59 protein-coding genes and 3 pseudogenes (2 of these 62 running past the window's edge) are annotated in these 54,541 nt (G+C 60.7%); 28 read left to right on the forward strand and 34 right to left on the reverse strand.

Going from position 1 to position 54,541, the window contains the following annotated elements:
- From ACZ5M5_RS21285 to ACZ5M5_RS21300, 4 genes are all read right to left on the reverse strand, one after another.
- On the reverse strand, positions 1-766 hold the 5' portion of the coding sequence (locus ACZ5M5_RS21285) for a cysteine desulfurase family protein (protein ID WP_464737947.1). The gene continues 401 nt to the left of window position 1, outside the view; the window shows 766 of its 1,167 coding nt (coding positions 1-766); its start codon is at positions 764-766; its stop codon lies off the left edge, out of view.
- 159 nt (positions 767-925) lie between these two features.
- Positions 926-1,540: a LysE family translocator gene (locus ACZ5M5_RS21290; protein WP_103310697.1), complete on the reverse strand. Its 615-nt coding sequence runs from the start codon at positions 1,538-1,540 to the stop codon at positions 926-928.
- A gap of 103 nt (positions 1,541-1,643) precedes the next feature.
- Positions 1,644-1,910, reverse strand: coding sequence for a hypothetical protein (locus tag ACZ5M5_RS21295; RefSeq protein WP_053123631.1), 267 nt, complete (start codon positions 1,908-1,910; stop codon positions 1,644-1,646).
- Between the two features lie 116 nt (positions 1,911-2,026).
- Positions 2,027-2,392, reverse strand: a complete 366-nt coding sequence (locus tag ACZ5M5_RS21300; protein WP_103310695.1) for an antibiotic biosynthesis monooxygenase — start codon at positions 2,390-2,392, stop codon at positions 2,027-2,029.
- A 96-nt stretch (positions 2,393-2,488) separates the two neighbouring features.
- Between ACZ5M5_RS21300 and soxR the strand changes: the two genes are divergently transcribed.
- The 10 genes and pseudogenes from soxR (at position 2,489) to ACZ5M5_RS21350 (ending at position 9,879) form a co-directional block, all read left to right on the forward strand.
- The gene (gene soxR / locus ACZ5M5_RS21305; protein WP_060741363.1) at positions 2,489-2,935 is read left to right on the forward strand and encodes a redox-sensitive transcriptional activator SoxR; all 447 of its coding nucleotides are present in this window, start codon (positions 2,489-2,491) and stop codon (positions 2,933-2,935) included.
- A gap of 108 nt (positions 2,936-3,043) precedes the next feature.
- Positions 3,044-3,501: pseudogene (locus ACZ5M5_RS21310) on the forward strand (VOC family protein).
- A 219-nt stretch (positions 3,502-3,720) separates the two neighbouring features.
- The gene (locus ACZ5M5_RS21315; protein WP_060741361.1) at positions 3,721-4,935 is read left to right on the forward strand and encodes a PepSY-associated TM helix domain-containing protein; all 1,215 of its coding nucleotides are present in this window, start codon (positions 3,721-3,723) and stop codon (positions 4,933-4,935) included.
- Positions 4,932-5,477 (forward strand): thiamine pyrophosphate-binding protein, encoded by a 546-nt coding sequence (locus ACZ5M5_RS21320; RefSeq protein ID WP_464737948.1) that lies wholly within the window; start codon positions 4,932-4,934, stop codon positions 5,475-5,477. Before ACZ5M5_RS21315 ends, ACZ5M5_RS21320 begins: the two co-directional genes overlap by 4 nt.
- Positions 5,474-5,800 (forward strand): hypothetical protein, encoded by a 327-nt coding sequence (locus ACZ5M5_RS21325; RefSeq protein WP_060741359.1) that lies wholly within the window; start codon positions 5,474-5,476, stop codon positions 5,798-5,800. The genes ACZ5M5_RS21320 and ACZ5M5_RS21325 overlap by 4 nt, the downstream gene beginning before the upstream one ends.
- Positions 5,797-6,372, forward strand: coding sequence for a DUF6162 family protein (locus ACZ5M5_RS21330; RefSeq protein ID WP_464737949.1), 576 nt, complete (start codon positions 5,797-5,799; stop codon positions 6,370-6,372). The genes ACZ5M5_RS21325 and ACZ5M5_RS21330 overlap by 4 nt, the downstream gene beginning before the upstream one ends.
- A 35-nt stretch (positions 6,373-6,407) precedes the next feature.
- A complete protein-coding gene (locus ACZ5M5_RS21335) occupies positions 6,408-7,337 on the forward strand; it encodes a metal ABC transporter solute-binding protein, Zn/Mn family (protein ID WP_092332497.1) in 930 nt (309 codons plus the stop codon).
- Entirely contained in the window at positions 7,334-8,086 is a 753-nt protein-coding gene (locus tag ACZ5M5_RS21340; protein ID WP_207282719.1) for a metal ABC transporter ATP-binding protein, read from the forward strand. Before ACZ5M5_RS21335 ends, ACZ5M5_RS21340 begins: the two co-directional genes overlap by 4 nt.
- Positions 8,086-8,985: a metal ABC transporter permease gene (locus tag ACZ5M5_RS21345; RefSeq protein WP_464737950.1), complete on the forward strand. Its 900-nt coding sequence runs from the start codon at positions 8,086-8,088 to the stop codon at positions 8,983-8,985. The genes ACZ5M5_RS21340 and ACZ5M5_RS21345 overlap by 1 nt, the downstream gene beginning before the upstream one ends.
- Entirely contained in the window at positions 8,986-9,879 is an 894-nt protein-coding gene (locus ACZ5M5_RS21350) for a metal ABC transporter solute-binding protein, Zn/Mn family (protein WP_464737951.1), read from the forward strand. It abuts the gene before it with no gap.
- 381 nt (positions 9,880-10,260) lie between these two features.
- Here ACZ5M5_RS21350 and prpF read toward each other — a convergent pair whose 3' ends face one another.
- The 5 genes from prpF to ACZ5M5_RS21375 all read right to left on the reverse strand — a co-directional run bounded on the left by prpF (position 10,261) and on the right by ACZ5M5_RS21375 (position 17,060).
- Entirely contained in the window at positions 10,261-11,454 is a 1,194-nt protein-coding gene (prpF, locus tag ACZ5M5_RS21355) for a 2-methylaconitate cis-trans isomerase PrpF (protein WP_060741354.1), read from the reverse strand.
- 52 nt (positions 11,455-11,506) lie between these two features.
- Positions 11,507-14,098: a Fe/S-dependent 2-methylisocitrate dehydratase AcnD gene (gene acnD, locus ACZ5M5_RS21360; RefSeq protein WP_464737952.1), complete on the reverse strand. Its 2,592-nt coding sequence runs from the start codon at positions 14,096-14,098 to the stop codon at positions 11,507-11,509.
- Positions 14,099-14,296: 198 nt separating this feature from the next.
- Positions 14,297-15,424: a bifunctional 2-methylcitrate synthase/citrate synthase gene (prpC, locus tag ACZ5M5_RS21365; RefSeq protein WP_063325004.1), complete on the reverse strand. Its 1,128-nt coding sequence runs from the start codon at positions 15,422-15,424 to the stop codon at positions 14,297-14,299.
- 41 nt (positions 15,425-15,465) lie between these two features.
- Positions 15,466-16,350 (reverse strand): methylisocitrate lyase, encoded by an 885-nt coding sequence (gene prpB, locus ACZ5M5_RS21370; RefSeq protein ID WP_030137801.1) that lies wholly within the window; start codon positions 16,348-16,350, stop codon positions 15,466-15,468.
- Positions 16,347-17,060 (reverse strand): GntR family transcriptional regulator, encoded by a 714-nt coding sequence (locus ACZ5M5_RS21375; RefSeq protein ID WP_103311020.1) that lies wholly within the window; start codon positions 17,058-17,060, stop codon positions 16,347-16,349. The genes prpB and ACZ5M5_RS21375 overlap by 4 nt, the downstream gene beginning before the upstream one ends.
- 283 nt (positions 17,061-17,343) lie before the next feature.
- On the opposite strand from ACZ5M5_RS21375, the gene rloA reads away from it, so the two are divergent.
- The 4 genes from rloA (at position 17,344) to pabB (ending at position 22,029) form a co-directional block, all read left to right on the forward strand.
- Complete coding sequence (rloA, locus tag ACZ5M5_RS21380) at positions 17,344-17,880, forward strand: retropepsin-like aspartic peptidase RloA (protein ID WP_053186065.1); 537 nt, start codon at positions 17,344-17,346, stop codon at positions 17,878-17,880.
- 5 nt (positions 17,881-17,885) lie between these two features.
- Entirely contained in the window at positions 17,886-19,418 is a 1,533-nt protein-coding gene (gene rloB / locus ACZ5M5_RS21385; RefSeq protein ID WP_060741350.1) for an osmotic stress tolerance membrane protein RloB, read from the forward strand.
- Entirely contained in the window at positions 19,418-20,404 is a 987-nt protein-coding gene (locus ACZ5M5_RS21390; protein WP_464737953.1) for an alpha-L-glutamate ligase-like protein, read from the forward strand. The genes rloB and ACZ5M5_RS21390 overlap by 1 nt, the downstream gene beginning before the upstream one ends.
- Positions 20,405-20,685: 281 nt before the next feature.
- The gene (gene pabB / locus ACZ5M5_RS21395) at positions 20,686-22,029 is read left to right on the forward strand and encodes an aminodeoxychorismate synthase component I (protein ID WP_464737954.1); all 1,344 of its coding nucleotides are present in this window, start codon (positions 20,686-20,688) and stop codon (positions 22,027-22,029) included.
- Between the two features lie 147 nt (positions 22,030-22,176).
- Here the strand turns inward: pabB and thrH are convergent, their stop codons facing one another.
- A complete protein-coding gene (gene thrH / locus ACZ5M5_RS21400; RefSeq protein ID WP_060741347.1) occupies positions 22,177-22,794 on the reverse strand; it encodes a bifunctional phosphoserine phosphatase/homoserine phosphotransferase ThrH in 618 nt (205 codons plus the stop codon).
- A gap of 174 nt (positions 22,795-22,968) precedes the next feature.
- On the opposite strand from thrH, the gene ACZ5M5_RS21405 reads away from it, so the two are divergent.
- From ACZ5M5_RS21405 to ACZ5M5_RS21415, 3 genes are all read left to right on the forward strand, one after another.
- On the forward strand, positions 22,969-23,712 hold the full coding sequence (locus ACZ5M5_RS21405) for a phosphoadenylyl-sulfate reductase (protein WP_013693959.1): 744 nt from the start codon (positions 22,969-22,971) through the stop codon (positions 23,710-23,712).
- Between the two features lie 452 nt (positions 23,713-24,164).
- Positions 24,165-25,694, forward strand: coding sequence for an NCS1 family nucleobase:cation symporter-1 (locus tag ACZ5M5_RS21410; protein WP_464737955.1), 1,530 nt, complete (start codon positions 24,165-24,167; stop codon positions 25,692-25,694).
- A gap of 60 nt (positions 25,695-25,754) precedes the next feature.
- Entirely contained in the window at positions 25,755-26,483 is a 729-nt protein-coding gene (locus ACZ5M5_RS21415) for an aspartate/glutamate racemase family protein (RefSeq protein WP_060741345.1), read from the forward strand.
- A gap of 147 nt (positions 26,484-26,630) precedes the next feature.
- On the opposite strand, the gene ACZ5M5_RS21420 is transcribed toward ACZ5M5_RS21415, so the two are convergent.
- Complete coding sequence (locus tag ACZ5M5_RS21420) at positions 26,631-27,554, reverse strand: LysR family transcriptional regulator (RefSeq protein WP_060741344.1); 924 nt, start codon at positions 27,552-27,554, stop codon at positions 26,631-26,633.
- A gap of 125 nt (positions 27,555-27,679) precedes the next feature.
- Between ACZ5M5_RS21420 and ACZ5M5_RS21425 the strand changes: the two genes are divergently transcribed.
- Complete coding sequence (locus tag ACZ5M5_RS21425) at positions 27,680-28,426, forward strand: 3-oxoacyl-ACP reductase family protein (RefSeq protein WP_060741343.1); 747 nt, start codon at positions 27,680-27,682, stop codon at positions 28,424-28,426.
- 63 nt (positions 28,427-28,489) lie between these two features.
- Here ACZ5M5_RS21425 and ACZ5M5_RS21430 read toward each other — a convergent pair whose 3' ends face one another.
- From ACZ5M5_RS21430 to ACZ5M5_RS21460, 7 genes are all read right to left on the reverse strand, one after another.
- Entirely contained in the window at positions 28,490-29,185 is a 696-nt protein-coding gene (locus tag ACZ5M5_RS21430) for an HAD-IA family hydrolase (protein ID WP_060741342.1), read from the reverse strand.
- Between the two features lie 251 nt (positions 29,186-29,436).
- Positions 29,437-29,700 (reverse strand): hypothetical protein, encoded by a 264-nt coding sequence (locus ACZ5M5_RS21435; RefSeq protein WP_464737956.1) that lies wholly within the window; start codon positions 29,698-29,700, stop codon positions 29,437-29,439.
- A gap of 226 nt (positions 29,701-29,926) precedes the next feature.
- Positions 29,927-30,130, reverse strand: a complete 204-nt coding sequence (locus tag ACZ5M5_RS21440; protein WP_060741340.1) for a hypothetical protein — start codon at positions 30,128-30,130, stop codon at positions 29,927-29,929.
- 69 nt (positions 30,131-30,199) lie between these two features.
- On the reverse strand, positions 30,200-30,373 hold the full coding sequence (locus tag ACZ5M5_RS21445) for a hypothetical protein (protein ID WP_170842313.1): 174 nt from the start codon (positions 30,371-30,373) through the stop codon (positions 30,200-30,202).
- A 150-nt stretch (positions 30,374-30,523) separates the two neighbouring features.
- Positions 30,524-30,940, reverse strand: a complete 417-nt coding sequence (locus tag ACZ5M5_RS21450) for a glycine zipper domain-containing protein (protein ID WP_060741339.1) — start codon at positions 30,938-30,940, stop codon at positions 30,524-30,526.
- Between the two features lie 352 nt (positions 30,941-31,292).
- Complete coding sequence (locus ACZ5M5_RS21455; protein ID WP_237140767.1) at positions 31,293-31,505, reverse strand: hypothetical protein; 213 nt, start codon at positions 31,503-31,505, stop codon at positions 31,293-31,295.
- A gap of 129 nt (positions 31,506-31,634) precedes the next feature.
- Positions 31,635-33,824 (reverse strand): GAF domain-containing hybrid sensor histidine kinase/response regulator, encoded by a 2,190-nt coding sequence (locus tag ACZ5M5_RS21460; protein WP_464737957.1) that lies wholly within the window; start codon positions 33,822-33,824, stop codon positions 31,635-31,637.
- A 399-nt stretch (positions 33,825-34,223) separates the two neighbouring features.
- On the opposite strand from ACZ5M5_RS21460, the gene ACZ5M5_RS21465 reads away from it, so the two are divergent.
- Positions 34,224-34,502 (forward strand): hypothetical protein, encoded by a 279-nt coding sequence (locus tag ACZ5M5_RS21465; RefSeq protein WP_060741336.1) that lies wholly within the window; start codon positions 34,224-34,226, stop codon positions 34,500-34,502.
- 1,039 nt (positions 34,503-35,541) lie between these two features.
- Here the strand turns inward: ACZ5M5_RS21465 and ACZ5M5_RS21470 are convergent.
- Entirely contained in the window at positions 35,542-36,165 is a 624-nt protein-coding gene (locus tag ACZ5M5_RS21470; RefSeq protein WP_464737958.1) for a hypothetical protein, read from the reverse strand.
- 144 nt (positions 36,166-36,309) lie between these two features.
- Between ACZ5M5_RS21470 and ACZ5M5_RS21475 the strand changes: the two genes are divergently transcribed.
- From ACZ5M5_RS21475 to ACZ5M5_RS21500, 6 genes and pseudogenes are all read left to right on the forward strand, one after another.
- Positions 36,310-36,987: a phytanoyl-CoA dioxygenase family protein gene (locus tag ACZ5M5_RS21475; protein WP_103311072.1), complete on the forward strand. Its 678-nt coding sequence runs from the start codon at positions 36,310-36,312 to the stop codon at positions 36,985-36,987.
- A gap of 100 nt (positions 36,988-37,087) precedes the next feature.
- Positions 37,088-38,142: pseudogene (locus ACZ5M5_RS21480) on the forward strand (alpha/beta hydrolase family protein).
- 197 nt (positions 38,143-38,339) lie between these two features.
- Positions 38,340-39,101, forward strand: a complete 762-nt coding sequence (locus ACZ5M5_RS21485) for a hypothetical protein (RefSeq protein ID WP_060741333.1) — start codon at positions 38,340-38,342, stop codon at positions 39,099-39,101.
- Positions 39,102-39,279: 178 nt separating this feature from the next.
- A pseudogene (locus ACZ5M5_RS21490) lies at positions 39,280-39,552 on the forward strand (transposase); the annotation flags it as partial.
- A gap of 596 nt (positions 39,553-40,148) precedes the next feature.
- On the forward strand, positions 40,149-40,538 hold the full coding sequence (locus tag ACZ5M5_RS21495) for a hypothetical protein (RefSeq protein WP_060741332.1): 390 nt from the start codon (positions 40,149-40,151) through the stop codon (positions 40,536-40,538).
- A gap of 47 nt (positions 40,539-40,585) precedes the next feature.
- Positions 40,586-41,272: an HD domain-containing protein gene (locus ACZ5M5_RS21500; RefSeq protein ID WP_464737959.1), complete on the forward strand. Its 687-nt coding sequence runs from the start codon at positions 40,586-40,588 to the stop codon at positions 41,270-41,272.
- A gap of 47 nt (positions 41,273-41,319) precedes the next feature.
- On the opposite strand, the gene ACZ5M5_RS21505 is transcribed toward ACZ5M5_RS21500, so the two are convergent.
- Together ACZ5M5_RS21505 and ACZ5M5_RS21510 are read right to left on the reverse strand one after the other, a co-directional pair.
- Positions 41,320-41,943: an SMI1/KNR4 family protein gene (locus tag ACZ5M5_RS21505; RefSeq protein ID WP_464737960.1), complete on the reverse strand. Its 624-nt coding sequence runs from the start codon at positions 41,941-41,943 to the stop codon at positions 41,320-41,322.
- Between the two features lie 99 nt (positions 41,944-42,042).
- On the reverse strand, positions 42,043-42,858 hold the full coding sequence (locus ACZ5M5_RS21510; protein ID WP_464737961.1) for a suppressor of fused domain protein: 816 nt from the start codon (positions 42,856-42,858) through the stop codon (positions 42,043-42,045).
- A gap of 74 nt (positions 42,859-42,932) precedes the next feature.
- On the opposite strand from ACZ5M5_RS21510, the gene ACZ5M5_RS21515 reads away from it, so the two are divergent.
- On the forward strand, positions 42,933-43,493 hold the full coding sequence (locus ACZ5M5_RS21515) for a nucleotidyltransferase family protein (protein WP_060741328.1): 561 nt from the start codon (positions 42,933-42,935) through the stop codon (positions 43,491-43,493).
- Between the two features lie 250 nt (positions 43,494-43,743).
- Here the strand turns inward: ACZ5M5_RS21515 and dapF are convergent, their stop codons facing one another.
- The 3 genes from dapF to ACZ5M5_RS21530 are packed head-to-tail and all read right to left on the reverse strand — an operon-like array spanning position 43,744 to position 45,730.
- Positions 43,744-44,547 carry a diaminopimelate epimerase gene (gene dapF / locus ACZ5M5_RS21520; RefSeq protein ID WP_207268191.1) on the reverse strand — a complete coding sequence of 268 codons (804 nt, stop codon included), beginning with the start codon at positions 44,545-44,547 and terminating at the stop codon, positions 43,744-43,746.
- Complete coding sequence (locus ACZ5M5_RS21525; RefSeq protein ID WP_060741326.1) at positions 44,538-44,903, reverse strand: VOC family protein; 366 nt, start codon at positions 44,901-44,903, stop codon at positions 44,538-44,540. Before ACZ5M5_RS21525 ends, dapF begins: the two co-directional genes overlap by 10 nt.
- A gap of 14 nt (positions 44,904-44,917) precedes the next feature.
- A complete protein-coding gene (locus tag ACZ5M5_RS21530) occupies positions 44,918-45,730 on the reverse strand; it encodes a helix-turn-helix domain-containing protein (protein WP_092255953.1) in 813 nt (270 codons plus the stop codon).
- A 117-nt stretch (positions 45,731-45,847) separates the two neighbouring features.
- Here ACZ5M5_RS21530 and ACZ5M5_RS21535 point away from each other — a divergent pair, with 117 nt between their 5' ends.
- The gene (locus ACZ5M5_RS21535) at positions 45,848-46,189 is read left to right on the forward strand and encodes a DUF2834 domain-containing protein (RefSeq protein ID WP_103310971.1); all 342 of its coding nucleotides are present in this window, start codon (positions 45,848-45,850) and stop codon (positions 46,187-46,189) included.
- Positions 46,190-46,270: 81 nt separating this feature from the next.
- Here ACZ5M5_RS21535 and ACZ5M5_RS21540 read toward each other — a convergent pair whose 3' ends face one another.
- The gene (locus ACZ5M5_RS21540) at positions 46,271-47,431 is read right to left on the reverse strand and encodes a PDZ domain-containing protein (protein WP_464737962.1); all 1,161 of its coding nucleotides are present in this window, start codon (positions 47,429-47,431) and stop codon (positions 46,271-46,273) included.
- A 269-nt stretch (positions 47,432-47,700) separates the two neighbouring features.
- Between ACZ5M5_RS21540 and ACZ5M5_RS21545 the strand changes: the two genes are divergently transcribed.
- Complete coding sequence (locus tag ACZ5M5_RS21545) at positions 47,701-48,756, forward strand: S1C family serine protease (protein WP_464737963.1); 1,056 nt, start codon at positions 47,701-47,703, stop codon at positions 48,754-48,756.
- 3 nt (positions 48,757-48,759) lie between these two features.
- On the opposite strand, the gene ACZ5M5_RS21550 is transcribed toward ACZ5M5_RS21545, so the two are convergent.
- The 9 genes from ACZ5M5_RS21550 to ACZ5M5_RS21590 all read right to left on the reverse strand — a co-directional run.
- Positions 48,760-49,302 (reverse strand): GNAT family N-acetyltransferase, encoded by a 543-nt coding sequence (locus tag ACZ5M5_RS21550; RefSeq protein WP_464737964.1) that lies wholly within the window; start codon positions 49,300-49,302, stop codon positions 48,760-48,762.
- A 61-nt stretch (positions 49,303-49,363) separates the two neighbouring features.
- Positions 49,364-50,134: a class I SAM-dependent methyltransferase gene (locus ACZ5M5_RS21555; protein ID WP_060741321.1), complete on the reverse strand. Its 771-nt coding sequence runs from the start codon at positions 50,132-50,134 to the stop codon at positions 49,364-49,366.
- A 69-nt stretch (positions 50,135-50,203) separates the two neighbouring features.
- The gene (locus ACZ5M5_RS21560) at positions 50,204-50,542 is read right to left on the reverse strand and encodes a hypothetical protein (RefSeq protein WP_464737965.1); all 339 of its coding nucleotides are present in this window, start codon (positions 50,540-50,542) and stop codon (positions 50,204-50,206) included.
- A gap of 11 nt (positions 50,543-50,553) precedes the next feature.
- Positions 50,554-50,829: a hypothetical protein gene (locus ACZ5M5_RS21565; protein WP_464737966.1), complete on the reverse strand. Its 276-nt coding sequence runs from the start codon at positions 50,827-50,829 to the stop codon at positions 50,554-50,556.
- Positions 50,826-51,158 (reverse strand): type II toxin-antitoxin system HigB family toxin, encoded by a 333-nt coding sequence (locus ACZ5M5_RS21570; protein ID WP_464737967.1) that lies wholly within the window; start codon positions 51,156-51,158, stop codon positions 50,826-50,828. Before ACZ5M5_RS21570 ends, ACZ5M5_RS21565 begins: the two co-directional genes overlap by 4 nt.
- A gap of 261 nt (positions 51,159-51,419) precedes the next feature.
- Entirely contained in the window at positions 51,420-52,376 is a 957-nt protein-coding gene (locus ACZ5M5_RS21575) for a 2-hydroxyacid dehydrogenase (protein ID WP_060741318.1), read from the reverse strand.
- A 95-nt stretch (positions 52,377-52,471) separates the two neighbouring features.
- Positions 52,472-53,230 carry an SDR family oxidoreductase gene (locus ACZ5M5_RS21580; protein ID WP_103310963.1) on the reverse strand — a complete coding sequence of 253 codons (759 nt, stop codon included), beginning with the start codon at positions 53,228-53,230 and terminating at the stop codon, positions 52,472-52,474.
- 21 nt (positions 53,231-53,251) lie between these two features.
- Positions 53,252-53,950 (reverse strand): fumarylacetoacetate hydrolase family protein, encoded by a 699-nt coding sequence (locus ACZ5M5_RS21585; protein ID WP_192261687.1) that lies wholly within the window; start codon positions 53,948-53,950, stop codon positions 53,252-53,254.
- A 102-nt stretch (positions 53,951-54,052) separates the two neighbouring features.
- Positions 54,053-54,541, reverse strand: partial view of an MFS transporter gene (locus tag ACZ5M5_RS21590; RefSeq protein WP_060741315.1) — the final stretch only. 843 nt of this gene lie beyond the right edge of the window; only the last 489 of its 1,332 coding nucleotides appear in the window; its start codon lies off the right edge, out of view; it ends in the stop codon at positions 54,053-54,055.

Raw genomic sequence — 54,541 nt, forward strand, 5'->3', positions numbered from 1 at the left:
CGGCGCCCATGGCTGCAATCTGGTGGGTCGCCAGGGTTCCGGAGCGCAAACCGCCCTCATGTCCACCGCCATGGATCTGCGCCGCTAGCCGTGACCGGGCACGGTCGCCGACGTAGAGCGCACCGATGCCCTTGGGGCCGTAGATTTTATGCGCGGAAAAAGACATCAGGTCCACTGGCCAGCGAGACAGGTCGATCTGCACCTTGCCTGCGCCCTGGGCCGCGTCCACATGGAACAACGCACCGTGCTCGCGAACGATCTCGCCAATGGCGATGACGTCGTTGACGGTGCCCAGCTCGTTGTTCACCAGCATCAGCGAGACCAGGAACGTGTCTTCGCGCAACGCCTCGCGAACCGCTTGCGGGCTGATCAGGCCCTCGGCGTCCGGCGCCAGCCAGGTAACCGCGACGCCACTTTCCTCGAGCTGGCGCGCTGTATCGAGAATCGCCTTGTGCTCGATCAGGCTGGTGATGACATGGCCGGCGGACCCACTGCGTGCCTGGGCCACACCCTTGAGGGCCAGGTTGTTGGATTCGGTGGCGCCGGAAGTCCAGACGATCTGTTCGGGCTGGGCCCCCACCAATTGCGCCACCTGCTGGCGGGCACGCTCCACCGAGCGCCGGGCCTCCTGGCCGAAGGCATGGGAACTGGACGCCGGGTTGCCGAAGTTGCCGTCAAAACCCAGACACTCGACCATGACCCGGATGACCCGCTCATCCACCGGCGTGGTGGCGGCGTAATCGAAATACAACGGACGTTTATTCATAGGAAACTCGCAGAGCCTGCTCCGGGATCAGGCGCCCTCGTTGGGTTCGAGACAAGCAATACCTGATCAAAGACCTTAAAGAAGTCGGACTTCGTTTAAAAGTGCGTAGGAACGCTCCTGAACAGCGAGCTTAGCAGGCATCGCCTCGAAGCTCAGCCCTCAACTGATGCTTTCGAGCAACAACGGATACATAGAAGCGACCAACAACAGCGCCATGCCCCAGTTGAACATGCGCAGCCAGCGACGATCACGCAACAGGTTGCGCAACAGGCTGCCGCACACCACCCACAGGCTCACGCTTGGCAGATTGATCAAGGCAAACACCGCCGCAATCACCAGCACATTGAAGAAGTAACCCTGGAGGGGCGTGTAGGTACTGATGGCGCCGATGGCCATGATCCAGGCCTTGGGATTGACCCATTGGAACGCCGCTGCGCCCCAATAGCTGATCGGCGTATTGTTCCCCGGCTGGCTGTCCGAAACCGGGCCGGAGTGGGCTATTTTCCACGCCAGGTACAACAGGTACGCCGCACCGATGTAGCGCAACGCGGTATAGAGCAGTGGATAAGTCTGGAACACCGCGCCCAGGCCAAGGCCCACCGCCAGCACCAGGGAAAAGAAGCCGCAGGTAATACCCAGCATGTGCGGAATGGTGCGGTTGAAACCGAAATTCACACCCGAGGCCAACAACATGGTGTTGTTAGGACCTGGCGTGATCGAAGTCACCAGGGCAAACAGGGCGAAGCCCAGCAGCAGGTCAAGCGAAAGGGTCATGTCAGGTCAGTCCATCAGGGGCGGTCAGTCAAGTCATGACCCTACCCCACGTCCAGACCCAAACCCACGGACAGTTGGGCAAAACTTTGAGCGGTACAGTCCCTCAGCTAGACCGGCCAGGCTGTTGCACGACCTGCTCGGCACTCATCTGGCCCTGATCGTCGAATCCCACGTTTTTCTGCGACGAGCCAAGCAGCTCGGCTTTTTTCGCGTGGTATTCCTCGAACGAAAGGCCACGGCGATTCAAGGCTTCAAGGGCCAGCTCGCGGGTCTCGTCGGCGGTGTAGGGGCGCAGTTCCGGGGAAGAGCTGGCGCAGCCGCCCAGGAGGGTGGCGGTCAAGAGCAACAAAACGGCAAAGGTACGGTTCATGGCGGGTGTCCGGTGTTCTGGAGTTGGGCGATGAACAAAGGCTACCCGCCGGTCCTGCGCGGCAGAAATCAACCCTCTCGATAGTGGGTATTGCCTGCTTGGATCAGCCGTTGCGCTTAATCGACCAACTGGCAATGCAGCGCGTTGTCCAGGCTGCGCTCGATATTGCGCAACACCTGGAACGAAGCGAACGTCACGGCCTTGGCGCGGTGAGCCTGGATCAGCCGCCAGAAGCCCTGCTCGCCCTTTTCGACACTTCGAAGTGCCGCCTCGCCTGCCTCGCGGGTCTGCCACTGCAAATAGTTGAGCACGCGTCGACCATCGTCGCTGGCCTGGATACTGGCACTCAGGAACCCCTGGTGGTCCCTGGCCAGGCGCTCGGTCTGTTCCGACAAGGCGGTTACCAGCGCCTGCTGCCATTGAGGTTCGATGTCGAATTCCATCAGTTGGGTGAAACTGCGATTGTTCCTTGTCGATTGCATGAAAGGTCCCCTATGCAGGTCAGGCGAATCTTGCGATCCGAAGGCGTGCAGGGTAAAACCTCTAGTTAACTTGAGGTCAAGCAGTGAATTGAAACGATGGCGCAGATCGATATCCACAAGGAACTCACCGTCGGCCAAGTGGCCGCCCGCAGCGGCGTGGCGGTCACGGCCCTGCACTTCTACGAGTCCAAGGGGCTGATCAAAAGCACGCGCAACCCGGGTAACCAACGCCGTTACCCACGGGCGGTATTGCGTCGCGTGGCACTGATCAAGGTCGCCCAGCGCCTGGGCATTCCGTTGGCGGAAATCGGCGAGGCGTTGAACAACCTGCCAGACAACCGCGCCCCGACGGCCGCCGACTGGCAAACCTTGTCGGCGCAGTGGAGCCGGGACCTGGACGAACGCATCAACCAATTGGTGGCGCTGCGTGATCGACTCAACGGTTGCATCGGCTGCGGATGCCTGTCGATGGAAGCTTGTCCGCTGCGCAACCAGGGCGACGTACTCGGCCAACGTGGGCCGGGGGCTCATCTGCTGGAATAGCCTTGAAGCGTTCGTCGGCCCCTGCGTCCAGCCAGGGTCGCTGGCCTATAGTGGAGGAGCGCAAATCGACGAAGACTCTCTTCGCCTCCCTACAAAAGGAGAAACGTCATGGGCGTCAATGCCATTCCCGAAGGTTTCCATAACATCACGCCCTACCTGGGCATTCAAAAAGCTGCCGAAGCCATCGACTTCTACAAAAAGGCCTTCAATGCCACCGAGGTCATGCGCCTGGCCATGCCCGACGGGGCATCGGCCATGCCGAGCTGCGGATCAACGGTTATCCGATCATGCTTGGCACGCCTTGCGATCAAGGCCCCTTGAGCAATCCAGACCAATCGCCATCGGTCGGCCTGCATTTATATGTCGAGGACGTGGACAGCGCATTTGCCCAGGCCATTGCCGCCGGCGGCACGGTGATTTCCGAGGTCAAGGACCAGTTCTACGGAGATCGCAGCGGCACCCTGAAAGATCCCTATGGGCATCTGTGGTTCCTCGCGACGCACAAGGAAGATCTGAGCCAGGACCAGATCGAGCAACGGGCCAGGGAGATGTTTCAACAAGGCTGACCGTGTCTGTGGCTAGGGGCCCCGCTCCCTAGCCACAGAAGACACTGAAACTAAACGCGAAACATTTTCTTTCAACTTCCCTTTCGGGATTCTGCTCGCTCGTTCGTCTTAATTAGATGCAGCAGGCCGCGTCGGCAAAAGCCACGGCCTGCCTTTTTGGGTTCACGGTGTTGCAAAGCCCGCAATACGGAACCTTTCATCGAATCAAGACGTTCAATCATGTCGAAGAAATCCCGCTCCAAACTCTGGTTCCTGGTCCATAGCTGGCTGGCATTGCCCATCTGGTTCTTCGTGCTCATCGTCTGCGTCACCGGCACCCTGGCGGTGGTCAGCCAGGAGATCGTCTGGCTGGCCAACCCCGACATGCGGGCCAACAAGCCTTCGGACGAGGCCACGTCGCTCAGCTATGACCAGGTGATCGCCGCCATCAAGCAGGCCCAGCCGCAAACCCAGGTGCAAAGCATCATCCGTCCGGACGAGTCGCATTTTGCGCTGGAAGTCGGCGTGACCTACCCCGACGGACGCCCCGACACGGTCTACGTCAACCCGTACAGCGGCGTCATCCAGGGCTCGGCGCCGACATTCAATTTCCAGGCCTTCACCCGCGCCCTGCATGGCTGGTGGCTGGTGCCGTTCACCAATGGCTACAGTTGGGGCTGGTACCTGGTGTCGTTCCTGGGCCTGCCCTTGCTCGCGTCCCTGGTGACCGGGCTGGTGGTCTACAAGCGTTTCTGGAAAGGCTTCTTTCGTCCGACCCTGCGGATTCGCCATGGCGCACGGATTTTCTGGGGTGATTTCCACCGGCTCAGCGGTATCTGGTCGATCTGGTTCATCGCGGTCATCTCCGTCACCGGCACCTGGTTCCTGATCCAGGCCTTGCTGGGCGACAACCAGATCTCCATTTCCAGCGAACCGGTCATCCCGGTGGTGGCCCGTGAAAACGTGCCGTTGGCCGTTGACGGCCAGGCGCCACCGCAGTTGAACCTGGACCGGGCCATCGAAATCGCCCAGCAACGCATCCCGGGACTGGAAGCGAGTTTCATCAGCCTGCCCGGCAATGCCTACAGCCATCTGGAAATCGGTGGCCGCGGGTGGTATCCGCTGATGTTCCAGACCGCCACCATCAATCCCTACAACGGCGACGTGGCCGCCTCCCGGTTGCTGTCGGACCGCACGACCCTGGAGTTCGTCACCGAATCCATGCGGCCCTTGCACACCGGGGACTTCGGCGGCCTCTGGATCAAGCTCATCTGGTTTTTCTTCGGTCTGATCCTGAGCATGATGGTCCTCAGCGGGCTGCTGATCTGGACCAAACGCACGGCCCTGGCCACCGCCAATGCCTTCAAGCGAAGCCAGAAACCCACCCGCGGCGCCCGAATCGCGCAGGCACTGCAACCGTCCGTCCACCGTGAATCGTCGGAGGGCAGCCTGTGAACCCGTCCAATACCGCTTCATCATCACCGTCACGCCTGAGCCTGTTCTGGCATAAATGGCGCTTCCATCTCAACGTGTTGCTGCTGCTGATCCCCCTGGGATTCATGCCCAAATACCTCTCCGAAGCCGCCCTGTTCCGCGGCGATGCAGGGCTTGGCGAGCGGGAAGTCGGCGAAGTCCAGGTCGGTCCCTGGAGCCTGCGCCTGGCGGAGTTTCGCAACGAAGCCCCACGGACCGAAGGGCCCGCCGGGCCGATGAAGCACTTCAACGCGGCCCTGTGCCAGAGCTGTATCGGCCAGGTCAAGGCCACCTACCTGCGCATCGGCAAGCCTCGTAGCCTGCGGGCCGCCGGGGTGATTTTCTTCGGCTCGCCCTATCGCATGGGCGCCTTGTTGCCGGTCCCGCCAAAGACCCAGCCCGATGCCGAACTGTGGATAACCCTCGAGGGTTGGGACGGTTCGATGCACCAGGCCTCCATTCCCCTGAGCCAGGCCTCCCCGGCCACCGTCGCCTGGCTGAAGAACCAAGGACCCAAACCATGACCTTCCGCGCTTTATCCAAGGGCCTGGCGCTGCTGTTCTGCGCAGGCGCAAGCACCAGCGTCCTGGCCCACAACCCGATGTGCGAGTGCAAGGCCATCGACGCCGAGCAGATCCAATGCACCGGCGGTTTTTCCGACGGCAGCGGTGCACCCGGAGTGACCCTGGACGTGATCGGTTATGACGAAACCATCCTCGTTCCGGGCAAGCTCGGTGCCGACTCGAAGCTGACCTTCAAGAAACCGAACGCTGAATTCTACGTGCTCTTCGACGCCGGCCCAGGCCACGTGGTGGAAATCGACCAAGCCGACATCGAGGCCCCATGAGCAACGCCACGACTCAAGTCATCCGCCCCGCCGGCGCGGGCCATGAAACCCTGTATGTGTTGCTGTTGTGCCTGGTGATCGTGCTGGTGGCCGGGTCCGTGGTGGCCTGGCATGGCAAGGCCGAGGACACGCCTCACCTGGCCTCGAACCAGCTCGACGCCCGCCGCGACCTCAGCGCCGCCGAGCAAGGCATCTATGCCGACCTGCGGGTGACCCTGGATGAAATCCGCTTGCTGCGCGAAGACCAACCCACCCTGCCCAGTCCGCCAACCCTGGCCGAAGAAGGCTTCGCGCCGTTCGCCCAGGACGCCAGCTCCGTCAGCCGGGGCGGCCACGCCTGGCAACAACTGCAGGACCAGGCCTACTTCGGCGCCAGTGCCAATCCGTCGGTGGCCGGTTCGTTTCTGATGCGCATCGGCGAAACGTCCGACGCCGCCCCGGACATCTGGCTCAACCGCGGCACTGACCTCGCGACGCCCTCCGCGCTGGACGATGCGGCTTTGTCCGCCGCCGGCTGGCAACAGATCGTCGCGCAATTCGATGCCGGCGTAACCCGCCAGCACCGGCACTGACCCCACGCCCTCATTCGAGAGAAGATCGTTTGCCCATGCCTATTGCATCTCAACGCCGACCCTTGCTGCGCTTGCTGTTGATCGGCCTGCTGGCCTGCCTGTTCACTTCGCCGGTGAGCGCCGAAACAGCCAAGCGCCTGCGCATTGGCATCACCTTGCACCCGTATTACAGCTACGTGGCCAACATCGTCGGCGACAAGGCCGAGGTCGTACCGCTGATCCCGGCCGGTTTCAACCCCCACGCCTATGAACCACGGGCCGAGGACATCAAGCGCATCAGCGGCCTCGACGTGATCGTGCTCAACGGCGTGGGCCATGACGACTTCGCCGACCGCATGATCGCCGCCAGCGAAACCCCGGACGTGAAAGTGATCGAGGCCAACGAAAACGTGCCCCTGCTGGCCGCCACCGGCACGGCGGCCCGAGGCGCGGGCAAGGTCGTGAACCCGCACACCTTCCTGTCCATCAGTGCCTCCATCGCCCAGGTCAATAACATCGCCCGGGAACTGGGCAAGCTCGACCCGGACAACGCCAAGGCCTATACCCAGAACGCCCGCGCCTATGGCAAGCGCCTGCGGCAGATGCGCGCCGCCGCCCTGGCGAAGCTGACCCAGGCTCCCAATGCCGAATTGCGGGTCGCCACGGTGCACGCTGCCTATGACTACCTGTTGCGCGAATTCGGCCTGGAAGTGACCGCCGTGGTCGAGCCGGCCCATGGCATCGAACCGAGCCCCAGCCAATTGAAGAAAACCATCGACCAACTGCGGGAGCTGGACGTGAAGGTGATCTTCTCGGAGATGGATTTCCCCTCCACCTACGTCGATACCATCCAACGTGAGTCGGGCGTGAAGCTGTACCCGCTCTCGCACATTTCCTACGGCGACTACAGCGCCGAGAAGTACGAAAAGGAAATGGCCGGCAACCTCGACACCGTGGTCCGGGCGATCCAGGAGTCCGGCGCATGACCGTCCAGGAACCCCTCACCCTGCAACGCGTCGGCCCCTTGATCGAGTTCGCCGAGGTCAGCCTGAACCTGGGCCGCACCACCATTCTCGACAACGTGGCCTTTCAGGTGGAACCCGGCAGCATCCATGCCCTGGTCGGCCCCAATGGCGGCGGCAAGAGTTCGCTGATCAAGACCTTGCTGGGACAGATGCCACACCAGGGACGCCTGAGCCTGCAATGGCCGGGCGAACCCGGGGTGATCGGCTACGTACCCCAGGCGTTGGAATTCGACCGGGGCCTGCCCATGACCGTGGACGATTTCATGGCGGCGATGTGTCAGCGGCGGCCGGCCTTTCTCGGCTTGAGCAAGCATTACGCCGGCGCCATCGGCCAGGCCCTGGAGCGGGTCGGCATGCAGGACAAGCGCAAGCGGCGCATGGGCGCGCTGTCCGGCGGCGAGCGCCAGCGGGTGTTGCTGGCCCAGGGGTTGATTCCCTCGCCGCAATTGCTGGTGCTGGATGAACCGATGTCGGCCCTGGACGAGGCCGGTATCCAGGTGTTCGAACGGCTGCTGCAGGACTGGCGCCAGGCCGGGATCACCGTGCTGTGGATCGAACATGACCTGGAAGCCGTCGGGCGCCTGGCCGACCGTGTCACCGGCCTGAATCGCCGCGTGCTGTTCGACGGCCCGCCACGCCAGACCTTGACCCCGGAACGGCTGCTGACGCTGTTTTCCACCCATCCACGCACGAACGGGAGCGCGGCCTGATGAGTTATGAAGCCTTTCGCTTGATGGTCCAGGGTTGGGCCTCGGCCGGTTACCTGCCTGAAGCGCTGGCCTATGGGTTCGTGGTCAATGCGTTGTTGGCCGGGCTGTTGATCGGCCCGGTGCTGGGCGGCCTCGGCACGCTGGTGGTGGTCAAGCGCTTCGCGTTTTTTTCCGAGGCGGTGGGCCATGCGGCGCTCACCGGCGTGGCCATCGGCATCCTGCTCGGCGAACCCTACACCGGGCCTTACGGCAGCCTGTTCGGCTACTGCCTGTTGTTTGGCATCCTGCTCAATTACCTGCGCAACCGCACCGGCCTGGCGCCCGATACGCTGATCGGCGTCTTCCTGTCGGTGTCCCTGGCCCTGGGCGCCAGCCTGCTGTTGATCCTGGCGGGCAAGATCAATGTGCACATTCTGGAAAACGTATTGTTCGGCTCGGTGCTGACGGTCAATGGCAATGACCTGCTGGTGCTGGCGGTGGTCGGCTCGCTGGTGATGGCCCTGGCCTTGCCGCTGTACAACCGCATCATGCTCGCCAGCTTCAACCCGCAACTGGCGTCGGTGCGCGGGGTGGCGGTCAAGACCCTGGACTACCTGTTCGTGGTCCTGGTGACGCTGATCACCGTGGCGGCGGTGAAAGTCATCGGTGCCATTCTGGTGGGCGCGTTGCTGGTGATCCCCGCTGCGGCGGCGCGCCTGCTCAGTCAATCATTGAAAGGCTTTTTCTGGTGTTCAGTGCTGATCGCCACCGTCAGCACTTTGTGCGGGATCCTCGCGCCGATTGTGTTCGACCTGCCGATCCCGTCCGGCGCCGCGATCATCCTGGTGGCCGGCATCGCCTTCGCCCTGAGCGCCATCGCCCGCGGTGTCGTCCCCAGCCTCAAAGGGAATCTTGGATAAATGGTTTTTTCATTGCGACAACTGACCCTGGCCGTCGCGTTGTGCGGCGTGGCCGTCACCTCGTCATTCGCCAGCGAAAAGGTTCGTCTGCTGGCATCGCTGCCAGTCACCTATGGATTGAGCGAAGCTTTGCTCAAGGGCACCGAGGTCAGCCTGGAGCGGGCCGCGCCCGCCAATCTGCCCGGCACCCGCCAGAGTGCCTACTTCAGCGGTCGTGGTGCACCAGCCTTGAGCAAACTGGCCAGCGCTGCCGACGGGGTGATCGGCCTGCGCTCGCTATGGCCGGACGATCCGCTGTACCCCATGGCCCGACGCAGCAATATCCGCATCGTCGAAGTCGATGCCGCGCGCCCGGTGGACGGCGCCCTGCCCGGCATCGCCGTGCAACCGGGCATGGCCGACGGCCTGGCGAGCCAGCCGTGGATGGCCAGCCATAACCTGGGGCGCATGGCCGACGTGATCGCCGCCGACCTGGTGCGCCTGGCCCCGGCGGACAAACCGAAAATCGACGCCAACCTGGCGGCACTCAAGCAGCGCCTGCTCAAACTCAGCGCCGACAGCGAAAAACGCCTCGCCAGCGCCGATAACCTGAGCGTGGTCAGCCTGAGCGAACACTTCGGCTACCTGATCAGCGGGCTCAACCTGGACGCCATCAGCACCGATACCCGGCCTGATACCGAATGGACCGCCGAAACCCTCAAGCAATTGAGTACGACGTTGAAGGACAACGACGTGGCGCTGGTGCTCCATCATCGCCAGCCTTCGGATGCGCTGAAGGCAGCCATTGCCGAGGGCGGCAGCCAGTTGCTGGTGCTCAGCATCGATGCCGACGACCCGGTGGCGGAGCTGGAAAGTAATGCAGTGCTGGTCGTCACCGCGCTGACGGGAGGCTGACAACAATCCATGTGGGAGCGAGCTTGCTCGCGATGAGGCCAGCACATACAACATCCATGTCAGCCGACACACCGCCATCGCGAGCAAGCTCGCTCCCACAGTTTGATCGGTGACAGATGAGATTCCGGATCCACTGAAAATCCCCTGTGGGAGCGAGCTTGCTCGCGATGAGGCCAGCACATACAACATCCATGTCAGCCGACACACCGCCATCGCGAGCAAGCTCGCTCCCACAGTTTGATCGGTGACAGATGAGATTCCGGATCCACTGAAAATCCCCTGTGGGAGCGAGCTTGCTCGCGATGAGGCCAGCACATCCAACATCCATGTAGGCTGATACACCGCTATCGCGAGCAAGCTCGCTCCCACAGCTTTTTCGACTCAGTTCAGGACATCCCCCGGCACCCGCACGAACCCTTCCATCAACACCCGCGCGCTGCGGCTCATGATGGCTTTTTTAACGGTCCATTCGCCGTTGACCACGCTGGCCTCGGCGCCGACGCGCAAGGTGCCGGACGGGTGGCCGAAACGCACGGCGTTACGCTCGATGCCGCCGGCGGCCAGGTTCACCAGGGTGCCGGAAATCGCTGCGGCGGTGCCGATGGCCACCGCTGCGGTGCCCATCATGGCGTGGTGCAGCTTGCCCATGGACAACGCCCGCACCAGCAAGTCGACATCCCCCGCCGCCACGGCTTTTCCGCTGGAGGAAAGGTAATCCGCCGGCGGCGCGACAAACGCCACTTTCGGTGTGTGCTGGCGCTGGGCCGCTTCGTCCAGGTGCTTGATCAAGCCCATGCGCAAGGCACCGTGGGCGCGAATGGTTTCGAACATCGCCAACGCCTTGGGATCGCTGTTGATCGCCCCCTGCAATTCAGTGCCAGTGTAGCCGACATCGCGGGCATTGATGAAAATCGTCGGGATCCCCGCGTTGATCAGCGTCGCCTTGAAGGTACCAACACCGGGCACTTCCAAGTCGTCCACCAGGTTGCCGGTGGGAAACATCGAGCCACCACCGCCCTCCTCCTCGGCCGCCGGGTCCATGAACTCCAATTGCACTTCGGCCGCTGGAAAGGTCACGCCGTCGAGTTCGAAGTCCCCGGTTTCCTGCACCACGCCCTCGGTGATTGGCACATGGGCAATGATGGTCTTGCCGATGTTGGCCTGCCAGATCCGTACCACGGCCACGCCGTTTTGCGGAATCCGGTCGGACGCCACCAAACCGCTGCTGATGGCAAACGACCCCACCGCCGCCGACAGGTTGCCGCAGTTGCCGCTCCAGTCCACAAACGGCTTATCGATGGACACCTGGCCGAACAGGTAATCGACATCGTGGTCGGCCCGGGTGCTCCTGGACAGGATCACCGTCTTGCTGGTGCTGGACGTTGCGCCGCCCATGCCATCGATCTGCTTCTCGTACGGGTCGGGGCTGCCGATCACCCGCAACAGCAGGGCATCCCGGACCGGGCCAGGAACGCGAGCCGCTTCGGGCAGGTCTTGCAGGCTGAAGAACACGCCTTTGCTGGTGCCGCCACGCATGTAGGTCGCGGGGATCTTGATTTGAGGCGAGTGAGCCATGTGCTCTAACTCCTGAAAAAAGGGTGGCCGGAGAACGGACCACCCAAGCGATTTAAACGGCCACCGCCGATTCCAGGAAGTCCTGGGCAAAGCGTTGCAACACGCCCCCGGCTTCATAGATCGACACTTCTTCGGCGGTATCGAGACGGCAGGTCACCGGCACTTCGACGCGCTCGCCGTTCTTGCGAGTGATGACCAGGGTCAGCGTCGCCCGCGGCGTGCGCTCGCCGATCACGTCATAGACTTCGCTGCCGTCGATGCCCAGGGTCTTGCGATCGGTGCCGGGCTTGAACTCCAGCGGCAACACGCCCATGCCCACCAGGTTGGTGCGGTGGATGCGTTCGAAACCCTCGGCGGCGATCGCCTCGACACCGGCCAGGCGCACACCCTTGGCCGCCCAGTCCCGGGACGAGCCCTGGCCGTAGTCGGCACCGGCAATGATGATCAGCGGCTGCTTGCGTTCCATGTAGGTCTCGATGGCCTCCCACATGCGCATGACCTTGCCTTCCGGCTCGACTCGGGCCAGGGAGCCCTGCTTGACCTTGCCGTTTTCCTGGACCATTTCGTTGAACAGTTTCGGGTTGGCGAAGGTGGCGCGCTGCGCGGTCAGGTGGTCACCGCGGTGGGTCGCGTAGGAGTTGAAGTCCTCTTCCGGCAGGCCCATTTTCGCCAGGTACTCGCCAGCGGCGCTGTCCAGCATGATGGCGTTGGACGGCGACAAATGGTCGGTGGTGATGTTGTCCGGCAGCACCGCCAGCGGGCGCATGCCCTTGAGTGGCCGCGCACCGGCCAGCGCCCCTTCCCAGTACGGCGGACGACGGATGTAGGTGCTTTGTGGGCGCCAGTCGTACAGCGGCGTCACTTTCGGCCCGGTGTCTTCCTGGATGGCGAACATCGGGATGTACACCTGGCGGAACTGCTCCGGCTTCACCGAAGCCTTGACCACCGCGTCGATTTCTTCGTCGCTCGGCCAGATGTCCTTGAGGCGGATCTCGCGACCGTCCACCACGCCCAGCACATCTTTTTCGATGTCGAAGCGGATGGTCCCGGCGATGGCATAAGCGACCACCAGGGGTGGCGATGCCAGGAACGCCTGCTTGGCGTACGGATGGATACGCCCGTCGAAGTTGCGGTTGCCCGACAACACGGCGGTGGCGTACAGGTCACGGTCGATGATTTCCTGCTGGATCACCGGGTCCAGCGCGCCCGACATGCCGTTGCAGGTGGTGCAGGCGAATGCCACCACGCCGAAGCCCAGCTTCTCGAGTTCGGACGTCAGGCCGGCCTCGTCCAGGTACAGCGCCACGGTTTTCGAGCCCGGGGCCAGGGACGACTTGACCCACGGCTTGCGGGCCAGGCCCAGGCGGTTGGCGTTGCGCGCCAGCAGGCCTGCGGCGATCACGTTGCGCGGGTTGCTGGTGTTGGTGCAACTGGTGATGGCGGCGATGATCACCGCGCCGTCGGGCATTTGCCCGGGCACATCGTCCCACTGGCCGGAAATGCCTTTGGCGGCCAGCTCCGACACCGCGACGCGGGCGTGGGGGTTGCTCGGGCCAGCCATGTTGCGTACTACCGAGGACAGGTCGAAGGTCAGGCCACGCTCGTACTGTGCGCCCTTGAGGCTATCGGCCCACAGGCCCACGTGCTTGGCATAGGTTTCCACCAACTGCACCTGGGTGTCTTCGCGGCCGGTGAGCTTCAGGTACTCGATCGTCTGTTGATCGATATGGAACATCGCCGCCGTAGCGCCGTATTCCGGGGCCATGTTGGAAATGGTCGCACGGTCGCCCAAGGTCAGGGCACTGGCGCCTTCACCGAAAAACTCCAGCCATGCCCCGACGACTTTTTGCTTGCGCAGGAACTCGGTCAGCGCCAGCACCATGTCGGTGGCGGTGATGCCCGGTTGCAGCTTGCCGGTCAGCTCGACGCCGACGATTTCCGGCAGGCGCATCCACGAGGCGCGACCGAGCATGACGCTTTCGGCCTCCAGGCCACCGACGCCGATGGCGATCACGCCCAGGGCATCGACGTGGGGGGTGTGGCTGTCGGTGCCGACGCAGGTGTCGGGGAACGCCACGCCGTCACGCTGCTGGATCACCGGTGACATTTTCTCCAGGTTGATCTGGTGCATGATCCCGTTGCCCGGCGGAATCACATCGACATTCTTGAAGGCTTTCTTGGTCCAGTTGATGAAGTGAAAGCGGTCTTCGTTGCGGCGGTCTTCGATGGCGCGGTTCTTGGCGAAGGCTTGCGGGTCGGCACCACCGCTTTCCACCGCCAGGGAATGGTCGACGATCAGTTGGGTCGGCACCACCGGATTGACCTGCGCCGGGTCGCCCCCCTGCAGGGCGATGGCGTCGCGCAGGCCGGCCAGGTCCACCAGGGCGGTCTGGCCGAGGATGTCATGGCACACCACGCGGGCCGGAAACCACGGGAAATCCAGGTCGCGCTTGCGCTCGATCAGTTGCAGCAGCGACTCGCGCAGCGTGGCCGGGTCGCAGCGACGCACTAGGTTTTCCGCCAGCACGCGGGAGGTGTACGGTAGGCCGTCATAGGCGCCGGGGCGGATGGCCTCCACTGCGCCGCGAACGTCGAAATAATCCAGCGAAGTGCCAGGCAGCGGTTTGCGAAATTCTGTGTTCATCGTCAGGACTCGGTCACGGTGGTTTCAGAAGGGGCTGGCGCAGTACTTGAAGTCCCCCCGGCCACTGTGGAGCGAGCTTGCTCGCGATAGCGGCGCATCCGTCGACATCAATGTTGAATGTCAGTGCGCAATCGCGAGCAAGCTCGCTCCCACAGGGTTTCGGGGTCATTTCAGTTCCGGCGGCTAAAACCCTCCAGCTCAGCGTTGTTCGATTGGCACGAACTTGCGCTGTTCGACGCCGGTGTATTCGGCGCTCGGTCGGATGATGCGGTTGTTGGCGCGTTGTTCGAACACGTGGGCGGCCCAGCCGGTCAGGCGCGAGCAGACGAAGATCGGCGTGAACAGCTTGGTCGGGATGCCCATGAAGTGGTACGCCGAGGCATGATAGAAATCGGCGTTGGGGAACAGCTTCTTCTGTTCCCACATGGTCTTGTCGATGGCTTCGGACACCGGGAACAGCACGGTATCGCCCACTTCGTCGGCGAGTTTTTTCGACCAGCCCTTGATCACCTCGTTGCGCGGGTCGTTGTCCTTATAGATCGCGTGGCCGAAGCCCATGATCTTGTCTTTGCGCGCGAGCATGCCGAGGGTGCCTTCGATGGCCTCCTGCGGTGAGCTGAAGCGCTCGATCATTTCCATCGCCGCTTCGTTGGCACCGCCATGCAACGGGCCACGCAGCGAGCCGATGGCGGCGGTGATGCAGGAGAACAGGTCCGACAGCGTGGAGGCGCAGACCCGGGCGGTGAAGGTCGAGGCGTTGAATTCGTGCTCGGCGTAGAGGATCAGCGAGACATTCATCACCTTGACGTGCAGCTCGCTCGGCTTCTTGCCGTGCAGCAAATGCAGGAAGTGGCCGCCGATGGACACTTCGTCGGTCACGCATTCGATGCGCTGGCCTTGGTGGCTGAAGCGATACCAGTAGCACATGATCGCCGGGAACGCGGCCAGCAGGCGATCGGTCTTGTCATGTTGCTGGGAAAAATCCTGCTCGGGTTCCAGGTTGCCCAGGAACGAGCAGCCGGTGCGCATCACGTCCATCGGGTGGGCGTCGGCGGGAATGCGCTCCAGCACTTCCTTCAAGGCTTGGGGCAGGTCGCGTAGCTGGCGCAGCTTACCGGTGTAGGCGTCCAACTGTGCCTGGGTCGGCAGTTCGCCGTACAGCAGCAGGTAGGCCACCTCTTCAAATTGCGCATCTGCCGCCAGGTCGCGAACGTCGTAGCCGCGATAGGTCAGGCCGGCACCCGATTGGCCCACGGTGGACAATGCGGTTTGCCCGGCTACCTGGCCACGGAGCCCGGCGCCACTGAGTACTTTTGCTTCGGCCATTTGCTGTCTCCATTTTCTTGAATTTGTAGGGGAGTCGCGCCTTACTTCTTCGCCGCGAACAACGCATCGAGCTTCTGCTCGAAGGTGTGGTAGTCGATGCGATCGTAAAGCTCCATGCGGGTCTGCATAGTATCGATGACATTCTGTTGCGTGCCGTCGCGGCGGATCGCGGTGTAGACGTTCTCGGCCGCCTTGTTCATGGCCCGGAAGGCCGACAGCGGGTACAGCACCAGGGACACGTCGGCCCCGGCCAGCTGTTCGGTGGTGTACAGCGGGGTCGCGCCGAATTCGGTGATGTTGGCCAGGATCGGCGCTTTCACGCGGCTGGCGAACAGCTTGTACATCTCAAGCTCGGTGATGGCTTCGGGGAAAATCATGTCGGCACCGGCCTCGATGCACGCGGCGGCGCGGTCCAGGGCCGATTCCAAGCCTTCCACCGCCAAGGCATCGGTACGGGCCATGATCACGAAACTGTCATCGGTACGGGCATCGACGGCAGCCTTGATACGGTCGACCATCTCTTGCTGGGAGACGATTTCCTTGTTCGGACGATGGCCGCAACGCTTGGCGCCGACCTGGTCTTCGATATGAATCGCCGCGGCGCCGAACTTGATCATCGACTTGACCGTGCGCGCCACGTTGAACGCCGAGGAACCGAAGCCGGTGTCCACGTCCACCAGCAGCGGCAGGTCGCACACATCGGTGATACGCCGTACATCGGTCAGCACGTCATCCAGGCCGGTGATGCCCAGGTCCGGCACGCCGAGGGAACCGGCCGCCACGCCGCCGCCCGACAGGTAGATCGCCTTGAAACCGGCGCGCTTGGCCAGCAGCGCGTGGTTGGCGTTGATCGTGCCCACCACTTGCAGCGGATGCTCGCTGGCGACCGCATCGCGGAAACGCTGGCCTGGAGTGCTGTTGCTCATGACTCACCTCGTTCAGTGGCGGCGCTGTCCTGGAAATGACGCGCGATATTGCGTTTGGAGGCGCCGATGTGCCGGCGCATCAATAATTCAGCCAGTTCGCCGTCACGGTCGGCGATGGCGTCGAGAATCCGGTGGTGCTCGGCAAATGCCTGGCGCGGACGGTTGGGCGTGGTGGAGAACTGGATCCGGTACATGCGCACCAGTTGGTACAGCTCGCCGCACAGCATCTGCGTCAGGGTGCGGTTGCCGCTGCCCTGGATGATCCGGTAATGAAAGTCGAAATCGCCTTCCTGCTGGTAATAACCGACACCGGCCTGGAACGCCGCATCGCGCTCGTGGGTTTCCAGCACCCGGCGCAGTTCGTCGATTTCTTCCAGGGTCATGCGTTCGGCCGCCAGGCGGCAGGCCATGCCTTCGAGGGATTCACGGATTTCGTAGAGTTCCAGCAGCTCGGCGTGGCTCAGCGACACCACCCGGGCACCGACGTGGGGAATGCGCACCAGCAGGCGCTGGCCTTCCAGGCGGTGAATGGCCTCGCGCAGCGGCCCGCGGCTGATGCCGTAGGTGCGCGCCAGCTCAGGCTCGGAGATCTTGCTGCCGGGGGCGATCTCGCCCTTGACGATGGCGGCCTGGATACGCCGGAAGACGTTCTCGGACAGGGTCTCCGAGTCGTCCTGGACCATCACCGGACTTTCGAGCTGATCGAGCATATTGTCGACACCTTGGAAATCAATACGGCAAAAACTAACCAACAACGGCCTTTACGTCAAAACAAAAATCAACATTGTCGACAATCGTCTAATAAACGCCCTGGAGATAACCCTGTTGCATGAAGACTCGTAGCCTCCGGCCAGCGGTGGCGTCAGAAAACCACCGTGCTAGAATGCCGCGGTTATTCGCCGCTCTCCTTTTATTAGAGAAAGGCTGCCTAGGGAGCTTGTGCAGTAATGCCAGGGCCTGAACCGATAAACGGAACGCTGCGCACCAGGATCTATGACACTCAAGCCCTTATCTGCCGCTTTCTATTTCATGTGCCTGCCGGGGCTTGCCGTGGCGGGTGAAAAAACCGTGTACGGCCTCAACGAATACGCCGCCCTGCAGGGCATCGACCTGGAGGTCGCCGCCAAGCTCGACACCGGCGCCAAGACCGCCTCCCTCAGCGCCCGGGACATCAAGCGCTTCAAGCGCAATGGCGAATCCTGGGTGCGTTTTTACCTGGCCATCGACGCAGCCCACTCGCACCCCATCGAACGTCCGCTGGCCCGGGTCAGCAAGATCAAGCGCCGCGCCGGTGACTACGACCCGGAAGAAGGCAAGAAATACACGGCCCGGCCAGTCATCGAACTGGACATCTGCATGGGTTCGGCCCTGCGCAGCATCGAAGTGAACCTGACCGACCGCAGCGCCTTCCAATACCCGTTGCTGATCGGTTCCGAGGCGCTCAAGCGCTTCGACGCGCTGGTCGATCCCAGTCTTAAATACGCTGCCGGCAAACCCGCCTGCGCCAATGCCGCTCAAACCGCAGAGTAATTCCAATGCGCTCCCTTACCCTCCATCTGAAAATGCTGATCGCCATCCTGGTGGTGCTGGGCCTGTCGGTGACGGCCTATCAGATTTTCGTGCTCGGCATCCCGGTCACCGAAGACGCCACCGACGATTTGTGGAACATCGACGCCAAGGTCGAATTCGTGCCCAACGCCAAGGACCCGGTGAAGATCCAGATGTTCGTGCCGCCCCTGAGCCGCGACTACGTGAGCCTCAACGAGAGTTTCATTTCCAATAATTACGGCGTGGCGGTGAACCGGGTCGACGGTAACCGCAAAGTGACCTGGTCAGCCCGTCGCGCCAAGGGCAACCAGACCCTTTATTACCGCCTGGTACTGACCAAGCGCTACAGCGCCGAGAAAACCAAGGTCAAGGGCCCGACCTTCCGCGACAGCATCGCCGTCGAAGGCCCGGAGAAACTGGCCGCCGAAGCCCTGCTCGCGCCGATCCGCCAGCACTCGGCCGACGTCGAGACGTTCATCAGCGAAGCGATCAAGCGGGTCAACAACCTCAACGACGACAACGTCAAGCTGTTGCTGGCCGGTGATCCTTCCTCGGCCAACAAGGCGCGCATCGTCGAATTGGTGCTGTCCATCGCCCACGTGCCGGTGGAAAAGGTCCACACCATCCGCCTGGTCGCCGACCAGCCGCAGACACCCGAGCTGTGGCTGCGCAGCTTCAACGGCACCGACTGGCTGTACTTCAACCCGGATAGCGGCGAACAGGGCCTGCCCACCGACCGCCTGCTGTGGTGGACCGGCGATGAAAACCTGATCACCGTCGATGGCGGCAAGAAAGCCACCGTCACCTTCAGCATGAACAACAGCGAAATGAACGCCATTCGCCTGGCCAAGCTGACGGACGAGAACACCGACGCCAACTTCCTCGAATATTCGCTCTACGGCCTGCCGCTGCAAACCCAGCAAACCTTCATGATCATGGTGATGATCCCGATCGGCGTGCTGGTGATCCTGATACTGCGCAACCTGATCGGCCTGCAAACCCTCGGGACCTTCACCCCGGTGCTGATCGCCCTGGCCTTCCGGGAAACCCAACTGGGCTTCGGCATCATCCTGTTCACGGTAATCACGACGCTGGGTCTGTCGCTGCGTTCGTACCTGGAACACCTCAAGTTGCAGATGCTGCCAAGGCTCTCGGTGGTGCTGACGTTCGTGGTGGTGCTGATCGCCGCCATCAGCCTGTTCAGCCATAAGCTGGGCCTGGAGCGTGGCCTGTCGGTGGCGCTGTTCCCGATGGTGATCCTGACCATGACTATCGAACGCCTGTCCATCACCTGGGAAGAACGCGGCGCCGGCCATGCGATGAAAGTCGCCATCGGCACCTTGTTCGCCGCGTCCCTGGCGCACCTGATCATGAGCGTGCCGGAACTGGTGTACTTCGTGTTCACGTTCCCGGCGATCCTGCTGATCCTGGTGGGCTTCATGCTGGCCATGGGGCGTTATCGCGGCTACCGCCTGACCGAGTTGGTCCGGTTCAAGGCCTTCCTCAAGGCAGACTCCTGATGTTCGGCTTCTGGAAGACCTGGAAGGCCCTGGAAGCCCGGGGCATCATGGGCATCAATCGGCGTAACGCCGACTATGTGCTCAAGTACAACAAGCGCAGCCTGTACCCCATCGTCGATGACAAGATCATCACCAAGGAACGGGCCATCGCCGCCGGCATCCATGTGCCGGAGCTGTACGGGGTGATCTCCACCGAGAAAGAAATCGACAAGCTCGACGAGATCATCGGCGGGCGCACCGACTTCGTGATCAAGCCGGCCCAGGGCGCTGGCGGCGACGGCATCATCGTCATCGCCGACCGCTTCGAAGGCCGCTACCGCACGGTGTCCGGCAAGATCATCAGCCATGAGGAAATCGAGCACCATGTCTCCAGTATCCTCACGGGCCTGTATTCCTTGGGCGGGCACCGTGACCGGGCGCTGATCGAGTACCGCGTGACGCCGGACCAGATCTTCAAGAGCATCAGCTACGAGGGCGTGCCGGACATCCGCATCATCGTGCTGATGGGCTATCCGGTGATGGCCATGCTGCGGCTGCCAACCCGGCAGTCCGGCGGCAAGGCCAACCTGCACCAAGGCGCTATCGGCGTGGGCGTCGACCTCGCCACGGGCCTGACCCTGCGCGGCACCTGGCTGAACAACATCATCACCAAACACCCCGACACCACCAACACGGTGGACGGCGTGCAACTGCCCTACTGGGACGGTTTCATGAAACTGGCCGCCGGTTGCTATGAACTGTGCGGGCTGGGCTACATCGGCGTCGACATGGTGCTGGACCAGGAGAAAGGGCCGTTGATCCTGGAACTGAATGCCCGACCGGGCCTGAACATCCAGATCGCCAACGACTGCGGCCTGACCCTGCGCACCCACGCGGTGGAAGCCCGCCTGGAAGAACTCAAGGAACGGGGCGTTATCGAAACCGCGGAAGAGCGCGTGGCGTTTGCCCAGGAGCTGTTTGGGCATATTCCGCCGGTTGAAGGCTGAGACTGAGGTTTGAAGTTTGCTCCTGTGGCGAGGGAGCTTGCTCCCGCTGGGGTGCGAATCGCCCCTCAAAACCCAGCACCGCGGTGCATCAGGCTGACCGCGTTCAACTGCCTGGGGGTTGCTGCGCAACCCAGCGGGAGCAAGCTCCCTCGCCACAAGGTGTTCACACCCGAATATTTTCGATAGCCCCCATACTTGCTCATCTCCGACATCCCCCTAGGAGCAAATCCTACAGGGGATTACAATCGCTCCCCCGCCTGAATGGCTGACCCGCCCCGCCCATGCCAACCTGCTCCGTACACCCGTTGCCCTACCGCACCAACCCCGCCGAGTATTTCGCGGCGATCCGTCATGCCCCGGGCAGCGTGCTGCTCGACAGCGGCCGGCCGAGTGCCGAGCGTGGGCGTTACGACCTGCTCAGCGCCTGGCCGCTGGCACAACTGGCGGTGTTGCCGAATGAGAGCGGCAGCGATTTCCTGCAACGCCTGCGCATCCAGCTGACGCAACTGGGCGACGCGGTGCTGCCGGCCACGGTGCAATTGCCTTTCGCTGGCGGCCTGATCGGCTACTTGAGCTACGACTTCGGCCGACACCTCGAAACCCTGCCGTCCCACGCCCAGGACGATCTGCAACTGCCCGACGCACGTTTTGGCGTGTACGACTGGGCTTTGATCAGCGATCACCAGGCGAGCACCAGCCAACTGGTGTTCCATCCCCATTGTGGCGAAGACGAACGCCAACGCCTGATCGCGCTGTTCAGCCAGCCGACCACCGCCGCCGTTCCCTCGTTCAGCCTTGAAGGACCGATGACGCCGGACCTCAGTGCCGAAGCCTACCGACAGGCGTTCGAACGTATCCAGGCATACATCCAGGCCGGCGACTGCTATCAGGTCAACTTTGCCCAACGCTTCCGCGCGCCCTGCCAAGGTGATGCCTGGGCCGCCTACCAGGCGTTGCGGGCGGCTTGCCCGACACCGTTTTCCGGCTTCCAGAGCCTGCCGGAGGGCGGCGCGGTACTGAGCCTGTCCCCAGAGCGCTTCGTCAAAGTCAGCGAAGGCCAGGTGGAAACCCGGCCGATCAAGGGCACCCGCCCCCGCGGCACAACGCCCGAGGAAGACGCGGCCCACGCCGCCGAACTGCTGGCCAGCCCCAAGGATCGGGCGGAAAACCTGATGATCGTCGACCTGCTGCGCAACGACCTGGGCCGTACCTGCCGTATCGGCTCGGTGCGGGTGCCGGAGTTGTTCAGCCTGGAAAGCTACCCGAACGTGCATCACCTGGTCAGCAGCGTGACCGGCGAACTGGCCGACGACAAGGACGCCCTGGACCTGATCGCCGGCAGCTTCCCCGGCGGCTCGATCACCGGCGCGCCGAAAATCCGCGCCATGCAAATCATCGACGAACTCGAGCCGACCCGGCGCGGGCTGTATTGCGGCTCGTTGCTGTACCTGGACGTGCGCGGGGAAATGGACAGTTCCATCGCCATCCGCAGTTTGTTGGTCAAGGATGGGCAGGTGTGCTGCTGGGGCGGCGGCGGGATTGTCGCGGATTCGGACTGGGAGGCCGAGTATCAGGAGTCGATTACTAAGGTTCGGGTGTTGCTGGAAACCTTGCAAAGCCTCTAAAAGCATCGCGGGCAAGCCTTGCTCCCACAGACTGGCGCTTTACCCCTGTGGGAGCAAGGCTTGCCCGCGATGACAGTGTGTCAGTCAACATCAATGCCGACTGGCACACCGCTATCGCGAGCAAGCTCGCTCCCACAGGTTTTTTACTTACAGGCTGAGATGGCGGTTCGAAGCCTTGAGGAATTCCTGCTTCAACTCGGCGAACGTGTGCACCGCCGGGAATTGCGGGAATTCACGGATCACGTTCTCCGGCGCATGGAACAGAATCCCGGCGTCGGCTTCGCCCAGCATCGTGGTGTCGTTATAGGAATCGCCCGCTGCAATCACTCGGTAGTACAGGCTCTTGAAAGCCAAAACCGACTGGCGCTTGGGATCTTTCTGACGCAACTGGTACCCCGTCACCCGCCCGCTGTCATCGGTAACCAAGCGATGGCAGAGCAAAGTCGGGAAGCCCAGCTGGCGCATCAACGGTTGGGAAAATTCGTAGAACGTGTCGGAAAGAATCACCACCTGGAAGCGCTCGCGCAGCCAGTCGACGAATTCGATGGCGCCGTCCAGCGGCTGGAGGGTGGCGATGACTTCCTGGATGTCGGAGAGCTTGAGGCCATGCTCATCAAGGATGCGCAACCGTTGCTTCATCAGCACGTCGTAGTCGGGAATGTCCCGAGTGGTTGCCCTGAGGGATTCAATCCCGGTTTTTTCGGCAAAGGCGATCCAGATCTCCGGGACCAGCACACCTTCCAGGTCGAGACAGGCAATTTCCACAAGACACTCCCATTTTTTCTGATGTTTATCGGTTGAGCGAATAAAAGGCTTGCCGACTCTAGCCATTCGCCAGAGCCCGCGCAACGCACAGGAGCGCGCCAGCCCCGACAGCTTTTGTTACCATCAGCCCCATATAGAGCGCCCAGCGCCACCGACCTGTAGGAAACCGCCCTGATGAGCCCATCGTTCGACGTCGTGGAACTCGCCACGACCTATGCCAACAAGTCCCCCCAGGACATCCTCAAGCTGGCCTTCGCCGAATTCGGCGACGAGCTGTGGATATCGTTCAGCGGCGCCGAAGACGTGGTGCTGGTGGACATGGCCTGGAAACTGAACAAGAACGTCAAGGTGTTCAGCCTCGACACCGGTCGCCTGCACCCGGAGACCTATCGCTTCATCGATCAGGTGCGCGAGCACTACAAGATCGACATCGAACTGGTCTCGCCGGACTACACGAAACTTGAACCCTTCGTGAAGGAAAAAGGCCTGTTCAGCTTCTACAAGGACGGTCACGGCGAGTGCTGCGGCATCCGCAAGATCGAGCCGCTGCGCCGCAAGCTGACCGATGTCCGCGCCTGGGCCACCGGCCAGCGCCGCGACCAGAGCCCCGGCACCCGCAGCCAGGTGGCCGTGCTGGAAATCGACACGGCGTTTTCCACCCCGGAGCGCACCCTGTACAAATTCAACCCCCTGTCGCAGATGACCAGCGAAGAAGTCTGGGGTTACATCCGCATGCTGGAACTGCCCTACAACAGCCTGCATGAACGCGGCTTCATCAGCATCGGCTGCGAACCCTGCACCCGCCCGGTGCTGCCGAACCAGCACGAACGCGAAGGTCGCTGGTGGTGGGAAGAAGCCACGCAGAAAGAATGCGGGCTGCACGCCGGAAACATCATCGCCAAATCCAAGACCGTCTAAGCGTCCGCCGCCCTCTGTACACAAAAATGTCACCACAAGTGGCATTTTTGTGTGCACTTATGTCGTTACTGCCCCGAAAAGTTACACCCAATTCCCCGCCTCACCTGGCTTCCTTCCTCCACTGGCGTTCGCCAAAAAATAAATACCTGTTTAAACGGTCAGCTTTAAATCGCCGTATTTCAGCTAGTTATTCAAAGACCATAACGAAACGAAATTAGCGTTACGTTGGATAGATCCGTAAGTGGCATAAATCTGGCTTGAGTCGCCAAGTGTTTTGTATACAACATTTATAAAACATACACACACTTTAGATCCGCAAGCCTGAAGCGCCCTATCCCGTACAGGCTGCAGATGCCCCGTAACCAATGATGCTCGCCTGCCGCGACGAAGATTTGTCGAGCCCCGCGCTCATGCACAGTCATCGCAGCGCCGAGAATCAGGAGCCTGCCGGAATGCGTACAAGTCTCTCCAATAACATCGCGCTGGATCTGCCCTCCTCCACCACTGCCCCCGATGACAACGCCGCAGCCTCCCTGGCCTTGAGCCCGCGGCTGCACAACAAGGACCTGGCGCCGACCAAGGCCGAAGGTCGCCGCTGGGGCCGCTACAGCATCTTTGCCCTGTGGACCAACGACGTGCACAACATCGCCAACTATTCCTTCGCCATCGGCCTGTATGCCCTGGGGCTGGGTGGCTGGCAGATCTTGCTGTCCCTGGGGATAGGCGCGGCACTGGTGTATGGCTTCATGAACCTGTCCGGCTACATGGGCCAGAAAACCGGGGTGCCGTTCCCGGTGATCAGCCGGATCAGCTTCGGGATCCACGGTGCGCAGATTCCTGCGTTGATCAGGGCGGTCATTGCGATTGCCTGGTTCGGGATCCAGACCTACCTGGCGTCGGTGGTGTTCCGCGTGTTGCTGGTGGCGGTCCATCCGGGCTTCGCCGACTACGACCGCAACTCGATCCTCGGCCTGTCGAGCCTGGGCTGGGTGTGTTTCGTGGCGATCTGGTTCGTGCAACTGGTGATCCTGGCCTACGGCATGGAGACGGTGCGCCGTTATGAAGGTTTCGCCGGTCCGGTGATCCTGGTGACCGTCGCGGCCCTGGCCGGTTGGATGTACACCCAGGCCGGCGCCACCATTGCCTGGTCGATCCGCGAGCCGCTGACCGGTGGCGAAATGTGGCGCAATATCTTTGCCGGCGGCGCGCTGTGGCTGTCGATCTACGGCACCTTGATCCTCAATTTCTGCGACTTCGCCCGCTCATCGCCATGCCGCCGAACCATCATCGTCGGCAATTTCTGGGGCCTGCCGGTGAACATCCTGGTGTTTGCCGGGATCACCATCCTGCTCTGCGGTGCGCAGTTCCAGATCAACGGGCAAATCATCGAAAGCCCGACCCAGGTCGTCGCCTCGATCCCCAACACGTTTCTTCTGGTGCTGGGCTGCCTGGCCTTCCTGATCGTCACCGTGGCGGTGAACATCATGGCCAACTTCGTCGCCCCGGCGTTCGTGCTCAGCAACCTGGCGCCCAAGTACCTGACCTTCCGCCGCGCCGGGCTGATCAGCGCCGCCATTGCCGTACTGATCCTGCCGTGGAACCTGTACAACAGCCCACTGGTGATCGTGTATTTCCTGTCCGGCCTCGGCGCCCTGCTCGGGCCGCTGTACGGGGTGATCATGGTCGACTACTGGCTGCTGCGAAAAGGCCGTATCAACGTGCCGCAACTGTACAGCGAGGACCCAAACGGTGCGTATTTCTACAGCAAGGGCGTCAACCTGCGTGCGGTGGCGGCGTTCATTCCGGCCGCGCTGATCGCCATCATCCTGGCCCTGGTGCCCGGTTTTGACGCCGTCTCACCGTTTTCCTGGCTGATTGGCGCTTCGATTGCAGGGCTGCTGTACCTGATCATCGCCAAGCGCGAAGCGTATTACGAGGACGTCAGCGGCGAATCCATCGCTGTGGATAACGTTCATCATTGATCCCTCAAACGGCCCGGCCGGTACGGGCCGCCTACTTTCATGCATCAAGGAGGACAGCTCATGCGAATTCTCGTGGTCAACGTCAACACCACCGAATCCATCACCCAGGCCATCGCTCGCCAGGCCCAGGCCGTGGCCGCGCCGGGCACCGAGATCGTCGGGCTCACGCCGCATTTCGGTGCCGATTCCATCGAGGGCAATTTTGAAAGCTACCTGGCGGCCATAGCGGTGATGGACCGGGTGATGTCCTACGACCAACCGTTCGACGCGGTGATCCAGGCCGGCTACGGCGAACATGGCCGCGAAGGTCTGCAAGAACTGCTGAACGTGCCGGTAGTAGACATCACCGATGCCGGTGCCAGTACCGCCATGTTCCTCGGCCACGCTTATTCGGTGGTCACCACCCTGGACCGCACCGTGCCGCTGATCGAAGACCGGCTCAAGCTGTCCGGCCTGTTCGACCGCTGCGCCTCGGTACGGGCCAGCGGCCTGGCGGTGCTGGAGCTTGAGCAGGACCCGCAGCGGGCGGTCGAGGCCATCGTGCGCCAGGCCGAACTGGCGGTCAGCCAGGACAAGGCCGAAGTGATCTGCCTGGGCTGCGGCGGCATGGCCGGGCTCGATGAGCAGATCCGCCAGCGCACCGGAGTGCCGGTGGTCGATGGCGTGACGGCGGCGGTGACCATTGCCGAATCACTGGTGCGGCTGGGGTTATCGACCTCGAAAGTGCGCACCTACGCCACGCCTCGGCCCAAGACCATCATTGGCTGGCCGGGGCGGTTTGGGCGGTGAGCTCACAGGCTTGGACCGAGGTGCCTTGAATCGCGAGCAAGCTCGCTCCCACAGGGTTTGTGGTGTTCACAAAACTGCTGATCAGCCCCTCCAACTGTGGGAGCGAGCTTGCTCGGCGATTGAGGCCAACGCGGTCCAGCGCCCAACTCAAACCGCACTGAACCGCCGCGCCAACCCCTGCTCGGCAAACTGCTCGATGATGAAATCCACGAACACCCGCGTCTTGCCCGGCAGCAGCTTATGCTCGGCGTAGTAAATGGAGATATTGCCGTCATCGACGTACCAGTCCGGCAGCACCCGTTGCAGCGCGCCGGACTCCAGATAGGGCACGGCCACCGGCATGCTCACCAGCCCGATGCCCAGCCCTTGGGCCGCGGCCGCGCAGTCGGCTTCCGAATCGCTCATGGTCATGCGGGTCTTGAGCATGAGCGGGCTGTGTTGCTGGGTTCGGCTGGTCAATTGCCAGGAGCGCACGCGGCCGGTTTGTGGCGAGCGAATCAGGATGCCCTGGTGCTGCGCCAGATCTTCCGGTTCCACCAATGCAGCGTGGGTGTTCAGGTAGTCCGTGGATGCAACCAGCACCCGATGAGCCACCGTCAACTTGCGCGCCACCACGCCCTGGGGCAGCTCGAAACCACCGCCGATGGCGGCATCGAACCCCTGGCCGATCAGGTCTACCTGGCGGTTATCGAAATGCCAATCGGGGTTGATCGCCGGGTAGCGCCGCAAAAACTCCCCGAGCAATGGCACGACATACAAGCGACCGAACGCCGTGCCCATGCTCACCTTCAGCGTTCCCGCCGGTTGCCCGCCGGCGCTGGCCAGGTTGGCGACGGCGTTCTGGATGGTGTTGAAGCTGCTGCCGACTTCCCTCAGGAACAACTGGCCGGCTTCAGTCAGCCTCAGGCTGCGGGTACTACGCTGGAACAGGCGCACCCCCATCCGCGCCTCCAGCTTGGCGACGCTTTTACCCACCGCCGCTGGGGTCACGCTCAAGCGTCGCGCCGCCTCGGCAAAGCTGCCGACTTCGGCGCTGCGCACAAAGCATTCGATACTGTTGAAGGTCTCCATGGGCCTCACTCTAAACTTTTGGTTTAGACAGACTATAGCAATGACGGTCTACACAGCCCATGACGCCTTCTTGATACTCGCTCCATCACCGCGGCACTTCGCCCCGGCACTTTTTGGAGAACATCATGAGTACCCAAGCACTGAACGGTAAAGTCGCCTTGATCCAGGGCGGTTCTCGCGGCATCGGCGCCGCCATCGTCAAACGCCTTGCCGCAGAAGGCGCCGCCGTGGCCTTCACCTACGTCAGCTCTGGCGCAAAATCAGAAGAATTGCAGAACAGCATCACCGCAGCGGGCGGCAAGGCCTTGGCAATCAAGGCGGACAGCGCCGACGCCGACGCCGTTCGTAACGCCGTCGCCGCCACCGTCGAAGCTTTCGGGCGTTTGGATATCCTGGTCAATAACGCGGGCGTGCTGGCCATGGGGCCGCTGGATGAATTCAAACTCGAAGATTTCGACCAGACCCTGGCCGTCAACGTGCGCAGCGTGTTCGTCGCCACCCAGGCGGCAGCGCGGCACATGGGCGAAGGTGGCCGGGTCATCAACATCGGCAGCACCAACGCCGACCGCATGCCCTTCGTCGGTGGCGCGACCTACGCCATGAGCAAGTCCGCGCTGGTGGGCCTGACCAAAGGCCTGGCACGCGACCTCGGCCCGCGCGGCATCACCGTCAACAACGTGCAGCCCGGCCCGGTGGACACCGACATGAACCCGGCCGACAGTGACTTCGCCTCCAGCCTGTTGTCGCTGATGGCCGTCGGGCGCTACGGCAATGTCGATGAAATCGCCAGTTTCGTCGCCTACCTGGCAGGGCCGGAAGCCGGTTATATCACCGGCGCCAGCCTGACCATCGACGGTGGTTTTGGCGCCTGATCCGAGCCGATCATTGTGGCGAGGGAGCTTGCTCCCGCGGGGCTGCGCAGCAGCCCTTCGCTGTCAGGCCCACTCCAGCTCCGGCAGACCGCAAAGGCTCGGCTGGAACATTTTCAAGGAGCGGATGATCCCGTCGGCATGGGCGTATTTTTCGTCCGCCATGGCCGAATCCGGAATGGCAATGGCGGTCATGCCGGCGGCTTTCGCGGCTGTCACGCCGAACGGCGAATCTTCGAACACCAGGCAGTCGCGCGGCTCGACACCCAGGCGCCGGGCGGCGGTGAGGAAGATATCCGGTGCCGGTTTCGCCGCACCGACCTCCGGATCATCGGCCGTCACGATGCAATCGAACAGCGCGAACCAGTCCCGGTGCAACGTGGTTTTCAGCGCGAACGTGGGGCTGGACGAACTGGTACCCACCGCAATGGGAATGTTGTGGGCCTTGAGATGCCGCACCAGTTCCTCGGCACCGGGCATGCCCAGGGCGTGAGGAAAACGCTCGCGCATCAAGGGCTCGCGGATGACCAGGAATTCCTGGGGGGTGATCGGCAACTCCAGGGCCTGGACGACGTAATTGGCCAGGTCCGTGGCCCCGCGCCCGATGATGTTCTGCTTGACGCTCCAATCGAACGTGCGCCCGTAGCGCTCGGCGATGATGGAGGTGACCTCGGTGTAGATCCCCTCGGTGTCCAGCAACAGCCCATCCATGTCGAAAATCACAGCTTTGATCGGGCCAAACTCTTTCAGCGGTGCATTCATCGCATCTGATCCGTTATCAACACAACATTCCAGGGATGGCTCAGGTGCGGCCAGGGCAGCGTGTTCGCCTTAAAGGATTCAGCAGGATAACGAACGGGGCTTGGAACCGGCAATGGTAAATCTGAGGATGAGCTTTGTGGCGAGGGAGCTTGCTCCCGCTCGGTTGCGCAGCGACCGCAGGATCGTGGGGCTGCTTCGCAACCCAGCGGGAGCAAGCTCCCTCGCCACTCATGTAGGTTGATGATGGGAGGTTACTGGCCGGAGCCGCCCGACCCCGAACCACTGCCGCCCGAGCTGCCACCGCTGTCACTGGTACCGCTTCCGCCGTTGGTCCCACCGCCCGCGTCGGCACCGCCCATCGTGCTGCCGCCACTCAGCGAACCGCTGCCCGTGCCGGGGCTGGTGCTGCTGCCGCTGGCATCGCCGCCATTGCCGCCGCCCACAGAGCCCGGAGGCAAGGCGTTCTCGCTGGCACCGGACTTGGAGCCGGCTTCCATTTCCGAGGACGGTGGCATCCCGCCCTTGTCCACGGGGGCGTGCCGCTCGAAGATTGTGCGAAAGCGGCCAATGAACTGACGGAAAGAATCCCGGCGAGTGTCAGCGCTGTCATGTTGGACTTCATCATGGTGAGTCTCCTTTTCAAGATACTTACCTGATGTCTGGCACGTCAAGATACTTACCTGATGTCTGGCACGCGTGGCGGGGCGATGGTGCCACTGAATCGACAGGCGGGCCCGTCGATCAGCTCGGCGTGCCAGAGGCGTCGTCACCGGCGATGTCCGGATCATCCGGAGTCGCTTCGACGTCCTCGTCGTCGCTGGGCACCTGCTCGACGCCCGCCTCGTCATCGGGCGGGAGCTGGTCGCGGCTCAGCGGGTTGGTGGGCGATGGTAGCGGGTATTCTGGGGTTTCTTCGTCATTGGGAACGGGGGAATCGGCAGTCATACAATCTCCCGACAGGTGCACGCACCTGTCCTGCAGCTTAGAGAACGCGGACGATCAGTTTGCACGCCTTCACTCGTAGGATTCGTCCTCGAGTTCAGCGTCTTCATCGTCGAGCAAGGGCACCTGGGCGTCATCCATCAGGGAACCGGGGTCTTCGTTGCCCGGGTCGTTGGGGCCTGGATCATTGATGAAGGGCACGCCCGTCGGGCCCTTTTCTTCCTTGCCTTCGGTTTCCGGCGTCATGGCACACCTCGCGATTGCTGATGGATGTATGAATTTGAGGTGGGGGGACAGCAATCGTTCCTGAGAAATGTTCAGGGGGCCTGTTCACGGAAATGGCAGGTCAATAAAAAACCCGGCACAGAGACCGGGTCTTTTCATCCAAGCATCCGCTTAACGATGATTTCTCTTGTGCTTGTACTTGTGCTTCTTGCCGCCGGAGTGACCGTCGTTGTCATTGGACAGGTTGCTGCCCAACGCGCCGCCCGCCGCGCCGCCGACGCCAGCACCGATGGTGGAGCCGGTGGAGCCGCCCAGACGGTTACCGACGATCGAACCACCGGCCGACCCCAGGCCACCGCCGATGGCGGCTTCCGTGCGGCTGCCCTTACGCGCGCCCACGGCGCTGCCGGCTGCGCCGCCGACACCCGCGCCGATCGCGGCGCCTGTGCTGCCGCCCATCTGCTGGCCGACCACGTTGCCCAACACACCGCCCAGACCGCCGCCGACTGCAGCGGTACCGTCACCGGCAGCCATCGCGCCCTGGGCAACCACCAACCCCAGTACCAAGGTGGACAAAGTCAAACGCATGATAGAAACCTCAAGAATGCCGCATCGGGGAGAAATGGCCAGTGCGCGCGGGCGCGAGTGTACGCCAAACGCGTCAGCCATGACGGTTGGACAACGAAACGGCGGATTATTTTATGACAGGCAAAAAAAAGCCCGCTGGGGAAACGGGCAGGTACTGCTTTCTAACGGATGAGCTGAGAGTACGTACCTGCTTGTGAAAGAAACGTGAAAGAAACCGCCGGCTGAGAAAATATGAAAAATATTTACGCAAAGACCGGAATGCTCCCCGTAGGAGCTGCCGAAGGCTGCGATCTTTTACCTTTCGCTTTGGATTCAATCGACAGGAGAAAGATCGCAGCCCGGTGGGAGCCTGTCACTTCTTGACCGGAACCCTGGGCAAAAACTTGGCTTTCTCCCCTCGCTGCACTTTGGCCACCTTCGTCCTGATGGACTTGATCGGCTCGTCGCCAAAGTCTGCATGGTAGGTCGACTGACCACACTGCAATCCTTCATTGATCGGATACGCGGCTCCGTGCTCCTCGCTGTACGATGCTCCCATTGCATTTCCCCTTTCATTGAGGTCCATACCGACAACAACCGGTTGCCTGACAATATCGACCTTCACAACAATGAGACTAGCCGGTCATCAACAGACTGTTTATTCAACAAGCCTCTTCGCCGACGAGTGGAACTCACTGTTTCAAAAAGGAAACACTCATTCAGCACCCAGCATCGTCCGGTTCAAAACCCGGGAAACCTGGTCGGCCGAATAGGGTTTGGACAAGAACTCAAAGCCTTCATGACCACTGTGGGCCAACTCTTCGCTGTAGCCGGAAGTGAGCACCACTGGCAGATCCGGGCGACGCTGGCGCAGCTCCCGGGCCAAGGCGATACCGCCGATGCCTGGCATCACCACGTCAGAAAATACCGCGTCGAATGCCATCGCATCCGGCCCGACCATTTCCAGCGCTTCTTCGGCGTTGGTCGCCCAGGCGGTTTCGTAGCCCAGGTCCTGGAGGATCTGGTTGGCAAAACGCCCCACCTCCAGGTTGTCTTCCACGATCAACACCCGGCGCTTGCCCTTTTCCAGCACCAGGTGCGTGACCTCCTCCCTGAGCGGCTCGTGGTTTTGCTCTGGCGCCACTTCCGGAAGGTACAACGTGAACACCGCGCCCTCGCCCACCACAGTCGAAACATCGACGTTGCCACCGGACTGCTTGGCAAAGCCGAACACCTGTGACAAGCCCAACCCCGTGCCCTTGCCCACTTCCTTGGTGGTGAAGAAGGGTTCGAAGATGTGTTCGAGCACTTGCGAGTCAATACCGGTACCGGTGTCAGCCAAGGCAATGGCAGCAAAGGACTGCCCGGCCCCGGCATGACCACGGATCGGCGGCATGCCACCGTCGCAACTGAGCCGAAGCCACAGCGTGCCCTGGCCATTCATGGCATCCCGGGCATTGAGGGCCATGTTGATCAACGCCGTCTCGAACTGGCTCAGGTCCGCGCGGATGTAACAGGGCCGATCGCACAACTCGACGTTGACCTGGATCCGCGCCCCGGTGACGGTTTGCAGCATGTCCCCCAGGCTCAGCACTTGCTTGGCCACATCGATGACTTCTGGCTTCAACGGCTGGCGCCGGGCAAACGCGAGCAACTGGCTGGTCAACTTGGAGGCGCGCTCCACCGTTTCCGAAACCGCCGTCATGTAGCGTTGCCGGCGCTCTTCGGACAAGTTGGGCATACGCAGGAAGTCCACCGAAGAACGGATGATCGTCAGCAGGTTGTTGAAATCATGGGCCACGCCGCCGGTGAGCTGGCCGATGGCTTCAAGTTTTTGCGACTGGCGCAGCGCCGCTTCGGTCTGTTTCAAACGCGTGGTGCGTTCCTCGACCCGTTCTTCCAGCGTCGCGTTCAATTCGGCCAGGGCCGCCAACCCTTCGCGCACGGCAGCGTCGGCACGGGCGCGCTCGATGTGGGCCCAGGAACGCTCGGTGACTTCCATCAGCAGCGCCAGATCGTTGGATGACCAGACCCGCGGCGTTTTGTCGTGAATGGCCATCAGCGCGGTCAATCGCCCGCCCTTGATCAACGGCACGCAAATGGTAGCCGCGATACCCATGGCCTGGAACGTCGCCGCTTCCTCCGGCGCCAGCTCCTTGAGGTTATCGTTGATCACCAGCGGCTTGCCGGCCCGCAGGTTGGCGACGGCCAGCCGACCAAAATCAGCCAGCCGATAATGCCCGAGGATATGGGGCGAACCCGCCCTGGCCCAATCGCCGCGAATGGTGAAGCCGTCCTCGTCCTCATCCATGTCCGCATAGGCACAATTGGACAGGTTCAAGTGCGCCGCCAGAATCCGCGTGGTGGTCGCCATGATGGCCTGCGGGTCGGTAGCGTTGGCCACCGCATTGCCAATGGCATCCAGCACCGCCAGCCGTTGGGTCATGAACACCGTGGACGTGGTCTCGGTGACCGTATCCAACATGCCCACCACCGTGCCGAACTGGTCACGGATGGGGCTATAGCAGAACGTGAAATAAGCCTGCTCAGGACCGCCGCCGCGCTCGATGACCAGGGGGAAGTTCTCTATATAAGTGGCTTGCCCATCGAAGGCCGCGCGCACGATCGGCCCGATATCGTTCCAGACCTCCCGCCACACCTCATCGAACCGCCGCCCCAGCGCCTCGGGCTTGCTGCCGAGGATCGGCAGGAACGCATCGTTGTACAACGTGATCAGGTCCGGCCCCCACACGATGGCCTGGGGAAAATGCGAGGCGAGGCTCAGCGCCACCGTGGTCTTCAACACATCAGGCCACTGCGAAGGCGGCCCGAGCGGCGTGCCCTCCCAAGGATGACGGCGGACCCGCTCAGCCATTTCTCCAGAGCTCTGAAGCCAATCTGTCATTGCGTTCGATCCTTCTGAGACGCCAATACCAACGAGGGGGAAACGCTTGTGACCCCAGGCAGGGTCGTATTATCCCGCGACGGGTGGGAATGCGCGATTGGATTGTGGGAGGCGTCGGGGGGCAAATGGGGGGTGAAGGGCGGAAATCGGGGTTAGGCTACAGAAATGTCTTACATATCGTTGGGAATGGGCTTGATGTAGGTGAAGAGACTGCCAAGTTGTAAGACATACAGCTCGGATGCTTACGACGATGGCAACGTCCTACATATGATTGGGAATCCCCTTCGCTATCAATCCCTTGCGTATTTTTTACGGCGGCGACTATAGTCTTGGCGTCGCCCAAATGGTGGCCGGGTTTGGCGACCCGCAGTGGGCAAAACTATCCAGTGGAGCTTACTTATGAATCAATACATGGGCCTGACCAGCAACGCCGACGACCAACCCCTCTACGTCGATACCACCGCCCCGCTACACATCCTGCTCGACTCAGCTGCCTACCGAATCCGTGCCGCGACCCAATTCCTGGAGAACCTGGCGATGCGTGATGAACTGACCATCGATCCCGCGACCTTGCAAGATCTGGCGCAACTTTGCTGCATCCCGCTACGTGATGGGTGTGACGTGATGGATGTGATTGCACGACGATTGGATGCGGCACCGGCAGGTTCCACGCCATAAGCCTGCCCGCCGACAACCTGTGGCGAGGGAGCTTGCTCCCGCTGGGCTGCGCAGCGGCCCCTTTTTGTGAGCGCTGCGCACTCAAGCGGGAGCAAGCTCCCTCGCCACGAGCGCATCGTCGACCTGAACTACTCGACCATCCCGTCACCGCCCTCCTTCTTGACCACGAGCTTGTTCCCTTCCGCCATGGCCTCGACCAATTCAGAACATCCCTCCACTTCACGCTTGCCATCAACGCGCTCGGCCTGGGTGTGATTGCACGAATATTGGATGCGGCACCGGCAGGTTCCACGCCATAAGCCTGCCCGCCGACAACCTGTGGCGAGGGAGCTTGCTCCCGCTGGGCTGCGCAGCGGCCCCTTTTTGTGAGCGCTGCGCACTCAAGCGGGAGCAAGCTCCCTCGCCACGAGCGCATCGTCGACCTGAACTACTCGACAATCCCGTTATAAACAACAGTCGCAGCGCCCTCCTTCTTGACCATGAGCTTGTTCCCTTCCGCCATGGCCTCGACCAATTCAGAACATCCCTCCACTTCACGCTTGCCATCAACGCGCTCGGCCTGGGTGTGATTGCACGAATATTGGATGCGGCGCCGGCAGGTTCCACGCCATAAGCCTGCCCGCCGACAACCTGTGGCGAGGGAGCTTGCTCCCGCTGGGCTGCGCAGCGGCCCCTTTTTTGAGCGCTGCGCACTCAAGCGGGAGCAAGCTCCCTCGCCACGAGCGCATCGTCGACCTGAACTACTCGACAATCCCGTCACCGCCCTCCTTCTTGACCACGAGCTTGTTCCCTTCCGCCATGGCCTCGACCAATTCAGAATATCCCTCCACTTCACGCTTGCCATCAACGCGCTCGGCCTGGGTGTGATTGCACGAATATTGGATGCGGCGCCGGCAGGTTCCACGCCATAAGCCTGCCCGCCGACAACCTGTGGCGAGGGAGCTTGCTCCCGCCGGGCTGCGCAGCGGCCCCTTTTATGAGCGCTGCGCACTCAAGCGGGAGCAAGCTCCCTCCGCCACGGGTGCATCGTCGACCTGAACTACTCGACCATCCCGTTATAAACAACAGTCACACCGTCCTCCTTCTTGACCATGAGCTTGTTCCCTTCCGCCATGGCCTCGACCAACTCAGAACATCCCTCCACTTCACGCTTGCCATCAACGCGCTCGGCCTGGGTGTCGAAACTGAATACATAAGTCGACGCCGGGCAAGCATTGCCGCCCTCGCCCGTGGAAACCACCAACACATACTTGCTCGGGCCAAACGTGTAAGCCTTTTCAATCGTCACATAACCGGTGTACTCGGCCTGCTCGACAATGGATTCCATGACGTTCATCACACCCGCCCGCGATTGATAATTCAGCGCAGTTGCCATCGCCTCAGTCTGAGTCGTGAAAGGTCCGGCACGCTCGGTATTGACGGGCAGCGGTTGATAGGCAACGCCCGGCGGCGCGGGAGGTGCGGCTTGAGTCTTGGCGGTGGTTTTTGCAACAGGGCTTCGCTGGAGTTGAGGGCTGTCGCATTGGCCGTTTTTGCAGATGAAATCGCCTTGGCAATCGATGTCTTCCGAGCACGAGTTCGTTTCTTCGAAGGTGCTCTGGTCGGCCTTGGCGTAACCGACGACGGCCAGTGTCAGGAGGGTGCAGGCGAGCAAACGCTTCATCGGTGAAGTCCTTTTCTTGGATGGTGGTTGGATGATAATTGCAAAACATTCCGGGATTGTCTCTGTCGCCTCCGTTTTCCAGTGTCCGGTGGTCCCACTTTGGTTTACAGACTAGCCTTCCAAATGCCCGCACAAGGACGAACCATGGCTGACCGCAAACAACTCCACCAAGACGGCTACATTCTGCTCCGTCGAGCGATCCCGAACGAGTGGCTGGCTGACTTGCGTAGCGTGTTCGATGCAGGCGTGCGACCGTCGGATCAATGGCCAGTGCCCCGTGGCATGGACTGGCGCTATTCGATGCTGGACGATGATTCGAGGATTCAAGCCGTGTGTCGTCTACCCCAGCTACTGGCGGTGGCAGGTGAGTTGATCGGCGAACAATTCTTCCTCTCCCAAGTGGAAGGCCGCGAACCCCTTGCCGGTGGCGGCCAGCAACCACTGCACCGCGATCTGTCGGCCCAACGACCAGGCGACATCGCCATCGCCCTGGCATTCTTCGACGATTACGGCCCCGAGAACGGCGCGACACGGATCGTCCCCGGCAGCCATCGCCCCGAGCCGGGCGCCCCACCCTTCGACTTCAATGACGAGTCACGCGCTGTACAGCTTTCAGGCAGTGCCGGTGACATCCTGGTGTTCGATGTGGACCTGGTGCACGCGGGCAGCCTGAACGCGATCGGCGCACGCCGTCGCTCCATCCTGATCAGCTATTTCGCGGAATCGCTCTACGCGTCACACCTGGAAACCGTGGCGCTGCGCAATATTCGCATGGACACCCGCGATCGATTCGCCCCCTCGGCGTTTACTTTCGAGGGCTAGTTTTTTGGGTCGATGAAAGTTGTGCGCAACGGTTCGAATCTGAGCTTTAATGCCCGGGCTTTTTGAGAACCCCATTCGTCTGATCAAGGAAGAAACGACATTGAAAACAGCTTTCGGCGCCCTGTTGTTGGCCTGCCTGACAACGACCGCATTGGCTGACGAAGCCCCCATCGGTTTTCAATCTTCCAACCTGCCGGATCCACACAATGGCCGCGCACTGGAGATGGTGGTCTGGTACCCGAGCGCAACCACCACGGCCCCGCAACTGATCGCCGATAATGCGGTGTTTGTCGGCGCGTCCGCCGTGCGTAACGCGCCGCCAACTGCGGGCGAACATCCATTGGTGGTGCTCTCCCACGGCTACAGGGGTAACTGGAGCAACCAGATTTGGTTGGCCAGCGCCTTGGCCCAGAAGGGTTACATCGTCGCCGCCATCAACCACCCCGGCAGCACCACCCATGACCGTAGCCCCCAAGCAGCGGCGCAGTTATGGCAGCGCCCTGTCGACCTGCGCCGGGCCATCGATGCGGTCACGACTCACCCTGAAAAATTTGGCCAGGTCGCCAATGATCGAATTGCAGCCGTGGGCCATTCCCTCGGCGGCTGGACCGCCCTGGAGATCGCCGGCGCTCGCTTCGACCCAGAGCGCTTCACCCAGGACTGCAAAGCCCATTCGCAGTTATCCAGCTGCACGGTTTACGAACAGATGAACCCCGCCAGCACCTCAGAAGCAAAGACCGAACTGGCCGCCGATTGGCGCGATAAACGTGTTACTGCGGTGGTGACATTGGACCTGGGCCTTTCGCGGGGTCTGACCGATAAAAGCCTGGCCGCACTGCCGGTCCCCGCCTTGGTGATCGCGGCCGGTGTACCGTCGCAAGAGCTTCCCGCTGAGTTGGAATCTGCCAACCTGGCCAAGCGCCTGCCCCCAGCGTCAAGCCGTTACGTCGAGATCAGCGATGCGAGCCATTTCAGCTTCATGTCGATGTGTAAGCCTGGTGCGCAGGAAATGCTTGAGGAGGAAGTGCCAGGGGATGGGATCATTTGTCGCGATGGTGATGGGGGTCGTGCTCGGGGGTGATTCAGCAGCAGGTTGCATCGCTGATCGCAGAGTTTTTGGCGCAGTCATCGGGTTATGAAGAAGGTCGTTTGTAATCGAGTGGTGCTGACTTGAAGCGGTTCGACGAGACGCCGGAACAGCCATTTTGCACCCATACAATTTTTGCCCCTTAAAGACCTATACAAAAGAAAAAGAAGGTGTACGATATATCGCCAATGGCCATATGCCATTATTTATTACTCTGCAATAGTGCCCCGTAGAAACTCAAAAATTTCAGGGATGAGCTTGGAAATTGAATATAAAATACGAGAAACGACTGGTTGCATTTATTGATGTGCTTGGCTTTAAAAATCTTGTCTATGCCTCATCAACAGCCTCGATAGATACTTATTATAGTTTCATCCTCTCCAACTTCCACTCCGCAGTAACTAAGCGAAACTTTGATTTCTTACTGATAAGTGATTCGATTGTTATTTACTGCGACGAGTCATCTGAAAATCTCCTTGAGTTGATGAAATTATCAAGCTTACTGCAGTCGGGACTGCTCGCCAAAGGTATTCCTGTTCGAGGAGCAATCTCACACGGCGACCTTTTTGTTGATAAGGCCAACAATATAATTGTTGGCGCAGGCTTGATCAATGCCTACACTCTTGAAGCTGCAGCAAAATACCCCAGGATAATTATTGATCGCTCACTTATCTTGAAGTACTACGGTTCTATGACCGGTGCGCTTGCCGAGTGCGTGGTATCAGGGCTTCCACACTTGTCGAATGTTTCTCATAATGGCGGAGTGGTGGATTATCCATATTTGAATTATGGAAGAATTTTATCTACCTCCATGAGCAATAGACCGTTCGAAGGCGCTCTAAACTTGCTAAAATCCAATTTTTATAAAAATGAAAATACTGAAAAATATGAATGGCTAAGGCACTATCTTATTTGGGCTTTCGATGAGCAGAAAAAGCATCTGGAAGACAAGCTTGAGCTTAATCATAATGAGCGCTCACGCTTGAGAAGAGTTTCAAAATATATCGACTCGTTTGAATCTCTCTGATCCAGATAGGCGTCTATAAAATATGATTATTAAGCTACATTCAACTTGGTTAGGGTTTTGCGCCCAACATGGTTTTTAGCTGTTGGATGGCCCCTTCTGGCCTTTTCTGTTGAAAAAGTAGACCTCCTGTCTGGCCTGCGACGAAATTGGGTCATCGGCCAGTTGGAGGATTCGCAGCATGACGGGACAATTGTCGAGCGGACAAGAGGGGTGGTTTTACTCGTAAACATTGAAGATTACATCCCAGCCTGTCATCTGCTGCGCAACATTCAATCGTTGCCTCGATCTGAGTGATCTGCGCCATTACCTCGCCGATTTCTATAGCCCGATTGATCCTGAACTGATGATTCACCTGCTGATCGTGGGTTACTGCTACGGTATTCGCTCCGAACGCAGGTTGTGCGAAGAGGCTCACTTGAACCTGGCGTATCGCTGCTTCCGTCGAATCGGCCGACGGCTTCCGGTCGCGGCGGCTAGTCATTGGCCGAGAGCTGTCAGGTAGATTGTCTCCATTGATGCCGCGAGCCTTACCTGTGACTTAAGCCATTGGGTCAACGCGGCAGGGTCGTTGACGAACAGCCCGTTACTTGTGGATAAGTCAGGCAAACCAGTGTCAGTTTATTCTTCGGTTCAAATCCGTGATCAATCATGCAGCGTTGGGCTTTGGCAGTGCTCCAATGCTTGCGACCTCTAGATTCGACCCCAGTGGTTTGGCATAGCCGCATGCGTACATTACCGGCAGGGCTTCACTATCATTGGCTACCTGGACTGAGAAATGCTTGGCCGATTCTGTTGAAAAAATCAGCCATGGTTTGCGCATCAGGAAAGCACGCGCCCCAGATTGAATCTTTACTTTTGGCGGAGGCTTCCGGACTCAAATTTCACGTAGCAGCGTGAAAAAAGGCATTTTCACCAGTCAATGATCAGGTAGTTTGGGCAGACCGACTTTTTCATGCTCCATTTTTCATAGGCGTCACGGTATGTCTCTTCCCCAATAGTTTCCGACTTAACTATCCTACGCCTCCACCCCAAAACGGATTCGCCAAGATGTATCTGCGTTCAAGCGTGTTATGCCTATGCCTTTTCAGCACCCTGAGCCAGGCCGCTGTCAACTGTTCTGCCCTGGCGGAAAAGATCTCCGGCACCGTGCCTGAGTTTCATCCGTCGGTGCAAGGCAAGGTCATTGGCACCGGACGCCTGCATTTTCACGAAGCGCCGGATGAAGCCTGTGCCAATAAAAAGATTTTCGTAATACCCGGCGACTCTCTCACCGTTTACGCCAGCCTTGAAGACGAATCATGGCTGGAAGTGAACTTCATCGCCAAGAGTGGCGACGACTACACAGGTTGGGTAAAGGCGGACCGGGTCGAGATTGGTGTACCTTACGGAGCGCCACCGGACGATGCCGACGAGGCGCCAGCGGGCGATGCCCAGTAATTCAAAATGGGTGTGCCCTTTTTCATTTTTGAAGCGCAGGAGAAACAATGACGGACTCGCCAGAAGGGAGTGCGCTGTTGCCGGCCAGCACACACGGCGACCTCGACGTGGCTGATGCTACGGGTTTCGCTGCCTGGGCTCGCGTCTGGGCGGAGCTTGGCGTCGGATGTGCGTCACAAGAGACGTACGAAGCACTCATTCGACGCTACGGCGAGCCGCATCGCGCTTACCACACCCTCCAGCATCTGCAGGAATGCCTTCAGGTGCGCCGGTTCGTCAACGCGGCCTGCCCGGCCCCCGCCGAAGTCGACCTCGCGCTATGGTTCCATGATGCGATCTACGACCCTCTTCGCAGCGACAACGAGCTGCGCAGTGCCCAATGGTTGGATGATGTGGCACGTGATAACGGCCTGGGCGATGAAACGCGACGCAGGCTTTACGAGCTGGTGATGGTGACGCGACACGACGCTGCTCCGGCGTCGGCAGACGAAGCGGTGCTGGTGGACACGGATCTGGCGATCCTTGGGGCAGCGTTCGAGCGGTTCGAGGAGTACGACCAACAAATCCGCCGCGAGTACTCGTTTGTACCGCTGTCTGTGTACCGCCAAAAGCGCCGCCAGGTCCTTGAAGGTTTTCTGGCACGCGGGCGCATTTATACAACTGCACCGTACTTCGACGCATTCGAGCAGCAGGCACGGGCCAATCTTGCACGCGCCATCGACCGTCTCGACTGAAGACTGGCGTCATTCGGCAAATCGGGTTTCAGCCATCGGATCAGGCTTCAGATCAACCGATCCACAACCCTCGCATTCCACAACTCCCGATACCGCTCCCGCCACCCAGGACTTCCTTTATCCAGCCACTCCAACGTCGCCTCAACACTTTCAGGGCTGATGATGAAGTGATTGATATGCTCCTCGATCCGCTCTTGCGATAGATGCAGCGCGTCCAAGTAACCATTGAAAGAATCCGCCAGCACCACATATTCATCGCCCTGCTGACGGCGCCCGGTCCAGGCCGGTAAACCCGCCACCATCGCCGCCACGTCCTGGCGCCCTTCACGCAAATCCAGCAGCAAGATACTCGCGCCGCCGTCACGCCCGATCGGCAACAATCCCGTCGCGGGGAAGCCGGGCTGAGCCCGCAGTTGCTCCAGTTCGAAGGGGTTGGATTCATACTCTTTGTCCGGATCCAGCCCGTACAGTGAAAAGCTGAGCAACTCCTCATCGCCATTGGCGAGCGTGGCCAGCACATCGTATTCCACGTAGGCGCCGTTGCAGGTCTTGAGGAACTGGCGATAGTCGTCCGGCAAGCGGGCACCCAGGCTGGCTTCCAGTTGCGCGATGGCAAGGTCGGTGGCGCCTTCACGGGTGTCTTCGAGGATGAGTCCACGGTAGTCAGTCATTGATGTCTCGAAAGGGTATGGGATGGGACGCGGTATCAATCGATCTTACAAAAAAAGCGACCGATCACTCGGGTTGGTTTTCGGCCGCCCCTCCCGGCCTCACACCACACTCGCCCGATGCAGACTGCTCATATGCCCAACGCCCGCCGCCTTCAACCGACTCACCAGATCCTCCCTAGCCGTTCGCCCCCCTGAACGCACGTACTCCAGCTCCGCCGCGGTGATCAAGACCACCGGCACCAACCTGACCGGGGACAAGGGCATGTCATCCAGTTGGGTAGGGAAATCCGGTGCCGGGGCGCCGAGCAGAACGCCGGTGGAGTCGTCATCGGTCACAAAGAGTTTGGGCAGTTGATCGCTCATGTGGTGCGATTGGCTCAGCCCGGGAAGTTCAAGGGATAGCGCCCCGTGCTGGTCAAGTTGGTGGGTGATGCCACCCGCGTCGGCCACCGTTTTGGCGACGTGTTCCACCAGCTCGAATGCCCAGCTGCGTTTGAAAGGGTCGACCTCTCCCGCCGGGCCATAAGCGTGCTCGGGGATATCCGCAGTTTCGACGAACAATTCCATTTCGAAGCCGTTGCCCATTCCTTCCGTATCATCGAATGGATCGGACAGGCCTTCGGTGGCGAGAATGATCGCGTCGCCCCGGCGAACCACGCGGTAGGCCTGGCGGGTCGAAGGCCAGTACGGGCCGCCGGAAAAAGTCGGACTGATCAGGTAGGAAAGAACATCCTGCTCGACCGTACCGACAGCGCTCCAATGACGATCCAGGCACGCTGCGCCGGCTTCCCGGACGGCCAGATTGGCTGCTTCAGCCTCGGTCAGGTCGCCAGGCTCGTGGGACTGCGGCGCAGGCTGGTCGTTTTGGGTTTCAGGGGTTTTCGCTGAACCGAAGAGCTTCTTGAAGAAATTCATGGGCGTTCCTATCTGAAAATTGCAGTTGATGTAGGCTCAGTCACTACGCTTGGATCGATTTCAAAAGGATGAATATGACGTTGACGGTCGAAAGTTTGGTGAGCATAGCAATGACCAACCCAATCAACGCACAAATCACCGCGCGCTTGCCTTCACTCGGTTTGAATCAATGCATGCTCACCGCTGGCTGCCTGTTCCAAGCCGTCTGGAATCATCAGTCGCAGCGGCCACCCGCTTGGGGCGTGAAGGATTACGATGTTTTTTACTTCGACCCCGACCTGTCCTGGGAGGCCGAGGATGAAGTGATCCATGCCGCCCAGCGTCTCTTCCAGGACCTCGACGTCAACATCGAGATCAAGAACCAGGCGCGCGTCCACCTTTGGTACGGTCAGCGGTTTGGCAAGCCCTACCCTCAGCTTCAGTCGGCCAAGGATGGCATTGATCGTTACTTGATTGCGGGTACGTGTATTGGGCTGGATGTCGATACCGGTGAGGTCTATGCGCCCTATGGCCTGGACGACATAGAGCAAGGCGTTCTTCGCATGAATCCAAGAAATCCCCAGCCTGACTTGTTCGATGAGAAGGCGAAAAGTTATCAGGCTCGCTGGCCGTGGCTCAGCATCATGGAGAAATGATGCAACCGCCATAATCCTGTGGCGAGGGAGCTTGCTCCCGCTGGGTGGCGAAGCCGCCCCAAAACGTTCTTCCAGACAAACGGCATCGACCGGTCTACGACGGCTACGCCGCCGAGCGGGAGCAAGCTCCCTCGCCACGGAGTGCGGTCTTTAAGGCGATGTATGTAACTTGCTGCCGCCTTCGCGAGCAAGCTCGCTCCCACAGGAGATTGGCGGTGGGTAACGGTTCTGTGGAGTTCATCCTATCCACTCAACCTTGACTCATCGTCCCCGAAAAACTCGCCTCCACCGGCCCGATGAGAAAGACCGCGCCCAGGCCATCCCATTGCACCGTTACGCTGCCGCCATCACATTCAACCTCGACGGTACTGTCCAACAAACCACGACGAATCCCATTGACAACCGCACCGCACGAACAGGACCCCGACCCCAGCGCAATACCCGCCCCGCGCTCCCAGATGCGCAACCGAATATGCGTGCGATCAATGATCTGGACAAAATGAACGTTGGTCTTGAGCGGGAACAGCGCGTTGGTTTCGATGGTCGGGCCGATCGTCGCGATATCAACGCCAGCCAGGTCATCGACAAAATAGGTGCAGTGGGGATTTCCCATGCTGCAGGCGGCTGGACTGCCAGCAAGTCGCAAGGCAGCGGTGTCCAGTTCTTGCGCCAAGGGAATGTCCGACCAGCCGAAAAGCGGCACGCCCATGTCGACGGAAATGCCGCCGGTTGGCGTACGTTCGCAAGTAAGCAAACCACGGTTAGTGCGCAGCACCAGCGAAGTCACATGTGCTTCGCGCATGAGCAGGTCCGCCGCACCTCGTGTCGCGCTGCCGCAAACATCCAGTGCAGAACCATCTGCGTTCCAGAACATCACCCGCGCGTCGGCATCGTCGCAATCGAGCAACACCGCGAGTTGGTTGAAGCCTATGCCCCGGTTCCGATCCCCCATCCGATGGGCCATGGCACTCGTCACCGCACTGGCCGAATTTCGCGAATCGACAATCACGAAGTCATCGCCATTGGCATGCATCTTGTGAAAGCTCAGTTGCATGCAAACGCCCTGCTGGAGATAGAAATGGAATTACCGTCAGGGTCTTTGGCGTTGGCAAAAGAGTAACCGTCCGCCCTGTGCGTCGCGCCAAACTTCAGGCCCTGGGCCAGGCACTTTGCCTTGAAACCTTCTACATCCTGGAGATCAAAGACAAGCTTTACGGTGACTTGCCCCGTTTTAACGGCCTTCCCCGCAGGGTGAACCATCAGGATCGCGCCACCGTTTGCAGGGCTCAATTCGGTGACGCGGTCATCGACTTTTCTTTCACTGGTAAAACCGAAGTGACGCTCATAAAAATCGCAGGTCGCTTGAACGTCCCGGACATACAGCATGATTCGATTGAGTGACGGTTGCATGGGTTCTTCCTTGATCATTGTGAGTGTTGCGCTTGCCCATATGCCTTGGTCATGACCGCCCAGGTCTTGGCGTCGGCAGGAATCAGATGCTCGATACGCAATGAACTCATGGTGATGTCGAACGGCATGCCGAAGGTTGTGAACGTTGACATGAACGTCAGCTCACCCTGGGGAGAGTCGACTCGTGTCAGCAACAACGGAGGCAGTTCGTTCGCCAGCGCCGCAGCGCTGCGTGGGGCCGGCAGGCTCTTCAGAATCTCAGCCAACGCGGGATTGTTCAAGGCTTCCCGAGATGCCCGTTGCCAGGCCACTACTCTTATTTCCTCGGCGTTGCTCAAACGATCGCCCAAGCCGCCGGGTTGCAGCAGTGTCACCAAGAGGTTGAGTCCCTCTGCCGCTTCCCTGGCAAGCCCAACCAGATCGAACAAGACACCCGCGCTGGCATTCGCGGCAAGGATGTCCCATTGAGCATTCAGAACAATCGCCGGGGCGGGGTTATTGGCGTGAAGTACATGGTCAATGGCATCACGTACCACTTCCATTGACGACGACGTGAGCGGCGTCGTTTCGTAGCGAGGGGCGTAACCACTGGCCAGGAAGATGTCATTGCATCGCTCCAAAGGTACATCCAGGGCAGTCAATAAGTTATGCAGAGTGCCGGGGCTTGGCTTGGCGCGCCCCGTCTCGATGCAACTAAGGTGACGCTGGGAGATGCCAGTGATCAGTGCGCAGTCCAACTGACTCAGTCCAGCCTGTTGGCGCAAGTGACGCAGTTGAGCACCGGCCGAGGTTGGCGGCGTCGTTCGAGAAAAAGGTCGACTGGTCATCCGTTGACTCTGGCATTGCGGGTGAGCGGCGTCGATGACCTCTGAGGTCATTGAAACCATGACGGTCAAATCACTAGCCTATCTCCACTGATCAATGAACTTGTCCAAGGAGGCAAAGTGAAGAAACCTTACATCGCACTTGTCACGCTGCTGCTTTTTTCCGTGTACACAGCGATTACTTTGTTTCTCGCCGAGCAATCGCTCCTGGCGTTCGGCATCGGGCTCATGTCTCGCCCAGACACCGCACAGGTCGTCATCGACCTTTACCTACTCGCTTGCATGGCGTGCATCTGGATGTACCGGGACACACGTTCTAAAGGCAAGTCGCTCACATCGCTGCTGCCTTACTTCCTGATCACGGCCATCTTCGTATCAATCGGTCCACTGTTGTACATCGTCGTTAACGGATTTGGACGCCAGTCGCCGGAGACAGGTATTCCCGATTACCCAGCTCCTTAAAGCGTCCCCCATCATGCGCATGCCTCCAGGCACGCCAGCACTTCAAACCGCGGGATCATAACCGCAGAAGACGATTGCAGCTCAAGGCCAATCAACAATCACTGCTTTCGGATCGCCCTGGCGCATCTGGGCCAGCTCAGCATCCGCCTTGGCTTGCGTCGCGTGGCAGAACTCGAAGGCGTTCTGGGTCTTGCCGGTCGGCCCCTTGGCCTCGGCCATGCACATCACCGCACCCGGCGCACAAACAGCGCTGTTAAGTTTGAAATCCCCCCAAACGCCAGGTTGTTCCTGCTTCACCTTGGCGATGTAGTTTTTGAGCGAGGGCTGCATGTCGCTCGCGGCTCCGGCGATCAACTTGACCGGGCTGACGCTAGCGCCGTAAGTGTGCTGGGTGGACAGTACGGCAGTGCAATACAGTGCATCGGCCGGAACCGCAGCAGCTACGCCGTTCGCCATCACCGTCGGCGTCATCGATACTTGAGTTCCGCCGGGCGCGACCAGAACCGGCACGATGCTGAACGCGTTGTTGCGCCATACCTTCAGGTTCACCCGCGAGCCAATTGGCGCTTTTGCAACGGCCACCCTGAAATCGATTGAATCGGCGATAAGCCCGTTATCCACTGCCACGATCACGTCTTGAGGCAAGATCCCGGCCTGTTGCGCACCGCTCCCCGGAACGGTTGACAGCACCACAACCCCAGCTGGGGGAGCTGACAGGGCCATGGCCCGCTTCGGATCGATGGTGTCGATGCTGGCGCCGATCCGGCCACGAGGTAAATTGGCGGGCTGGCAAGCTTTTTCCAGCCATACCTGGCTGGCCGCTTCTTTTCGAGCCGTGGCGACCTGCTTCATGATCGGCTCGGCGCTCGCCTGGTACATCGGCACTTCGCTGAGGGACATTTCGATGTACTCACAGGACTTGGAGCGATACCGGTCGGGCGTTTCCCGGGTCACCAGTTTTTGCAGGTCAATGGGCGGCAGGCCTTGGGGCGCGGCAATGGTGGAGGTCGCGGGAGAGACGCTGGCAGAGTCCGCTGTCGCGACCGAGGAGACCACATAGGCGCCGGCCGCCAGGCCTACGGCACTGGTCATTACGCTGGTGTCCACTCCCCCCATGGGAAGCAGCATCGCACCGACTACCGCCGCCTCACCGAGACCGCCATCAGAGGCACAGCCAGCCAAGGCAGTGAGCGAAAGTACAACGGCGAGCCTGGTGCTTGATTTGAAGGCAGGAGCAGACATTTCGCTTCTCGGTGATGGATTCGAATGGATCGTGGCGCATCATGGCAAAGTGCCTTTAAGTTGTATATCGAATGCACGTTCGCCCGGATGCCGCCCGTCTCAATCACCACGGCAACGAAGTGCTTGGTTTGAGGTTGGACAGGATGATGGCCAAATAGTACCTTGCCTGGACCCGCCTGAACGCCACGACCCCAGAGAAGCCCATGTCGACAAAATGCCTTACCGCAATACTGGTGCTCTCCCCGCTCATGGCGTCTTGCGTCAACCCCATGTACAGCGACGCCGAGCGAGCCGAAACAGCGGAATACCTGCGCAAGGTCAGAGACCCGGCGACCTACTACGCCATGGATTGTGAAACGTTCCTGGCAACCAAACGGGGTTGGGAACAATACCCCAACATGGCCGCCGACCCCGTTAACCTCGTGATCCAACAGGTCGCCACACAACGCGACTGTTCAGCCGGCAGCGCTCCTGTGCCCAGCGCGGCTGCGGTGGCCCCGACATCCGTGACGCCGGCGGCAATGCCCGTTCCCGTGTCCAATCAGTCGGGGTCCTTGGGCCTGCACATCACCCCTGTTACACCGACGGTGGCTCGGCAATTCGGCTTAGCCGCTGTCAGTGGCGTCTTGGTCTTGGGACCCGTACCCGGAAGTGGCGCTGAAAAGGCAGGCATGTTGGCCGGCGATATCGTTTTGCAAATTGCCGGGACTTCGGTCAATAGCCCGGCCGAGCTGACCGCTGTCGCCAGCCGTATTCGACCTGGTTTCGCGGCGCCGCTGAAGGTGTGGCGTTATCGGGCTCCCATCGATGTGCTGGTGGAAGTAGGCGACTCATCGGGCATGGCGCCCTCGGTAGCACCTGCGCCTGCGGCAGTCGTCGCGCCGACGCCGAGCCTCCCCCTGGCCGCCCCCGTGACATCGCCAGCGAGCAATAGCGCGACAAATACTTCGTTCTGTTTTGCCCTGTTCGAGGCCAGGCAAGTCCAGGGGCTGAGCGACTATCCGTCAAGGGGCCTTATCACTCCCGTCTGGCAAGGCCCGGCACTGAGCGGCACACCGGCTCGTCTTGCCATGCCGGAGTTCCAGGCATTCACTCGGGCCCAAGGCTACGATGTGAAAATGCAACCGATGTTCTGCCAACCCATCGGCGCCAGCGAGCAGTGCCAGGCGCTAGGGTCGGAGAGCTTCATGCTGACCACTCGCAGCTTTACCGCGATGGTCAATTGCACTGAAACCTTGCAGGGCGTAGAAACAACCCGCGGTCTACTGCTCAAACAGTGGCCTTATCTGCAGACCACCGCGTGGCGTCCTTTGGCGGGTCAATAATGGCTATCTCTCGAGCCAATCTTCCCGCGTCATTTCCCAGATTTCCTTAGGCAACGTCCCACAAACGAAGTCCCCCTGCTGCGTCGCAATCATGCGCATGCCTTCATGTTCCGAAACTTTACGTGAAGCCAGGTTGCCCACCGCCTTGGGCACTTGCATGACGGGGCGGCCCAGGGTTTCAAACCAATAGGCGTTGATCGCCTCGCACGCTTCGCGCATGTAGCCTTTTCCCTGCCATTGCGGCGCCAGCCAGAAACCCCGGTTGTTGCCAGGCTGGTCGTACAGGCTGATGCTGCCGATGCTCTGTGGCGGATCGTCGGCAATCCGGATCATCCAGTGCCACTCGCATCCGGCGGCGACAGCGGGGAGCGCGTGGTCGCGCACGTATGTCAGCGCGCCGTCATCCGGGTAAGGCCAGGGCACGCGACGGTCCAGGTAACGGACCACTTCCCAGTGTGGGAACAACCGTTGAATCACCGGTGCGTCCGTCAGCTCAAGGGGTGTGAGGATCAGACGGCGGGTTTGGAATGTGGGGATGGTTTGCATCATGAAAGTCCTTTTCAAACATCATGGTGTCCTTGAAAAACAACCCACTCCAGCGTTGTCCTCAATCCAGACGGCGACACAGATAGGCTTGGGTTTGATAAGGGAAATCAATAGTTTCACGCCCCCTCAAGGAGGGATGCGTGTCGATAAGATGCTGCAACTGATCACTCACCTTGGCCTTTTCGGCGGCAGGCAAGGCGGCGATGAAACTCACCGACAGGAAGCGGTCCATGATGACTTCCCTGGCGCTTCCTGAATGTGTGTATCGAAAGCAGGTCAATTCAGGAGTCGAAAAGTAGTTTCCTGTGAAGGGTAACTGCCACGACCCGGTATGAAAACGCGGAGTATCGCCTTCGTATGGAGTGATGATATCAGTGATAGCAGCCACCCAGTCCTCCGACTCATCACGTACGTTCCAGATCAGGCCCAATCGGCCATTCGCCCTGAGCACTCGGTAAATCTCGGCAAGCGCTTTTTCATTTGCAAACCAGTGGAAGGCTTGGGCACACACCACTGCTTGTGCCATTCCAGATTCGAACGGGATACTGTCTGCCGTCCCCTCCACAATCCTGACGTCCGGCAGGCTTTGGGCAAACTCGGCACGCATGGCCTCAACCGGTTCGACTGCAATGACATCGAGCGCCATGGACTTCAACAATCGAGTGAATTTTCCTGTGCCGGCCCCTAGATCGATAACTGCCGATCCCGGAAGAAGATCCAATTCTTGTTCAAGCCAGGCACTCAGTTCACTTGGGTAGTTCGGGCGCCCCTTGGCATAGGTGTGGGCTTGCGATGAGAATCCAATCTGGGCGGCCTTTTGAATGTTTGCCATGAGCCACGATCCTCATTGTGAATGTTGCATTAGCTGGGCTGCCCCTGGATGGAAGGGGAGAATTATTGCCTAGCCGTTTTCCGGATCTTCAACTGTCTTTCTGCGGCCTTTCGAAACCACCACTTTGTATCCACCGGTACGAGCCTCTTTAACCGAATGTGCGGTCAAAGGGTCGCTACGAAAGCGGTAATGAGCTGAGGTTTTCTTGGCGGGAGGGCGAACGGTTTGGATAGGCGTCGCCTTTGCCGAGGCTGGCGGCAAGAAAGCACTCGGCTCCATCGCAAAGCGCTCTGCCAGTGCGTACGCCATCTTGTGACTGATGGGCCGATCCCCACTGAGCACCTTGGACACCGCTGTTTTATCACCTATTTCAGGGAGCTCTGAACCGGTGAGTCCGAGCGTCTCCATCAAATCCCTGATCAGTAGGTCGCCTCAAAAGCGGCATTCGATGGGCGAAACTGGTCGGAGTCGCGCTGGTAGGCCAGGATTTCATCCTCGAGTTCAACGAGAATTTTCTCCTCGGTCTTGCTCAGTTCGCGCCCATCGGTGAGTTCATCGAGCAAGTCGGTCGCACGCTCATAGTCGGCGGGGGTCTCGATGCCATGCACAAACTCGCCGCGCAAGCGCTCTAGCACCGCATGCAACTCACCAAGCGTTGCGATCACGGTCTGGAAATCGTTCCGGTCTGCGCTCATCGTTTCATCCCTTTGTTTCTTGCATACCAGGCGTTGGCCACGTCGTAATCAGCATGCGTGTAGATGTGTTTGACGTAGAACTTCTGCCGGGTGTAGTTGACACCCCCTATCACCCTGAGATTATTTGCGCCTACGTCGATCACAACCCAATTCATTGCGGCTCGGGGCTTGAACAAATCGACACCGTGCGTACCGAAAAGCTTTTGCAGGTCCGCGAACGCCTTGGGGCGAGCCATCTTCAAAATGCGCAGGCAACGATCAAGTCCAGCCTTGTCGTTCGGGTACAAAATTGCAGCGTCGTCAAAACGTGATGGCGTGAGTATATCCATAGGCTTCCTTGTCTTTGAGCCAATGGCACTCTGGTTGTGTTTTTTAACAACTGCGATGTGTTGGCGGCAGCGGGACTCATACTGTGGCAAGTAGGCGATTTGGCCGGCAGCATTGGGCCAAATGGGTGATCACCTACACATCCGGAGACAAAATCATGAACCCAGACCATCACACCACCCGGGACCTTAGCTCCGCTTGCGCCTCAACACAGCAAGTTCACTCAACTTGACCATCTCGCAACCGCCTTGAAGCTCCACACCTCACCCCGTCACACACCCCTGCGGCACCTTTCCAGCAAAACTGTCCACCAGACTCGCCACCACCATCTCCCCCATCCGCGTGCGGGTCTGCAACGTCGCACTCGCCCGGTGCGGTTGCAGCACCACCTGCTCATTGCCAAACAACGCCTCGGGCACGTGCGGTTCATCGACAAACACATCCAGCGCCGCACCGGCGATTTCCCCGGCGGTCAGCGCCGCCACCAGGTCGGGCTCGTTGACCAGTTTGCCGCGGGCCACGTTGATCAGGTAACCGCCCTGGCCCAAGGCGCGCAGCACCTCGGCATCGATGATGGCTTCAGCCTTGTCGGCGGCCGCCGCGAGGATCAAGGCATCGCTGTCGCGAGCCAGTTGCTTGAGGTCGGCGACGAAGGTGTGGTTCACGTCGCTCATCGGTTGCAGATCGGTATAGCTGATCGGACAACCGAACGCGGCGGCGCGGGTTGCCACGGCGCGACCGACCCGGCCCATGCCGACGATGCCGATGCGCATGCCGGACACTTGCCGGGCCAATGGCAACGGAGCCAATGGCGTCGGGCTCTGGGGCCATTGGCCGGAGCGCACGTAGCGGTCACCGGTGCATAGCCCTCGGCACACCGCAATCAATAGGCCGATCGCCAGGTCGGCGACATCTTCGGTCAGCGCGCCGATGGTGGCGGTCACGCGGATTCCACGATCCCTGGCGTAGGCCAGGTCCACCGCATCGGTGCCCACGCCGTTGACCGCCACCACTTCCAGTTGGGGCAGTTGCGCCATGAGCGCCTGGCTGATGCCCGTGTGCCCACCGGTGATCACACCGCGAATGTTGGCGCCATGTTCTTGTAGATAGGCTTGTTTGTCAGCCTGTTCGAAATAGCGCCGTACCGTGAACAGCTCGTTGAGCCGGGTATTGATTTCAGGGATCAGGATCGGACTGAGCTGCAAGACTTCTGGCTTCATGTAGACCTCGTAACGGAATAGGAAAAAACTGATTCAAGCGTAATCAGGTGTGCTCGCCACGCATGCACACCCTCAAAAATGAACAGCGTCCAGGCTCAACCGCGACCGGCAAACGGCATGGCCGTGGCCATGACGGTCATGTTCAAGACATTGGCCGACAACGGCAGGCCCGCGATGTAGCGCACCGCGTCCGCCACATGCTTGACGTCCACCATCGGCTCCACCGCGATGCTGCCGTTGGCCTGACGCACGCCCTTGGTCATGCGCACGGACATTTCGGTGAGGGCGTTGCCGATGTCGATCTGGCTGCAGGCGATGTTGTATTCGCGTCCGTCCAGGGCCAGGGATTTGGTCAGCCCCAGCACCGCGTGTTTACTGGCGGTGTAGGCGCTGCTGAATGGCCGCGGGGTGTGGGCCGAAATCGAACCGTTGTTGATGATCCGCCCACCCTGGGGCTGTTGCCGGCGCATCAGGCCGAAGGCACCACGGGCGCACAGGAAAACGCCGTTGAGGTTGGTGTCGATCACGTTTCGCCACTGCTCGAACGTGAGTTCATCCAGCGGCACGGCAGGCGCATTGACGCCGGCGTTGTTGAACACGACGTCCAGGCGTCCGTAGGCCTCGGCGATGGCGGCAAACAGTGCATCGACACTGGCCGGATCGCGCACATCGGTGGGTACCGCCAGGGCTTCGCGCCCCTCGCAGGCCGCCAACTCGACCAATGTCTGCAAGGGCTCGGGGCGGCGCCCGGCCAGCACCAGCGTGTAGCCGTCTGCCATCAGGCCCAGGGCCACCGCGCGGCCAATCCCGCTGCCGGCGCCAGTCACCAGAGCCACTTTCAATGTGTTGGACATGTGGATTCTCCCTTCTCGAATTCAGTCAGATGAACGCGGACCGACGCGCATTTCCAGTTCGCCGATACCATCGATGCCGGCCGTGATGACATCCCCCGGCTGCAGCACATCGACGCCTGCCGGGCTGCCGGTCATGATCAGGTCGCCAGCCCGCAGCGCTACCGATTGGGAGATGCGGGCGATCACTTCACTGACCGACCAGATCTGGCTGTCGAGGCTGTCGCGCTGGCGCTCTTGACCGTTCACGTTCAGCCACAACTCGCCTTCGGGGTGCCCCGCCCGCGACACCGGCACGATGGCCGTCATCGGCGCGGCGCCGTCAAACACCTTGGCGCCCTCCCACGGCAAACCGTTGCGCTTGGCCAGGCGCTGGACATCACGCCGGGTCAGATCCAAACCCGCCGCGTAGCCCCACACATAGGCCAGCGCCTGGCTCTCAGGGATGTTGGCGCCGCCCTCCCCGATGGCCACGACCAATTCGATTTCGTGAGCGAACTCCTCGGTCACCGGTGGAAACGTCACGTCGCCGGTCGCCTCCACCACGCAACTGGCAGGTTTCATGAAAAACACGGGGGGGACTCGGGATTCACCCTGGGTATCGGGCCAAGGGTAGTTGCGACCAACGCAAAAGACCCGGCCGACGGGAAAACGCTGTGGGGTGCCAACAACCGGCAGGGTCACTGGCAAGTCCGGGGTAAAGACATACTCGGGCATGTTCATCCTGGTAAAAGTCCTGATAGAAGCGTCAGCGTACGGTGGCAATCCCCGGCTAAGTTGGAGGAATGCCGCCTCGTGTTGGAGAAAAACAGCTTTTTTCCGGGCTCAGCGCGCCTTGAGTTCAATGCGATACAAACGGCCAAGCAGCAACGAATAGGACAAGGTGCCAATCAGCGCCACACCGCCGATGAACCAGAAGGCCAAGGCAAATGAGCCGGTCTTGTGGACAATCGCGCCAATAACGATGGGGGTGACAATCCCGCCGATGTTGGCCGCCAGGCTGGTGATCCCGCCGGTCAGCCCGATCAGCTCCTTGGGCGCCACTTCCGACACCGCCGCCCACGAGGACGAAGCGATGCCCTGGGCAAAGAAGGCAATCGTCAGCACAGCGATGCAGATCACGTTCGAATCGGTGAAATTCACCAGCACGATGGACATGCCCAGCATCGACCCGACCACCAGCGGCAACTTGCGGGCAAAGGACAGCGAATAACCGCGGCGTATCAGCAGATCGGAGACGATCCCGGCGAGCAGGATTCCCACTGTCGCGCCCACGAACGGCAGCACGGCGAAGATCCCGGCCTTGATCATGGT

This window comes from Pseudomonas sp. Van50 (assembly GCF_055390755.1).

What these genes read in the sequence shown, in the direction of transcription:
- acnD (WP_464737952.1), bottom strand. Translation starts at nt 14,098, where the DNA reads ATGAACACAGAATTTCGCAAACCGCTGCCTGGCACTTCGCTGGATTAT.
- ACZ5M5_RS21440 (WP_060741340.1), bottom strand. Translation starts at nt 30,130, where the DNA reads ATGACTGCCGATTCCCCCGTTCCCAATGACGAAGAAACCCCAGAATAC.
- ACZ5M5_RS21450 (WP_060741339.1), bottom strand. Translation starts at nt 30,940, where the DNA reads ATGCGTTTGACTTTGTCCACCTTGGTACTGGGGTTGGTGGTTGCCCAG.
- ACZ5M5_RS21415 (WP_060741345.1), top strand. Translation starts at nt 25,755, where the DNA reads ATGCGAATTCTCGTGGTCAACGTCAACACCACCGAATCCATCACCCAG.
- ACZ5M5_RS21570 (WP_464737967.1), bottom strand. Translation starts at nt 51,158, where the DNA reads ATGGATATACTCACGCCATCACGTTTTGACGACGCTGCAATTTTGTAC.
- ACZ5M5_RS21540 (WP_464737962.1), bottom strand. Translation starts at nt 47,431, where the DNA reads ATGTCTGCTCCTGCCTTCAAATCAAGCACCAGGCTCGCCGTTGTACTT.
- ACZ5M5_RS21530 (WP_092255953.1), bottom strand. Translation starts at nt 45,730, where the DNA reads ATGACCAGTCGACCTTTTTCTCGAACGACGCCGCCAACCTCGGCCGGT.
- ACZ5M5_RS21555 (WP_060741321.1), bottom strand. Translation starts at nt 50,134, where the DNA reads ATGGCAAACATTCAAAAGGCCGCCCAGATTGGATTCTCATCGCAAGCC.
- ACZ5M5_RS21410 (WP_464737955.1), top strand. Translation starts at nt 24,165, where the DNA reads ATGCGTACAAGTCTCTCCAATAACATCGCGCTGGATCTGCCCTCCTCC.
- ACZ5M5_RS21515 (WP_060741328.1), top strand. Translation starts at nt 42,933, where the DNA reads ATGACGTTGACGGTCGAAAGTTTGGTGAGCATAGCAATGACCAACCCA.
- ACZ5M5_RS21290 (WP_103310697.1), bottom strand. Translation starts at nt 1,540, where the DNA reads ATGACCCTTTCGCTTGACCTGCTGCTGGGCTTCGCCCTGTTTGCCCTG.
- ACZ5M5_RS21405 (WP_013693959.1), top strand. Translation starts at nt 22,969, where the DNA reads ATGAGCCCATCGTTCGACGTCGTGGAACTCGCCACGACCTATGCCAAC.
- ACZ5M5_RS21340 (WP_207282719.1), top strand. Translation starts at nt 7,334, where the DNA reads ATGACCGTCCAGGAACCCCTCACCCTGCAACGCGTCGGCCCCTTGATC.
- ACZ5M5_RS21330 (WP_464737949.1), top strand. Translation starts at nt 5,797, where the DNA reads ATGAGCAACGCCACGACTCAAGTCATCCGCCCCGCCGGCGCGGGCCAT.
- ACZ5M5_RS21510 (WP_464737961.1), bottom strand. Translation starts at nt 42,858, where the DNA reads ATGAATTTCTTCAAGAAGCTCTTCGGTTCAGCGAAAACCCCTGAAACC.
- ACZ5M5_RS21350 (WP_464737951.1), top strand. Translation starts at nt 8,986, where the DNA reads ATGGTTTTTTCATTGCGACAACTGACCCTGGCCGTCGCGTTGTGCGGC.
- ACZ5M5_RS21430 (WP_060741342.1), bottom strand. Translation starts at nt 29,185, where the DNA reads ATGAATGCACCGCTGAAAGAGTTTGGCCCGATCAAAGCTGTGATTTTC.
- ACZ5M5_RS21375 (WP_103311020.1), bottom strand. Translation starts at nt 17,060, where the DNA reads ATGCTCGATCAGCTCGAAAGTCCGGTGATGGTCCAGGACGACTCGGAG.
- rloA (WP_053186065.1), top strand. Translation starts at nt 17,344, where the DNA reads ATGACACTCAAGCCCTTATCTGCCGCTTTCTATTTCATGTGCCTGCCG.
- ACZ5M5_RS21325 (WP_060741359.1), top strand. Translation starts at nt 5,474, where the DNA reads ATGACCTTCCGCGCTTTATCCAAGGGCCTGGCGCTGCTGTTCTGCGCA.
- ACZ5M5_RS21560 (WP_464737965.1), bottom strand. Translation starts at nt 50,542, where the DNA reads ATGGAGACGCTCGGACTCACCGGTTCAGAGCTCCCTGAAATAGGTGAT.
- prpF (WP_060741354.1), bottom strand. Translation starts at nt 11,454, where the DNA reads ATGGCTCACTCGCCTCAAATCAAGATCCCCGCGACCTACATGCGTGGC.
- ACZ5M5_RS21345 (WP_464737950.1), top strand. Translation starts at nt 8,086, where the DNA reads ATGAGTTATGAAGCCTTTCGCTTGATGGTCCAGGGTTGGGCCTCGGCC.
- ACZ5M5_RS21545 (WP_464737963.1), top strand. Translation starts at nt 47,701, where the DNA reads ATGTACAGCGACGCCGAGCGAGCCGAAACAGCGGAATACCTGCGCAAG.
- ACZ5M5_RS21315 (WP_060741361.1), top strand. Translation starts at nt 3,721, where the DNA reads ATGTCGAAGAAATCCCGCTCCAAACTCTGGTTCCTGGTCCATAGCTGG.
- ACZ5M5_RS21300 (WP_103310695.1), bottom strand. Translation starts at nt 2,392, where the DNA reads ATGCAATCGACAAGGAACAATCGCAGTTTCACCCAACTGATGGAATTC.
- prpB (WP_030137801.1), bottom strand. Translation starts at nt 16,350, where the DNA reads ATGAGCAACAGCACTCCAGGCCAGCGTTTCCGCGATGCGGTCGCCAGC.
- ACZ5M5_RS21445 (WP_170842313.1), bottom strand. Translation starts at nt 30,373, where the DNA reads ATGACGCCGGAAACCGAAGGCAAGGAAGAAAAGGGCCCGACGGGCGTG.
- ACZ5M5_RS21505 (WP_464737960.1), bottom strand. Translation starts at nt 41,943, where the DNA reads ATGACTGACTACCGTGGACTCATCCTCGAAGACACCCGTGAAGGCGCC.
- ACZ5M5_RS21455 (WP_237140767.1), bottom strand. Translation starts at nt 31,505, where the DNA reads ATGGACCTCAATGAAAGGGGAAATGCAATGGGAGCATCGTACAGCGAG.
- ACZ5M5_RS21475 (WP_103311072.1), top strand. Translation starts at nt 36,310, where the DNA reads ATGGCTGACCGCAAACAACTCCACCAAGACGGCTACATTCTGCTCCGT.
- ACZ5M5_RS21425 (WP_060741343.1), top strand. Translation starts at nt 27,680, where the DNA reads ATGAGTACCCAAGCACTGAACGGTAAAGTCGCCTTGATCCAGGGCGGT.
- ACZ5M5_RS21525 (WP_060741326.1), bottom strand. Translation starts at nt 44,903, where the DNA reads ATGCAACCGTCACTCAATCGAATCATGCTGTATGTCCGGGACGTTCAA.
- ACZ5M5_RS21435 (WP_464737956.1), bottom strand. Translation starts at nt 29,700, where the DNA reads ATGCCACCGTCCTCGGAAATGGAAGCCGGCTCCAAGTCCGGTGCCAGC.
- ACZ5M5_RS21580 (WP_103310963.1), bottom strand. Translation starts at nt 53,230, where the DNA reads ATGTCCAACACATTGAAAGTGGCTCTGGTGACTGGCGCCGGCAGCGGG.
- ACZ5M5_RS21495 (WP_060741332.1), top strand. Translation starts at nt 40,149, where the DNA reads ATGTATCTGCGTTCAAGCGTGTTATGCCTATGCCTTTTCAGCACCCTG.
- ACZ5M5_RS21470 (WP_464737958.1), bottom strand. Translation starts at nt 36,165, where the DNA reads ATGAAGCGTTTGCTCGCCTGCACCCTCCTGACACTGGCCGTCGTCGGT.
- pabB (WP_464737954.1), top strand. Translation starts at nt 20,686, where the DNA reads ATGCCAACCTGCTCCGTACACCCGTTGCCCTACCGCACCAACCCCGCC.
- ACZ5M5_RS21565 (WP_464737966.1), bottom strand. Translation starts at nt 50,829, where the DNA reads ATGAGCGCAGACCGGAACGATTTCCAGACCGTGATCGCAACGCTTGGT.
- rloB (WP_060741350.1), top strand. Translation starts at nt 17,886, where the DNA reads ATGCGCTCCCTTACCCTCCATCTGAAAATGCTGATCGCCATCCTGGTG.
- ACZ5M5_RS21335 (WP_092332497.1), top strand. Translation starts at nt 6,408, where the DNA reads ATGCCTATTGCATCTCAACGCCGACCCTTGCTGCGCTTGCTGTTGATC.
- ACZ5M5_RS21500 (WP_464737959.1), top strand. Translation starts at nt 40,586, where the DNA reads ATGACGGACTCGCCAGAAGGGAGTGCGCTGTTGCCGGCCAGCACACAC.
- dapF (WP_207268191.1), bottom strand. Translation starts at nt 44,547, where the DNA reads ATGCAACTGAGCTTTCACAAGATGCATGCCAATGGCGATGACTTCGTG.
- prpC (WP_063325004.1), bottom strand. Translation starts at nt 15,424, where the DNA reads ATGGCCGAAGCAAAAGTACTCAGTGGCGCCGGGCTCCGTGGCCAGGTA.
- ACZ5M5_RS21585 (WP_192261687.1), bottom strand. Translation starts at nt 53,950, where the DNA reads ATGAACATGCCCGAGTATGTCTTTACCCCGGACTTGCCAGTGACCCTG.
- ACZ5M5_RS21390 (WP_464737953.1), top strand. Translation starts at nt 19,418, where the DNA reads ATGTTCGGCTTCTGGAAGACCTGGAAGGCCCTGGAAGCCCGGGGCATC.
- ACZ5M5_RS21295 (WP_053123631.1), bottom strand. Translation starts at nt 1,910, where the DNA reads ATGAACCGTACCTTTGCCGTTTTGTTGCTCTTGACCGCCACCCTCCTG.
- soxR (WP_060741363.1), top strand. Translation starts at nt 2,489, where the DNA reads ATGGCGCAGATCGATATCCACAAGGAACTCACCGTCGGCCAAGTGGCC.
- ACZ5M5_RS21575 (WP_060741318.1), bottom strand. Translation starts at nt 52,376, where the DNA reads ATGAAGCCAGAAGTCTTGCAGCTCAGTCCGATCCTGATCCCTGAAATC.
- ACZ5M5_RS21550 (WP_464737964.1), bottom strand. Translation starts at nt 49,302, where the DNA reads ATGCAAACCATCCCCACATTCCAAACCCGCCGTCTGATCCTCACACCC.
- ACZ5M5_RS21460 (WP_464737957.1), bottom strand. Translation starts at nt 33,824, where the DNA reads ATGACAGATTGGCTTCAGAGCTCTGGAGAAATGGCTGAGCGGGTCCGC.
- ACZ5M5_RS21465 (WP_060741336.1), top strand. Translation starts at nt 34,224, where the DNA reads ATGAATCAATACATGGGCCTGACCAGCAACGCCGACGACCAACCCCTC.
- ACZ5M5_RS21420 (WP_060741344.1), bottom strand. Translation starts at nt 27,554, where the DNA reads ATGGAGACCTTCAACAGTATCGAATGCTTTGTGCGCAGCGCCGAAGTC.